Genomic DNA, 57,671 nt, shown 5'->3' with positions numbered 1-57,671 from the left:
GAGTTCCTTGGTTAATAATGGTTATAGCTATGGTAGGCTTAACTTTTATAGCACACTTTTTGTTTCAAGAATACCTTTATATGGAGCCTTGTGAGCAGTGTGTTTATATAAGATTTGCTATGTTAACTATGGCTTTTGGTGGTATTTTAGCCTTGATAGATCCTAAAAATGATTATCTAAAAATTTTTGCTTATACTTTTGTATTTTGGGGTATATGGCTTGGTATAGAGTATTGTGTTACTCTTAATCATATCCACGAGGTAGTACATTCAGAAAATCCTTTTGCTGGTGTTGATGGGTGTAGAGAAATTCCTATATATCCTTTTAATTTACCATTGCATGAATGGGCACCAGGATGGTTTTTACCAACAGGTGAGTGTGGTATGGATACACCTATAGTACCTGAAGATGTTTATGGTAGTTTAAATGCTTTTCAGAAATTTTTTGTTGGAAATCCTCCAAATTTTGAAGATGGGTTGTATAGTAATGGTTGGTATTTGATTCCTAGTATGGAATTTATGAATATGGCGATTTGTTGTTTGTTGGCTTTTGTTGTTTGTTTGGTGATTTTAGGAAGCATGTTTGTTTCTTATACATTTTCACATTCTAAGGCTAAATTTTATGCTTTGATTGTTTTAATATTAGTAGTTTTGCTAAAAATTTTAGGTGAGCCAAGTGTGCAAATAGCTTAATAATATAAAAAAGGAGAAAAAATGAAGATTAGTAAAATTGTAAGTAGTATTTTGCTTGCTGGTAGTGTTGTTATGGTAGCGCCTAGTGTTTCTTTGGCTATGGGTGGACCTAGTGGTGCTAAAATTGATTGGGAAATTCAAGGCAAAATTGGCGCAGTAAAGATGAATCCTTATGGTTTATCTCCGCTTAGTGCTGTAATTATGGATGGTGGATATAAACTAAGTGATGTAAGTGTAACTATAGTTCCAAAACCAAATGGGCAAACTATATCTTATAAGGTTAGCCTTAGTAAAATTAAAACTTATGGAGGAATTCCTATTTTTGGACTTTATCCATCATATTTTAATACGGTAAAAGTAAGTTACACCAAAACTGCTTTTGGAAAGAGTGAAAAAGTAGTAGATGAGGTATATAAAATAGCAACTGGTGGAGTAAATATAGAGCCAAGTGGAAGTATTATGCAAAGAGGTGTGCCTTTTGAAAAAGTAGAAGTGATTAAAGTAGATAAAGGTTTTGAAGATAGGTTGTATTTGATTAATAATGCTCCAGGGAAACAAAGTGGAAAAGGCTCTCAATCTGTTTGGAATAACCCAGCAGGTGGTGCAATGGAATGGGATGAGAATTCAAATGCATTTATCATTGATACAAAAGGTGAAATTCGTTGGTATTTTGATAATGATAAATTAATGGATTGGAATAATATTTACAACCGTGGTATTATGATGGGATTTAGGCAAAATACTGATGGAGCTTTAACTTGGGGTTTTGGACAAAGATATGTTAAATATGATTTAATGGGTAGAGAAATTTTTAATCGTCTTTTACCTTCTTCTTATATAGATTTTTCTCATTCTATGGATAATATGCAAAATGGAAATTATCTTTTAAGGGTGGCTTCTGCCAATGTTAAGCGTCCTGATGGTAAAAATGTGCGTTCAGTGCGTGATGTGATAGTAGAAGTTGATAAAAATGGTAATGTAGTAGATGAGTGGAGATTGTTTGAAATTTTAGATCCATATAGAGCAAATGTAATCAAAGCATTAGATCAAGGTGCGGTTTGTTTAAATATTGATGCGAGTAAAGCAGGGGTTACTTTAAGTGATGAGGATTTAGCTAAAATGGATGCAAGTGATTCTTTTGGTGATATAGCAGGTACTGGAGTAGGGCGTAACTGGGCTCATGTAAATAGCGTAGATTATGATCCAAGTGATGATAGTATTATTATTTCAAGTCGTCATCAAAGTGCTATTATAAAAATAGGACGCGATAAAAAAGTAAAATGGATACTAGGAGCACACAAAGGATGGGGAGAAAAATATAAAAAAACACTTTTGCAACCTGTTGATAAAAATGGCAAAAAGATAGTTTGTGAAGATGAGTATAGCAAATGTCCAGGATATGAAAACGAAGAAGGTGGTTTTGATTTTACATGGACACAGCATACTGCTTTTAGAATAGATGAAAAATCTGACAAAAGATATATTTATATCACAGCTTTTGATAATGGCGATGCAAGAGGTATAGAGCAACCTGCTTTTGCTTCAATGAAATACTCAAGAGCAGTTGTGTATAAAATAGATCAAAAAAATAAAACCGTAGAACAAATTTGGGAATATGGAAAGCAAAGAGGCAATGAATGGTTTTCACCTGTCACCTCTTTAGCAGAATACCATAAAGATAAAAATTCCATCATGGTTTATAGTGCTACTGCTGGAATGTCATTTGACTTAAGTAAGGGTGCTGCTGTAGGTGAGCCAAAACCTGAAATAGATGAATTTAAATGGGGAGCTAAAGAGCCTTCAGTACAAATTCGCTTTAGCGGAGCAAGTACTGGTTATCAAGCTATGCCTATTGATTTAGAAAAAGCATTTAAATAAGAAAAAAGGGCTTTTTTAAAGCCCTTTTAATTTTTATAAATATCCTGCACCTAAAGCTAAAAAATAACCTACTATACAAGAAACAATCACACCAATTAATCCTGGTAAGATAAAGCTATGATTGATAACAAATTTACCTATTTTTGTAGTACCTGATCTATCAAATTGTATAGTTGCAAGATCGCTTGGATAAGTTGGTAAAATGTAGTATCCATAGCAAGCTGCTGCAAAAGCAATGATAATACCTGGTTCAACACCAATTCCTAGTGCAAGTGGCACAAAAGCTGCAATTGCTGCTGCTTGAGAATTAACAAATTTAGAAATAAGTAAAAGCATAATAGCATAAGTCCAAGGATGTTCTATAACGATATTACCTAAAGATTCTTTCATCATAGGAGTATGCACTGCAAACATTGTATCTGCCATCCAAGAAATTCCAAAAACAGCTACTAAGGCTATCATACCGGATTTAAAAATTTCATTTTTTGCAATTTTGCTTGCATCAAGTTTGGTAAAAATGATTAGCGCTGCACCTGCTAAAAGCATAAACATTTGAATAGTTGCTACCATATTCATAGGTTTGGTAACGCCTTTTGAGGTAAATTGCGGTCTAAGCTCTGGAAAAGCTCCAAGTATAGCTACTATAGCAATAGCACCTAGGAAAATCCACATAGCTACCCATTGGATAGTTGGAAGTTTTTGTCCAAGAAGAGTTTTACTATCGCCATAGATATATTCTCTTTGTTCTGGATTTTTAATCTTAGCTTGAAAATCCTCATCTTTATCAAGATCTTTTCCCCTAAACCAAGAAAAAATTCCTATAGCCAAAACACCTACTAAGGTAGAAGGTATAGTAATAGCAAGTAAATCTACATAGCCATCAAATCCTGCTAAAGGATGTTTATTAATTTCTGGATTTAAAAGTAGGGCTGTTAAGCTTACAACTGCAACTGAAACAGGACTTGCGATAATACCAAGTTGTGAAGAAATACTAGAAGCAGCCATTGGTCTTTCTGGGCGAATACCATTTTTAATAGCAATATCATAAATAATAGGCATCATAGTATAGACAACATGCCCAGTTCCACAAAGCATGGTAAGAATGCAAGTTACAAATGGCGCCAAAATAGTTAAGAATTTAGGATTTTTTCTTAGAACTTTTTCTGCAATTTGCAACATTACATCCAAACCACCACTAGCTTGTAAAGTTGCACTAGCAACAACAACAGCTAAAATGGTAAGCATAACATCAATAGAAGGTTTTCCAGGTGCTACAGCAAAACCAAAACTTAAAACTAATAAACCTATACCGCCTAATAAGCCTAGAGCGATACCGCCTTTTTTTGCCCCATAAAAAAGACAAATAAGAACAACAATTAGTTGAATACTAAATTGAACACCTTCGCTAAGGCTAGTTAGTATTTCCATACTCTCTCCTTATTTTTTGAAATATGTGAGAGTATAATCCAAGTTTTATTAATAGTAAATAAAATTTTTTATTATTTAAATAAATATTTACCAATATTTTGAATTTATTTATCAAAATATTGGTTATTTTATATTTATTGATAATATTTTAAGATTGCATAAAGAATTTTACTGATTTTTTCAATAGAAGCTATTTCACATTTTTCATCTGTTGAGTGAGGGTTATGGATATTTGGTCCTATTGAGCAACATTCTAAAGGTTGTTTTTCACTTATAATGCCACATTCTAAACCAGCATGTATAGTGTAAAGCTTGGCGTTTGGGTTTTCTTTTTTTAAATAACTTAGAATTTCTTCTCCAAATTTAGTATCTTTATTAGCCCACGGTGGATAAAAATTTGCACTTGAAACTTCGCAGTTTTGCATCTTAAAATAAGTTAAGGTTTCAAATTCTATGTTTTTAAGTTCTTGTAAATCATTAGATCTTGCAAAAAGCTCAAAATGAAATTTGCTATCTTTTTCATAAGCTAGTGAAAGATTGATACTTGTTTGAACTAAATTTAATTGATGATTGAAAGTTCTAACTCCTTGTGCAAAAGCATTAATGAGATTTAAAATAACTTGAGAATTTTTATAATATGTTCTTTTGATTTTACCTATATAATTTACTTTAAAATGATCATTTTCTTTTGGAGGATTTTTAAAAAATGCTATAACTTTAGCATGTTTTGGTATAGAATTTATTCTTTCACCTGCTTTAAATTCGCAAAGTTCTCCTTGATTTTGAGTGATAAAATAGCTCACTTCTTTAATAGAAGATTTAATATTTTTAATAATATCAATTCCCGAGTGCCCACCTTTAAAATCAATTGTTTCTATCTCATAACAATTTTCTTCTTTTTCATCTATTTCTAAGTTTAAACTAGCAAAAATATCTACCCCACCAGCACAACCTATAACAACTTCATCATCGCTTTCGTGGTCTAAATTTAAAAGCTTGCTTGAGATCAAAGTATGGGTGAGATTGTTTGCTCCACAAAGTCCAACTTCTTCATCATTAGTAAAAAGACATTCTATATTTTCAAAATCTTTTAAAGCTTGCATCATTAGTGATACTCCTATGCCATTATCTGCACCTAAGCTTGAATTTTTAGCCTTTAAATATCCGTTTTCTTCATATATTTGTATATTTGGAGCTTCTCCCATGCAAACCATATCATAATGACTTTGTAAACAAATTTTAGGATTTCCTTTGTGTGCGTGGATATTACCTGCTTCATCAACGCTTACTTGGCAATTTTGACTTTTAGCAAAATCAATGAGAAAATTTTTCAATTCTTCGGTTTTGAAACTACAATGAGGTATTTGAGCAATTTGTTTAAAATTTTGTATAATTTCTTGCATAAATTCTCCTTTTTATTGTAATTATGGCATATTTTTATATAGATGAGGTTTAAATGAAATTTTCTAGGAAACAAATTAAATTATTTATAAACTTATTAAAAGATCCGAAGAAATTTTTAATCGCACTTTTTTTAGTTGCTTTTGCTTATGTTTTAAACTATGATAGTGGTTCATATATCAATGCTAAAGTAAGTCGTGTAGTAGATGGAGATACTATTGAGGCTAAATTCGAAAATGAAAAGCTTAAAATCAGACTTTTTGGTATAGATGCGCCTGAGAGTGATCAAGCTTATGGAAAGATGGCTACGCAATTTCTAAAAGCTATTGTATTAAATAAAGAAGTAGTTTTAAATGTAAAAGATGAGGATAAATATGGTAGAATTTTAGCCATTGTATATTTAAATGATAAAGATATTAATCAAGTTATGGTTAAAAATGGTTTTGCTTGGGCATATGAGCATTATAGTGATTTATATATAAATGAGCAAAATTATGCCAAGATAAATAAAAAAGGATTATGGGAAAGTGAAAATCCTATAGAGCCTTATAAATGGCGTAAGCAAATAAGATTAAAATAGGATGAGAAATGTTTAAAAGTGTATTTTTTCTAGGGTTTTTAGCATTATTTTTTAGTGGTTGTTTTGTCAATGAAAGAGGGGTTTCAAATCGATTTTACGATGATTGTAAGGAATATTATGATGCAAGTGGGACTTATCGTAAAGAATGTCCAAAGAATTGGGTGGATTTACCTTTAACCCCCGATTCCTTTTAAGACCGCATTAAGTTCTTCTTGCATTGATTCTTGTTTAGTTGTTTCTTGCTGATTTTGATTATTATTTGTAGCGGCTTGATTTTGTTTAAGTTTAAATATATGATCATCTGTAGTAATAACTTGAAAAGATGCGTCAAAAATTTTAATCTCATTTACAAAACCAGCTACTTTAACCTCTCTTTTTCTTGAGTCATCGCTAAATAAAGCACTCGCTTCAAGATTTAAAATATCTCCCACTTTTAAAGGAGCATAAAAAAAGCTTCTTGAGCCTATTAAGACGCTAAATTCTTTATTAATTGCAGCTTGTGCTATGTAATTTGCTGCATTAAATACAAAGCCACTATGCACTAATCCTAGTTCATCTACTGCCATATCATGGGTTGTGATTAAAATACCTTTGGCGAAATTTTTTTCTATATGAGAAATACTTCCTGCTAAAGTATTGTTTATCCCTGGACAAGTGATAAGTTCTGATTTGATACGATTTAACTCTTCTGGATCTATTAATTCTTCTATAGTAACAGCACTTACTGTTCTTGCCATTTTTACACCTTTAATTTAACATAAACTCTTTTTGGCGCTTCATAGCCTTCGCAAGTTAAATTTGAATCATTTTTATCTAAAAATTGATCTAAAGAATAAGAATCAATCCATTGTGTTTTTCTTTGTTCTAAAAGATCGGTTTGTTTAGTTGTTATAATTTCAAATTCACTAAATCCAGCCCTATAACACCAATTTCTTAAACCTAATATCGACGGAATGAAAAAAATATTTGGTATTTTTGAGTAAGTTTTTTGAGGAATAAGTGCTATTTCTCTTTCATCTTCTATATACATAGTGTCTAAAAAGACTATGCCGTCTTTATTTAAAGATTGTTTGAGTTGTTTTAGCATGGCTATGGGATCACTACGATGATAAATCACTCCAAGACAAAAAATCACATCAAATTTTATGCCATAATTTGGTACATCAGCTACGCCTAAAAGCTCATATTGTATAGGAGTTTTTGCAATGGAGTTTAAAAGTAAAAATTGCAAATAATACTTAATAGAAGGATCAAAACCTATGAGCTTTAAAGGATTAAATTCAAGCATTTTAAACATATAATAACCATTATTGCAGCCAATATCTGCTACTATTTTGCCATTTATTTCTTGCATATAAGGCTTTAAAATATTAAATTTGATAAAACTTTGCCATTCTGTATCTATAAATAAATCATTAATTTTAAAAGGTCCTTTACGCCAAGGTTTTAATTCTAAAGTGATATTCTTGATCTCATCATCTAAACTTTTATCACAAAAAATATCAAAACTTTCATTTATAAGGTAATTTGAATTTTGAATTTTTTCACTAAGTTTTTGGATTTTTTCATATAAAGGATGTTTTAAAACTTGCTTAAATAAAGCATTATTTTGCATATTTTTCCTTGAAAAACTCCCTTATTTGGGAGTTTTTATTATTGAAGTAGGCTTGCTAGTTTAGTTTGTAACATTACATTTGAATGAGCATTTGCAAATAAAAATGCATTTTCTTTTAGGTAATTTGCATTAAAATCATTGATATTTTGAGCTAAGTCATTATTTTGTAATTTGCTTTCAGCTTCTTTAGTGTTAATACTAGTTTGCAAAGATGAGTTGATATTAGAATGGATAGCGTTAATTCCAGCACCAATATCTGCGCGTAAAGAACCTACTTGATCTTGAAAATCACGAATTCCGTCTTGATTTTCAAGGCTTAAATTTGCTGTGCTTGGTTGATTTAAATTAATACTTTCAACCCCAGTACCAACAACAAAATCCATACTTTGAAATACATTTTTTCCATTAAAAGTCGCATTAGAAAAAGCATCATTGATTGAAGTTACAAGTTTGCTTGCTTCAGAATTTAGCATACTTTTTTGTCTGTCATTTAAAGCAGCATTGTTTGAGCGCACTGAAAGTTCATTAAGTTTATCTGCAGTAGCTGAAATGTTATTTAAAGTTGAATCAGCAATTTGTAAAACTCCTATGGAATCATAGGCATTTAAAATACCTTGATCTATAGTGCTATATTGACTTCTTAAAGAATCAGCTATGGCTAAATTTGCTCCATCGCTCCCATCTATAGCACGGATTGCAGCTATGTTTTCTAAAGCTTTTTCTTGGCTTTTTTGAGCTTGATTTAAGTAGTGATTTTGTTGAGTTGTTCCTATATCGCCTATTTTCATCTTTGACTCCTTTTAAAGACTTATTTTATTATATCATTTTTTTGTTTTAAAATTTAAGAAAAACAAAATTACTTGTGATAACATGATAATTTTCATCACAACTTCACTTGCACCATGAATTTTTATAAATTCTTGAGTTTTAGTTGCTTCTTCTCCTAAACTTTGTGCTTCTAAAACATAAACAGTGAAGTAAAATACAAAAAGCAAACTTAGTGCCAAAATGATCAAAGAAAGCATAAATTTTGAAAAATTTATTTTAAAAGTTAAATTTTTGTCTTTAAATGAAAAAATTTCTATTAAAATAGACAAAACACTCACACCTAACAAAACATAGCCAAATTGCACAAAAATGTGTGTCATTAAAAGCCCACTTTGAAAATGAGTTAAAACCCCTTCACCTATGAATTTAGCAGGATAAAATATAGTCGGAGCTAAAAACACACCTATGCTAATTTCAATCCCAATTAAGCTTGCTAGTAAAAATAAATATATTGATTTCATATTTTCTCCTATAATAAAGATAATTATAGTCTAATTTTTTAAATTCCATGCAACAAAAGCTCTATCAAATCCATTATAATCTTGATAAAAAGTAGCCTTAAAATCATTTTCTTTTAAAATTTTATTTAAAATTGTTTTTTGATCATAGCCAAACTCACATGCTAAGACTTTTGTGTTGTGATTTTTGGCAAAAAGAATAATTTCATGTAAAATTTCCCAACCTTTATCTCCGCCAAATAAAGCATTGTGTGGTTCGTTTTGAACCCATTTATCTAAAGGATAGTCATTTTTTATGTAAGGAGGATTAGAAAAAATAAAGTCAAAATTTCCTTGCATATTTTTAAAATCACAAAGTTGAAAATTGATTAAATTTGAAACATTATGAAAATCTGCATTTTTTTTAGCAAGCTCTAATGCTTTTGGATTGATATCACAAGCTTGTATAAAAATTTGTTTTAACTTTGCTAAGCAAATACTTAAAATTCCACTTCCAAAGCCAATTTCAAGTATATTTTTAAAAGAGTTATGATCTAAAATTTCTAAACATCTTTCAAGTAATATTTCACTATCAAAACGCGGTATCAAAACCCCTTTTTTAGTAAAAAAATCAAAACCATAAAATTGTGTTTTTTGAAATAAATACTCAAAAGGCTCACCATTTAAAAATCTATCTACATATTCTAAAAAAACTTTCTCATTGATTTGAAATTCAGGATTTAAAAAAATCCAAGCTTTATCTTTTTGCAAAAGCTCACAAAGAATAAAAAGTATATATTCTTTGTGAGTAGGATCTTTTGCGTAAGCTTGCTTTAAAGCTTGTTTGATTGAAATCATTGCAAAGCTTTGATTCTATCATAAATACAAGGATGACTTAGATGAAAGAAAGTATAAATTTTACTTGTTTTAATAAAGGCTTTGTTTTCTTTTGCTAAAGCTATGAGAGCATTTTTCATATCTTCTTTAGAGCTTAGTTTTGCTCCGTGTAAGTCAGCATTAAATTCATTTTTTTGACTCATTTTATTAAGCAGTGGAGAAACAATAAAAGTAAAAATATTTCCAAAAATCAATAAAAGTGCAAAAACTCCAGCATTCACTCCATCTAAATGACTTTCAATATAAAAAAAGCTTGGTAAATGTGCAAAGATGAAAAATAAAGCAAAAAGCATCAAAGCACTAGCAAATAACATTTTTAGCAAATCTTTATGCGCAAAATGTCCTAGCTCATGACCCAAAACAGCAATGAGTTCTTTTTCTTTTAAAGCATTTAAAAGTGTATCAAAAAGCACTACTCTTTTGCTTTTAAATAAGCCACCAAAATAAGCATTTAATCTTTTATCTCTTTTGCTTGCATCAATAACATAAACACCATTTGCACTAAAGCCACATTTTTGCATTAAATTAGTGATTTTTTCTAATAAATTTTCATCTTCAAGTTTTTTCATTTTGTTAAACATAGGTGCAATAAGTGTAGGGTAGATGAGATTTATAATAAGTATAATTATAAAGCTTAGAGCAAAAGCCACTACCCACCAGTATGTGTTAAAAAATTCAAAGCAAAATACTAAGGCATAGATGATTAAAAAGCCAAAAACAAGCATTAGAGCTAAAGATTTAATGCTGTCTTTAACAAAAAGCGCTAAAGTCATATTTGAAAAGCCGTGTTTTTTATCTTTTATAAAGCTTTCATAATAACTAAGTGGTAAATTTAAAATACTAATAATCAATAAAAATGCAAGCAAAAATAAAGTATTTTCTAAGGTAGAATTTTCTTTTATAAAAATTTCTTTTAAATACAAAAAGCCAAAGCTAATCCAAGAAATGTTAACCATCAGATTATAAAGATTAGAAAAGATTTTGTATTTTTCATTTTCTATGGCGATATTTGCAGCATTTTTATAATCTTGTTCATTTAAAATAATTGCTTGTTTTTCTCTTTCTTTTTTTAAAAAAGAAATTTGCACATAAGATATAAAAACCAAAAAAGCTGTATAAATACATAAAATAGTTATCAAAGTCATAGTTTTTCCATGTAATTTTTTTTGTGAAAGTATGCAATAAGAAAGTAAATAAGCATAGGTAAATTACCTATGCTATATAAGAAGAATTCTTGTTTATGTCAATTAGAATGAGTATTTAACGCCAATATTACCAGTTAGGTAAGTTTCATCAGTGTTATCATCTTTATTGCCTAAGATTTGTTTAGCGCCTACACTTAGATCAATAGAAAATCTATCTGTAACGCTAATATTGCTTCCGATAAGGATTTTACCGAAAGTTTTATCTTTTTCAGCACCAGCTACATTATAGCTAAAATCACTTCCTGTGAAACGACCTTTAAAATCATCCCCACTCATAGCAAAAAATTGTTCGATTTTTGGAGTTACATAGAAATAGCTACCACCGTCAAAGAATTTTCTAAATTCTGCTCCAATTTCAGCACTCGCTGCGAAACTATCCATTGAGTAAACTTTTTGAGCCCAAAGACCATTTTCTGTATAATCTGGAGTGTGGCTATAATAAAGATTTAGTCCAATTAAAGGTTTGATTGAAAAGCTATCACTAAAATCAAATACATAACCATAGTTACCACTTGCACCTAAGTAGGTTTGTGTAAAATCAGACTTTTGCACTGAGCCATTTACAAATCTTTCTTGATCTGCAAAGCTAAATTGTGCATAAGATTTAATATCAAATTCATGTTGACCATTTGTAATTCTTGAGTAAAGACCTAGTTGTAAATTATTAGAGTCTTGATTTAAAGAATTATGATTTAATTGTGAATCAGCATAAGTTAAATATGCGCCAAAGAAAATAGCATCGCTAAATTGTCTATCAATACCTATAGTAGTTCCATATACACCTTCGCTTTCGCTACCAATTATATTTGCACCACCAAATGCATTAGCCCATACGCTATTTTCACCAGTGCTTCTTGATTGCGCCATTCTAGTAGCAATAGCCATCTCGTTAGCCAAGTTAATAACTTGAATAGCACCTTGGCGGTTAGAATTGTTTGCGCTTTCTCTAGCTGAATCAACTATTGCTTGAGCTTGTCTTACATCGCCTTTGATAGCGTTAACTAAAGCCGAGTTAGCTGCTAAATGTCTATCAGAATTTTTTAAAGATGCTAAAACTGAATCAATTTTGTGCCCATAAGTAATAACTTTTTTGTTATTGCTTATATTATCCATTTCTTTTTTAATATCGGATAGAATTTTATCATAATTAACTTCTTTAGGATCAATACCAGGATTGTTTTGGTTTTGTTCAAAAGCTTTTTGAGCGTAATAATCATGTAGTTGAGTTAGAACTTCTATTCTCATTTCTTTTAGAAGCTTACTAATGCTAATATTTTTAATATTATTTGTTAAGCCACCTTGAGCATAAGCATCATTTCCAATTACATTAAGTCTATAATTGAAGTATTTTTTATCTTGATCTACGATTACTTTTACAACTTCACCTTCATATTCTGCTAGTGCATGACCTTTAAGACCTAAAAGTTTTCCTTCTGGAATTAATAATACATTTCTAACGGTATTTACTTCTGCAAATTCTTTGTTGAAGTTTGTAGCACTCATTAAGTAAACGCCTTTTTCTGTTACAGGGTTACTAAAGTTTGCAAGCTCAAACACAGAATTTCTAATTACTGCATTACCATTTACTGTAAATTGATGTGGTCCATGTAGAGTAAATAATGAATCATGAGCAAAAAGGTCTCCATTGATAGTTAAAGCACCATTATAGTTAATACCATTAAAATCACCTGCTATGATTTTAAAGTTCGCATGATCCATATTAACATTACCATCAATTAAGCCATCATGGAAAACATTTAGAGAAACATTTTCTCTTGAGTCTTGAATCCAAGTTGGTCCCCATGGTCTTAAACTAGGATTATTCATATTGATACCAGTATCTGGATCAAATTCTGCACCAAAACCAGGATCTATAAAATTTTCTTCATCATCTGGTGTTGATATTCCAGGAGAACCAGGAAAGCCAAAACCAGGATCTGGGTTTGCTATCACTATATTATCTGGATTTTTTTTGCCTATGAAGTTTACTTCTTTAGCTTTGATAGCAAAAGAATAATGAGGTTTTATACCGCCTATAGATCCTTCATATTTTCCATCTTTTCCACCAATATTAATAATACTGTTAGCCGCATTTATTGTTAAATGTTTAATAGGTGTTTCTAATATAGCACCTTGTCCATAGTCATTATCGCCTAAATCATTATCAATATGAAAAATTTGTCCTTGAGGTTTTGAGATTACATATTGATATTCCCCATTTCCTAGATGCACCAATTGATTGTCACTGATTACTATAGAATCAGATGGTGTTAATGCACTAGCTGAACTAGCTACAAAAGTAGCAACGCAAGCGGAAAGAAAAATTTTTCTATTCAACTTTTTCATTGTTCTGAAACTCCTTAATAAAATTATAATTTTATTGAAAAAACATTATAACAACAATAACAAAAAAAGTCAATTAAAAACAAATAAAATTTACGACTGTTAAATAGAGTAAATAAAATAATAAAAAATTATTATAAATTATCCTCAATTTTTTCTAAAACATCAAAATAAACTTCTTCTAAAATACTAAGTTCATTTTCTAAGGAATTTAGCTTTTCATAAAGGGTGTTTATACCTAGCTCTTGATAAATTGTAGGATTACTTAGAGCATTTTTTATTTCTTTTATTTCTTCTTCTAATTTATGAATTTTATCAGGATATGAGTTTAAAATTTCATTTTCTTTATAGCTTAGTTTTTTACTCGATTTTTCTTTTGTTTTTACACTTGCGGTGGTGTTTGTTTCTAAGCTTTTAGAAAATTCTTCAAAGTCTTTGTATTCTTTTTCATTTTCTAAATATTCACTATAAGAAAGAACTTCTATATTAATATTTGCATTATCTTCAAAAGCATAAAGTTTAGTTGCTATTTTATCAACAAAATATCTATCATGTGAGACAAGCAAAATCGCACCTTCAAAAGAAAGTAAGTATTCTTCTAAGATATTAATCGTAGCTATGTCTAAATCATTTGTTGGTTCATCTAAGATTAATACATCATATTCTTTAGTAAAAAGCAAGGCTAGAGCAACTCTGTTTTTCTCGCCCCCACTTAGCACACTCACGCTTTGCTCTAAAAATTCTTTTGGAAATAAAAATTGTTTTAAATACCCATAAACATGCATATTTTTACCACGCACTTGAATGTGATCACCGCCATTTGGGCAAAAAATTTCTAAAAGTTTTTTATCAGTATTTAATAAACTCCTGCTTTGATCAAAATAGCCTATTTTAACTTCACCTCTTTTAATCTCTCCGCTATCAAGCGGAATTTGATCAAGTAAAATCTTTAAGAAAGTAGATTTCCCACAGCCATTTTTACCTACTATGGCTATGCGTTCACCTTGTAAAATTCGTGCATTAAAGTCTTTAAAAAGTGTCTTGTTGGCAATAGACTTTGAGATATTTTTAAGTTCAAAAAGCATTTTTTTGCGGTTCTGGCTTTGAGTTTGGTTAAAATTTTTACTTGCTCTTTTGATTTCAAGTTGTAAGCGTTTGATAGCTCCTGGGTTTTTCTTAGCTTCTTCACGCATTTTAAAAATGCGTTCTTTGCGTCCTTCGTTGCGTTTAAGCCTAGCTTTGACTCCTCTTCTTAGCCATTCTTCCTCACTTTTTAATTGCTTAAGCAAGGTTTCATGGCTTTTAGCTAAGGAAGCTAAAATAGCTGCTTTTTTTTCTAGATATTGCGTATATCCACCCTCAAAAATGCTTAATTTTCCTGCTTCTATTTCTACGCATTTTTGCGCTATAGCATCGATAAAATACCTATCATGAGAGATGAAAATAACACACATTTTAGAGGTTTTTAACCTTTCTTCTAAAAAGTTACTCATATATACATCTAGATGATTAGTTGGTTCATCAAGCAATAATATATCAGGATTTTTTAGCAAAAGTGTGCAAAGCCCTACGCGTCTTATTTCGCCCCCACTTAAAGAGCAAAGTGTTCTGTCTTTGTATTCTAATAGTTTAAATTCTTCTAATATTCTTTGTATTTTTTGGTCTAAATTCCATGCGTCTTTTGAATCTATAAATAAACTTAATTCATCTACTTTTTTTAAATATTCTTTATTTTCAGGATCAAAAGCTAGTTTTTCATTATAGCTTTCAAATTCTTTCAAGGCTTGGTAAATTTCTTCAAGTTCTTTTTTGATGGCTTCGCTTACGCTTAAGGTGCTTTCAAAGCTTACTTGTTGGCTTAGCATACCTATACTAGTGTTATTTTGTTTAATTACTCTACCACTGTCTAATTTTAAAGTCCCCATAAGGGCTTTTAAAAAGCTTGATTTTCCTTCACCATTTTTGCCTATAATGGCGATTTTTTCTCCTAAATTTGCACTAAAATTTGCATTTTCTAAAACTATTTTTGTATTAAATTTCTTATTTGCGTCGATTAAATCTATTAAAGCCAAATTTCTTTCCCAAATGTTTTTTACGATTTTACTTTAAAAAGTATTAATTTTGCTTAAATAAAATTACGCCATGAGAGCATTTGTTTTTTTTACTTTATTAGTTTTATTTTTTGCTTTGGCAAATTGGTATATTTATAAAAGATTTTTAAGTAGGGTTGATTTTTTAAAACCTTATAAGAAGTTTGTATTAGCTTTTGTTTTAATAGTTTTTGCATGTGAATTAATCTTTTTTGTAAACATGCGCGGGGATTTTTTGTATGAAAAGCTTTATTATATTTTAGCTATTTTTCCTACTGTTACTTGTTTTTTCTTGCTTTTTGGAGTGATTTTTGAAATTGGCTCTTGGGTTTTTTTTAATGAAAATAAAAAAGAGCAAATTTTCAATGTCCAAAGAAGAAAGTTTTTAAAATTAATTTTTGATTCTTGGCTTATTATACTTAGCGTTAGTATGGTATTTAAAGGTTTTGTAAATGCTATTAGCACACCTAAGGTTAATGAGGTAGATATTAAAATTAAAAATTTAAAAGAAGATTTAAATATAGTTTTACTTTCTGATGTGCATTTGGGAAAAAATTTAGGAGAAGATTTTTTAAAAACCTTAATCGATGAAGTTAATGCTTTAAATGCTGATATGGTCATTATAGCTGGGGATTTAATCGATGCAGATATAGCTAGTATGACTTATATTAATTTATTAGAAAATTTTAAATCAAAATATGGTACTTATTTTGTTTATGGAAATCATGAGTATTATAATGATATAAATGCGATAAGCAAAAAGCTTAAAACGCTTAAGAATTTCAAAGTTTTGGAAGATGAAAGTATTGATTTTGGGGATTTTACTTTAAGTGGGACTTTGGATTTGGCTGCCAAGCGTTTGGGTTTTAAAGAAAGCAATATAGAAAAAATCAAAACTCAAATCAATCAAGAAAAGGTTAATATTTTAATCACTCATCAACCAAAGTATGTAAAAACTTATGATGTAAGTAGATTTGATTTGATTTTATCAGGACATACTCATGCAGGACAAATTTTCCCTTTTTCTTTGCTAGTATATTTAGAACAAGGTTTTGTGTATGGGCTTTATAAATTAAGCAAAGATAGTTTGCTTTATGTAAGTAGTGGAGCTGGATTTTGGGGGCCTGCTGTGAGATTTTTAGCCCCTAGTGAGATAGCTTTGATTAGATTAAAAGGAGAATGAGTGGGATTTAGCAATAGTGCTTCAAAAATGTTTGGAATCATAGCAAAATATAAATTTCCAAAAATTATACAAAAAAATATTAATAAAGCTTATGTAAATGCTTTTAATATCAATATGAGTGAATTCAAACCTTTAGAAGAATATGAGAGTTTAAATGCTTTATTTACAAGAACTTTATTAAATGAGCGAGAATTAGAAGATGGCTTTATAAGTCCAAGTGATGGTAAAATTTTAGAACTTGGAAGTAGCTTTCAAAATGATTTAAAAGAAAATTTAGCCTTTAGCATTAAAGGTTCAAGTTATAGTATAGAAGAGCTTTTAAAAAACTCAGCTAGTAAAGAAGAATTAGAAAATGGCATAGATTATGCAAATATTTATCTATCTCCAAAAGATTATCATCATTATCATGCACCTTGTAATATGCAAATTTTAAGTGCTACTTATATGAGCGGGGCCTTATTTAGTGTGAGTGAGGCAAAGTTAGCTAAAATTATAAACCTTTATACTAAAAACGAAAGAGTAGTTTTAAAGTGCTTAGTGGAAGGAAAATTTATACTTTGGATGGTATTTGTGGGTGCGCTAAATGTCGGTAAAATGCACTTTAGCTTTGATACTAGCATACAAACTAATGCAGCAAATTTTGATTTTACTCATACCTATGAAGATCTTTTTGTAAAAAAAGGCCAAAGACTTGGAAATTTTGAACTAGGTTCAACTATAGTTTTAATCGCTCAAAAAGGGTTTTTAAAATTTAGTAAAAATGCTTATGAGCAAGTTGAATTTTCTAAGAAGATTGCGGACTTTGCTTAGTCTCATCTTCATTAGCAACTTTATATAAAAAGGCAAAAATTTCAGCCACTGCTTTATACATATTAGGTGGGATTTCATCGCCTAGATCAAGTTTGCTAAGCACTTCTACTAAGTCTTTGTCTTCTTTTATGGGTATGCCATTTTCTTTGGCTAAAGAGATGATTTTAGCAGCGTTTTCACCTTTGGCATTAGCTAGGATTTTTGGTGCATTTTGTTCTTCTTTGTTATAGCCTAGTGCAACGGCTTTTTTTGTTTTTTTAGCCATTTTTAAGCCCTTGTGTCAAAACCCATATTAAAGTCATTATATTCTTCTTGATTGTGAAATTTACTTTTAATTATATCACTGATGAAAAAATTAGAGCTTAGAAGTCCTACTTTAACTAAGGCTTTTTTTAGTTCATGTGCTCTTTCATAAAGTTTTTTTCTAAAATTAGCATTTTCTATCATCATATTTATATCGATGTATTTATCATTACTTAGAGATAAAAATACATTGATTTTTCCTAATTTTTCAAATTCAAGATTAATTTGTGCATAAAATTTATCTTTTTTACCGCGCTTAAAAACTACATTAGATTTTTCTAAATCATCCCAAAAAAAAGGTAAAAAAGTATGAATGCTATTATTGGCTAAAGATAAAAGTTGGTTAAATTCAAGCTGAGCTATAAGACGATTTGCTTGATTTAGTATGCTTTCATTGTCTAAATTTTTGGCTAGATTAGAAACTTGCAAAAGAGTGGATTTAATATCTTTTTGTAATTCTGAAGAAATTTCTGCACTATCTTTTTGGGTGATTTTTCCAAGATCTTTTATAGAAAGTTCTAATTTTTTTTCTATATTTTTTATATCATCTAAAGAATTTTTTGCCTCATAATTTTTAGGATCTAAAGCTTTTAAAACTTCATTGAGTTTTCTTCCTATTAAGCCTAGTTCTTTGTTTAGATTGTTTAAAAGCTCTTCTTGTAAATTTTGGCTAAAATTAAGATTTTTACTTACATTTTGTTTGAAAATATCTTCTAGTAAAATTTTACCTGAAGTGCTTTTAAATATATCCTCTAGCTTAGTATTATTTGTTTGTAAATTTTGACTTTTACTATCATTTTTACTTAAATCTTCAGTATTTTTTTGTGGTGTTTTTGGCTCTTCTTTGGGATTTTCTTTGATATCTTTACTTTGTGGTATTTTTTCTTCTTTTGTGTTTTGAATTTCTTTATCTTTTGCTATGCTTTCTTGTTTTTGTTGAGTTTCTTTTTTATCCTCTGTGCTTTTTTGTGGAGTTTTTATTTCTTCTTTTAACTCTTCTTTGATGTCTTTAGTGTGTGGAGTTTTGTTTAAATTTTCTTGTGTTGTTTCGGTTTTGTTTTTGTGATTTTTTATATCTTTTAAAAGTATTATAAAATCTTTTATATTTTGGCTAAGCTCTTTTAGTATATGAGTGTTTTGAATTTTTATGTTTTCGGGTTTAGCTAGTTCTTTGTTGATAAGTGTTAAATTTTTATTAAGATTTTTGATAAAATTATCCGCAATATTTTGGAGTTTTTCTTGACTAATAGAACTTGGGTTTTTATTGATATAATTTTTAAAATTTTCTATTTTATCAAATAGCTTAAAAAGTGTTTTGTAGTTTGTATTTTCCAAAGAAATTTTATTATCTTTTTTGTGATTTTGTAAGATGTGAATAAGCTCTTTTAAGGTGCTTGTAGTATCAAGATTTTTAAGATCTAAATTACTTATATCGTGTTTTAAATTTTCACTTGTAGCGCCTTTTATAGTACTTAAAAGATTAAAAAAACTCTGTGGTAAATTTTGTTCTTTTAAAGAATGATTGAGCTTTGCTTCTAAAAATATGCCTGAATTTTTCACTAAAGATGAAAGATTTTTATTATTAATATCTTTAGCAGGCTTGACTAAATCTTCTAAAATTTTAAGCAGTTTTTCAAATTCAGGATTTTTTGAAAGCTCTGCTTGGAGTTTTTTTACTTCATTGGCAAAATTAGGTGCAAAATTTAAAACTTTATGATTTTTTAATACTGCCAAATCAGGATCTTTATTGGTTTTGATTTGATCTAAAAGTTTATTAAGTAATTCTTGTAGTTTTTGATCAATTTTGCTAACATAATCTTTGGGTAATTTAACTTCAGAATCGCTTTTGGAAAATAAAGGATTTTTTAACGTTTCATTGAGTGAGGTTTTTTTATCTGATTTTTCACTTTTATTTTCTTTATTTGTTTCATTTTTTGCAAACTGATTTTGATTATTAGAGATATTAGTTATCATCTAGCATTACCATATTACCAGGTTTTCTTTTAAATTTGGTAAGTTTTTTAAATTTTGGTTTATCGATGGCAAATAGTATCAAAATACTTAATAAAACTATATAAAAATACATAAAGCCATAAGCTTGAAAATAATACATCAAAGTTCCCAAAACTGCAGGTGCAAATAAAGCACCAAAAGAATAGGTAAAAAGAACTGCTCTGCCAAGTTCAACTCTTTTGCTAGGATTATCAAGCATATCATTTGCTCTTGCTAAAGAAAGAGCGTATAAACAACACATACCCATGCCTAGCAAAAACCCAAAAAAGTATTTTAGATAAATATTATATTCTAAAAGTAGTATGCAAAGCATAGCGCTTAAAGCAATAAAAGCACACAATATAATGGCAAATTTTCTGCTAATTTTATCAGAAAGAGTTCCGATATAAAGTTGCGAAATAAAGCCACCTACCATAGTAGAGAAAATAAAAATAGAAGCTTCTTTTGCGCCAAATCCTTGTATAAGTACAAATAAAGAAGCCATTGAAAAAAAGCCATTTAAAAGCATGCCCGCTATAAAACTTGTTACTAAGGCTAAAGGCACTATATCAAAAACCTTAGGAATGGAAATTTTTGTTTTTTGTGGCAAAATAGGCTCTTTAATGCGGATTAAAAATAAAGGAATGGAAGCAAACATAATAAAACTAGCGCTTAAAATAAATACTGTATTACTTGGAAAGTCAAAAGACATAAGTAAAATTCCAAAACCTGATGATGAGTAAAATACAACCTCATAAAAGGCTATCACTCTTGAGCGAATAGTGTTTTTTGCTTTTTCATTAAGCCATGATTCTATTACCATTAAAAGCGCATAATAGCAAAAACCTAGCAAAAATCTTAAAAACATCCAAAAATAAAGATTAGAATTTAAGCTATGAAGCATGGTGGCTATACCAAAAATAATAGCAAAAATTCCAAATGATCTTATATGTCCTACTTTAGAAACTATTCTATGGGCACTAATTGTACTTACCATAGCACCAAGAAAATAACAACTTCCTATTACGCCTATATAAAAATTACTAACATTATTATGCTTTAAAATAATAGCTATGGAATTTACTGTTAAAGCACTTCCTATGAAAACAAAAATCATACCAAGAAATAATGCTGTTAGTGATCTAATCGTTCTTTTTGAGCTTAACATTTTCTTATTAAAAAATTATATATTAATACCGCTATGGGTGTGACAAACATTGCACAAAACAAGGCAAAAATACTCATTAAACCTTGAAACTCTAAAAATAAAAATCCTACTATTAAAAACACATAAGCAAAAATTTTAAATAAAGAAAAAAAAGCTAACGCGTTTTTAAAAATACTTTTAAATTTTGGTTTTAAATCGTCATCTATATGGATAAATTTTATAATTTTTGGCAAAGAATGCTGTTTTTTAGCAAAAATTTGTAAAGGTCTTTGCGTAAAATCATAATTTTTAGCTGCTTTAAAAATAAAATTTTTATAATTTAAAAAAGATATTAAAATGATTAAATTTTGAGCTAAAAAGCCAAATTCAAAGCTTATAAAGGTTTTAAAGCTTAATTCTTTGTAAAAAAAAACTCCTACTAAGAAAAGTAAATTTAATCCTAGCAAGAGTTTTAATAAAATTTTAGGCTTTAGGATCATTTTTTAAATCTTTATAGCGATTTTCTTCTTTAAATTCTTCGTAACTTTTTACTTGTGCTTTATAGGCTTTGTAAACATTTAAAATCGCCGCAGCTACTCCTATAAACACTCCTACCCAAAAAAGCCAAACAATACCGGTTAGGTTTTTTAAAAAATAGCCTATACCAACTCCGATTAAAACAGCCACAACCATGGATATACCAAGGCTTAATCCATCTGCAGCTTCTATACCTTTGCGAATGATTTTTTGTCTTTTATTCATAATGCTTTAAAACTTTCTTGTGCTGCTTGTATAGTTTTATCAATGATTTTTTTATCCATACATTCACATATAAAACCTGTTTCAAATTGAGATGGTGCTAAATATACACCTTTGCTTAGCATCTGTGCATGAAATTTGGCAAATAATTTAGTATCTGATTTTAAAGCATCTTGATAATTATTAACAGGGTTTTCGCAAAAGAAAAATCCAAACATAGAACCAACGCAATTAACTTGCAAAGGAATTTTGCAATCATTTGCAGCTTCTTTAAAGCCTTGAGTAAGTCTTTTGCCTAGTTTTTCTAATTTTTCATACAAGCCTTCATAGTTTCTTGCTTTTTTTAAGCTCGCATAACCTGCAGCCATAGCAAGAGGATTACCACTTAGTGTTCCTGCTTGATATACCCCACCTAAAGGACTTAATAAATCCATGATTTCAGCTCTTGCAGCAAAAGCAGCCGCAGGCATACCTCCGCCTATAACCTTACCAAAAGTTACTATGTCAGCTTTTATATTATTAATCCCAAAAGAGCCAAGATATGAAGCTCTAAAGCCACTCATAACTTCATCAAAAATTAAAAGAATTTGATGCTCATCACATAGTTTTCTTAACTCTTGTAAAAATTCTATTTTAGCAGGCACTAAACCCATATTTCCTGCAATTGGTTCTATGATGATACAAGCTATATTATCATCATTATTGATTAAGTTTTTAACACTATCAATATCATTATAAACAGCTACTAGAGTATTTTTAGCTACATCAGTTAAAACTCCTAGCGAGCTTGGGGTGTTAAAAGTAGCTGCACCGCTTCCAGCGCTTACCAATAAAGAATCAGAATGCCCATGATAACATCCTTCAAATTTGATGATTTTATCTTTTTTACTAAATCCTCTTGCAAGACGAATAGCACTCATAGTAGCTTCAGTGCCACTACTTACAAAACGGATTTTATCCAAATGTGGCCAATCTTTTAAGATAAATTTGGCCAATTTAGTTTCAGCTAAAGTTGGCGCACCAAAGCTCGAGCCATGCTCTAATGCTTTTTTACAAGCTTTTTCAATATCCTCATCACAATGTCCAAAAAGTAAAGGTCCCCAACTTTGCACATAATCTATATAAGTATTTTCTTCTATATCGCTAATATAAGCACCTTTGCCTTGTTTGATAAATAAAGGATTGCTACCTACACTTGCAAAAGCACGCACTGGGGAATCTACCCCACCTGCTATATACTCACAAGCTTCCTCAAAGGCTTTTTTATTGTTTTTCATTTTTTACTCCTTTTATTGCTAGTAATATAATCATAAAGTGATTTTATTTCATCTTCTGTTAGCGAGTAAGTTGGCATAATGCTTTTTGCCTCTTGAGGTTGATTTAGAATTTTTCTAAAACGCGTATAAGGAGTGTTTTTAATACTTGGCACAATAAAAGGAATTTTTTCTCCATTTTTAGCGTAATAACCTAGTATTTGTTGACCTCCATCGCCATGACATTTAGCACAACTTATGCCTCTTGGATTTTTGTAAAGGGACTCTTGGTATTCTTTAGGAGAGATAAAATCTTCAGCCCAAGCACCATAAATTATAAAAAATAAAAATAATACAATTTTCATTCATTGCCTTTAACAAAAAAAGAAGTTTTGTTATGATACAATTTTTTAAGTTAAAGAAAGCTATAAAATTTAAGGAAAGAAATGACACTTTTAGATGGTAAAAAGCTAAGTGATAAGTTAAAAGAAAATTTAAAACAAGAAGTATTAGAACTTAAAGCTCAAAGTATAGAACCTTGTTTGGCTGTAATTTTAGTAGGCGAGGATCCTGCTAGTGCTACTTATGTGGGTTCTAAAGCAAAAGCTTGCGAGCAATGTGAAATTAAGTCTTTAGTTTATAAACTTGATGTAAATACAACTCAAAATGAGCTTTTGGCTTTGATTAATACTTTAAATCATGATGATAGTATAGATGGAATTTTAGTTCAACTTCCATTGCCATCGCATATTAATAAAGATATAATCTTAGAAAGTATTAACTTTAATAAAGATGTAGACGGCTTTCACCCCTTTAATGTCGGAAATTTAAATCTTAATTTAAAAGGTGGTTTTTTACCATGTACACCTTTAGGAGTTATGAAAATTTTAGAACATTATGATATAAAATTACAAGGAGCTAGTGTAGTTGTAATAGGAGCTTCAAATATAGTAGGCCGTCCTATGGCTACTCTTTTGTTAAATGCTAATGCTAGTGTGAGTATTTGTCATATTTATACAAAAGATTTAAAAGCTTATACAAAAAATGCTGATATTGTTATCGTAGCAGCAGGTTGTCCAAATCTTTTAAAAGAAGATATGGTTAAAGAAGGTGTGGTGGTAATTGATGTTGGGATTAATAGAGTTGATGGAAAAATAGTAGGCGATGTCGATTTTGAAAATGTTAGTAAAAAAGCTAGTTATATCACTCCTGTACCAGGTGGAGTAGGGCCTATGACTATTGCTATGCTTTTAGAAAATACTATAAAATCAGCTAAAAATAGGATAAAAAAATGAAATTTTTGAAGAAAATTTATAAATTTACACAATCTTGGACGGGAACTTTAGTAGTTGTTTTATTGATTATATTTTTCTTTATACAAGCTTTTACTATACCAAGCGGTTCTATGAAAAATACTTTATTAGTAGGGGATTTTTTATTTGTAAAAAAATTTTCTTATGGTATTCCAACCCCGCATATTCCTTGGGTGGAAATTCCTGTTTTACCTGATTTTAATAAAAATGGACATTTAGTAAGTGGTGAAGGTCCTAAAAGAGGGGATATTGTGGTATTTAGATATCCGCATGAGCCAAAAATCCACTATGTAAAAAGATGTGTGGCCAAAGGCGGAGATGAAGTAGTTTTTGCAAATAAAACCTTATATGTGCGTATGGTTGAGGGTGATGAATATATGAAAGATTATTATCCTAATAAAACAAAAATCATAGGCGGAAGACTTTTTGTAAAAGAGCCTTTTGTGGAAAAAGGAATACATTATGATTCTAGAGTGGATATAGACAGTGTATTTTTTCGCTATTTAAATTTGAGGCAATTTGCTATGAAGCCTGCTTCTTTTGATGAATTAGGTGCTAATAATATTTATGGTTTTAATGCTTATTATTATAAAGTACCTGAAAATGAATATTTTATGATGGGCGATAACCGTGATCATTCTAGCGATAGTCGATTTTGGGGAAGTGTAGATTATAAATATATAGTTGGGCAACCTTGGTTTATTTATTTTTCATGGGATGAAAATAAAAAAGTTAGATGGGAAAGAGTAGGGCGTTTAGTTGAAACTATAGAAAAAGATGAACGCTTTATTCATCATAATGAAAGCGACATAGAAGCTTTAGAATAATTACCCAAAGAAACAAATAAAAATAGTTTGTGTAGAAAATGTATAGTTTCTACACAAAATTTTTTAAAAATATATAATCTTGATTTTACTCGTAGAATTTTTTAAGCTCCAAGTTGTAACAATTACAAAAATTAAAATTAGTATAAGATAAAAGGATAGAAAATGCTAAGCCAAAGATCTCAAAATTTAGGAGAATCCTTAACTTTAGTAATGACTGATATAGCCAAAACTTTAAAAGCAAATGGTGAGAAAGTTATTAGTTTTTCGGCAGGTGAGCCTGATTTTGATACTCCAGAAATCATTAAAAAAGCAGCAATTGAAGCTATTGAAAAAGGTTGTGGAGCTTATACGCCAGTTGTGGGTATAAAAGAAGTTATAGAGGCTGTACAATATAAATTTAAAAATGATAATAATTTAGATTATAAAACAAGTGAAATCATTACCAATGTTGGTGCTAAACATTCTTTGTTTATGGCGATTGAGTGTTTAGTCGAAGAAGGTGATGAGGTTATCATTCCAAGTCCTTATTGGGTGAGTTATCCTGAAATGGTAAAATTTGCAGGCGCAACTCCTGTGTTTATAGAAGGTGAAGCAAAAAATGGATTTAAAATCACCCCAGAACAATTAAAACAAGCTATTACTTCAAAAACTAAGGTTTTGATGTTTAATTCTCCATCAAATCCTACAGGAGCTATATATTCTAAAGAAGAAATAAGTGCTTTAGCTAAGGTTTTAGAAGGAACTAAAATAGTAGTTTTAAGTGATGAAATTTACGAAAAATTAGTTTATGATGGAGAATTTTGTGCCTTTGCACAAGTTAGTGAAGATGCTTTAAATAGAACTGTAAGTATTAATGGTCTTAGCAAATGTGGTGCTATGCCAGGGTGGCGTTTTGGATACATGGCAAGTAAAATGAGCGAGTTTAATAATGCTGTTAAAAAACTACAAGGGCAAAGTACATCAAATATTTGTTCAATCATCCAACACGCAGCTTTACCAGCCTTACTTGGAAAAGCAGATAATGATATTGAAATGATGAGACAAGCCTTTTTAAAGCGTAGAGAATTAGCTTGTGAAATTTTAGCCAAAAGCGATAAGTTAAAATTAGAACAAATTCCACAAGGAGCTTTTTATTTATTTATATCTTGCAAAGAAGTTGATAATGATTCTATGAGATTTTGTAAAAGACTGCTAGAAGAGCAAAAAGTAGCTTTGGTGCCAGGCATAGGTTTTGGCATGGAAGGGTATTTTAGGCTCTCTTATGCAACTAATGAAAAAGATATTATTGAAGGTTGTGAAAAAATCGTTGAATTTATAAAAAACTACTAATTTCTTAAGCCTGTTGAAAACAGGCTTTCTTTCAAAAAAACTTATAAGCAAGTCTTTGGTATGATTATGCAAAAAATACAGGAAAAATAATGGAATTTGAAGTTCAATATAAAAGTGCAAATGCTAGAGCTTGTCGTATAAAAACTACACATAGTGAAATTTTAACTCCTATTTTTATGCCCGTTGGAACTTTGGCTGCGATTAAAAGTTTAGATGCTGTTGATATGAGTGAGATTTTAAATGCAAAAATTATTTTAGCAAATACTTATCATTTGTATTTAAGGCCTGGTTCTAAAGTGATTAAGCAAATGGGTGGCCTGCACGGTTTTAGTAAATTTGAAGGCTCTTTTTTAACAGATAGTGGAGGTTTTCAAGCTTTTTCTTTAAGTAAAAATTCAAAACCTGATGAAAAAGGTATTCAATTTAAAAGTCATATCGATGGAAGTTTGCACTATTTTACCCCGCAAAGTGTTTTAGATGCACAATATGATTTTAATTCAGATATTATGATGATTTTAGATGATTTAGTGGCCTTACCTGCAAGTAAAGAAAGGATAGAACTTTCTCTAAAACGCACTATAAAATGGGCAAAAGAAGCTATTGATTATCATAAGTTAAAACAAAGTCAAGGTGTGGGAATAGGGCAAAATATCTTTGGTATTATCCAAGGTGGGACTGATTTTGAAGCTAGAAAAATTTGCTCTCAAGCACTTTGCGAGATGGATTTTGATGGACTTGCTATAGGTGGATTAAGCGTGGGAGAAGAAAATGAGGCTATGTATGATACGGTTGAAGCTATGATGCCTTATGTGGATAACAATCGCCCTAGATATTTAATGGGAGTTGGCACGCCTGAAGATTTAGTAGAAAATGTAGCAAGAGGTGTGGATATGTTTGATTGCGTGATGCCAACAAGAAATGCAAGAAATGGTACTTTATTTACTAGCTTTGGAAAATTTAATATCAAAAAAGCAGAATTTATCACTGATCATGCTCCTATAGACGGCAAATGTTCTTGCTATACATGTAAGAATTTTTCAAGGGCCTATTTAAATCATTTATTTAAAGCCAAAGAATTAACCTTTTTTAGACTTGCAAGTATTCATAATTTACACTATTATTTAAATTTGGTCAAGCAAATGCGTGAAGCTATTATTAAAGATGAATTTGAAAATTTTAGAAAAGAATTTTATAGGCAAAGAATGTGTTAAATAATACTTTAAAACAAATTATTAGTAATATTAATATATCAAATGCTTATTATGAATTTGATGATTTTGATATTTTCACTCTAGATATAACTAAAAATTCTAAAAGTGTATTTGTTTTTAAAGAAAATCAAATTTTTGAGTATAAAGATGAAAATTTGATTTTATTTTCTAATACGGAATTTATAGCTATATTAAAAGAAATTTTGCAAAATGAAAAAGAAAAAAATAATACCATTAACCTTTCTATAGAAAAAAGAGAGGAGTTGATTTTAGAAAATAAAAAAGTAAAGAATTTCTTGACAAAATATTTTATATTAAAAGTTAAGCTTAGTAAAAGTTATAACATGGTTTCTTCTGTTTTAAAGGCTTGTAAAATTTGTCATAGTAAGCATCATTTTATAAAGAAAAGTTTAAAAACAATTATTTTAAATTTAGCTGTTTTGGAAAAAAATATTAAAGAAAATATATCAAGATTAGAAGGGATTTACACTTATATTAATACCGCAAGAAATGAAAAAATAAATAAAAATATTTACTTTTTAAGTATTATGTCTGCAATTTTTTTACCTTTAAATTTAATCGTTGGATTTTTTTGGTATGAATACCAAAAATTTATTTTTATCTGAAAATGAATACGGAACTTACTATATTTTAGCTGTGATTTTAACGATATTTTTTATTTTATTTTTATGGTATCAATTTAAAGATAAAAAAGAATTGGATTTGGATGAATTTTCTGTAAAAAAGAAATAAGTGGTACGCCCAAGAGGATTCGAACCTCTGACCTTTTGAACCGCAATCAAATGCTCTATCCAGCTGAGCTATGGGCGCAAAAATAAAGAGTAATTCTATCAAAAAATTCTTAAAATTAGCAAAAATAAATATTTTTATAGAATTTTTATATTTTTATGCTAATCTTCTTTTTAATATTTTAGCTTAAGGCAAAGTCATGATACATAAGATTTTAATAGCCAATAGAGGTGAGATTGCAGTAAGGGTGATCCGTGCTTGTAGAGATTTGCATATACAAAGTGTTGCTGTTTATACTGAACCTGATTATGAGTGTTTGCATGTAAAAGTTGCTGATGAAGCATATAGAATAGGAACTGATGCCATAAGAGGGTATTTAGATGGTAAAAGAATAGTTGAGATTGCTAAAGCTTGTGGAGCTGATGCTATACATCCTGGATATGGTTTTTTAAGTGAAAATTATGAATTTGCAAAAGAATGCGAAGAAGCAGGGATTATCTTTATAGGTCCAAAATCAGATGTTATCCGTAAAATGGGTAATAAAAACATAGCAAGATATTTAATGAAAAAAAATGGAATCCCTGTAGTTCCAGGTACTGAAAAATTAAATCATTGCACATTAGAAGAAATCAAACTTCAAGCTTTAAAAATAGGCTATCCTGTAATTTTAAAAGCTAGTGGTGGTGGTGGCGGTAGAGGCATACGCGTAGTACATAAAGAAGAGGATTTGGAAAAATCTTTTGAAGCATGCAAAAGAGAAGCACTAAGTTTTTTTAAAAATGATGAAGTTTTTATGGAAAAATATGTTATTAATCCAAGGCATATTGAATTTCAAATTTTAGCAGATAATTATGGTAATATCATTCATCTTTGTGAAAGAGATTGCTCAATACAAAGAAGACATCAAAAAATCATTGAAATAGCACCTTGCCCAAGTATTTCAGAAAAACTAAGAAAAACCATAGGAGTTACTGCAGTAGCTGCTGCAAAAGCTGTGGGCTATACGAATGTTGGGACGGTTGAGTTTTTACTTGATGATTATAATAGATTTTATTTTATGGAAATGAATACAAGAATTCAAGTAGAACACCCAATTACTGAAGAAATCACGGGGATTGACCTTATCACAAGACAAATTCGTATAGCAAATGGGGAAATTTTAGATCTTGAGCAAAGCGATATAAAACCAAGAGGTTTTGCGATAGAAGCTAGGATTACAGCAGAAAATGTATGGAAAAATTTCATTCCAAGTCCAGGCAAAATTACAGAGTATTTTCCAGCTTTAGGGCCATCTGTGAGAGTGGATAGTCATTTATATAAAGACTATACTGTGCCACCTTATTATGATTCTTTACTTGCAAAATTAATTGTTAAGGGCTCAAGTTATGATAGTGCAGTTAATAGACTTGAGAGAGCTTTGAAAGAATTTGTGATTGATGATATTAGAACAACTGTTCCATTTTTGATTGCAATTACCAAAATAAGAGAATTTAGAAGAGGGTATTTTGATACTTCTTTCATAGAAACACATATGGAAGAGCTTTTGGAAAAGACAGAAGATAGACACCAAGAAAATAAAGAAGAAGTAATTGCTGCTATAGCTGCAGCCTTACAAAAGATAAAAGAAAGTAGGCAATCATGAGTTTTTTAGATGAATTAAAAGATATAAAAAAAGCACTCCAAAAAGAACAAGGTCAAATAAAAAAAGAAAAGGTTAAAGCGAGTAAAAGCGGAGTTAGTATGAAAAATACTGACTTAGATGCTATACAAAAAGACTTAGCTAAGCAAAATGAAGATAAAAAGCAAGAACAAGAATTTGAAGATATGTTTTTAAAAGAAGAGCGCTTAGCTAATGAATTTATGGAATTTGTAAAAAATAGTGATATTAAAAAGATCTAATGAATAATATTATTGGTTTTTGTACTTTAGAAGAAGAATGTCCTTATCTTGAAAATAGATATTGTAGAAATGAGTATAATTATATATCTTTTATTAACAAAGCACAAAATCAAGAATTAGTTTCAAGAGGTTGGCGTCGCTTTGGATCATATTTTTCAAGACCAATATGTAATGATTGTAATGAATGTCAAAATTTGCGTATTTTGGTAGAAAATTTCCATTTTAGTAAAAGCTATCGTAGGGTTTTAAAAAAAAATATAGCTACTAAGATAATCTTACAAAAACCTTCTTTAAGTGATGAGCATTTACTGCTTTATGAAAAATACCACCATTATCAAAAAGATAAAAGAAATTGGAAAATTTATGATTTAAATTTTAGAAAATATTACAATCTTTATGTAGATAATGCAGGTACTTTTGGATATGAACTTGATTTTTATATAGATAATAAGTTAGTTTGTGTTGATTTGATTGATATTTTAGAAGATGGAATTTCTAGTATATATTGTTTTTATGATCCTGATTTTTCACATCTAAGTCTTGGAAAATACTCGCTTTTAACAGAAATCAAGCTTGCACAATTAAAAAAATTAAAATATATTTATTTAGGATATTTTGTAAAAGGGTGTCAATCTTTATCGTATAAAGCCGATTATAGTCCAAATGAAATTTTAAAACACACTAGTGCTTTAGATGAACAGGCATTTTTGTGGAGTTAGGTTTATAGAGAGGATTTTATGCAAGTAGTGCAAACTTTAGAATCTGTTAGTGTTAATACTGATGATTTTTTAATGTTTAAATATTTTCAAGATCTTATCCGTAAAAATTTTTCTAAAGTCATAGGAAATAAAAACAAAACCCTATCTTTTTTTGTGGAAAATGAAATTCCTCAAAGAAGATATTTTTTAAAACTTGTTAATCACAAGTATAAAAAAAATACTGGAAACCAAATCGATAATCTTGCTTTTGCGCATTATAAGACCTTTAAATTAAATCTTGCTCAAGCAAATACTTTAAAGCCTGTAATCTTTGCTAAAATAGGTTTTGCACAAAAAAATATCTTAATAACTTTAAGTTCTAATGAAAAAATGTTTGCTGTATATTTAGAGCAATATTTTAAAGATCATAAAAGCATGTATGATGAGAAAAATTGTATTTTTTCAGTAGAATACAAAGATGATAATACTTTAAATCTTTTAGAAATTTTAGCAAGCGTAAATGAGCATTTAAAATATTGTGTGGATTTTACAATCAATGAAACTCAACTTTTAGAATTTAGAAATAAAATGAAAAATAAAGCCAATACTAATTGGAAATTTAATGCTTTGGCTAAACTTTTTGAGAATTATTTCCAAACTTTAGGATGTAATTCTAATGATGATTTTGCTACTATTAGACAAAATTATCTTAATTTGGTTAAAATTTATCATCCTGATCGCCATCAAGGTAAAAGCAAAATCGAACAAGCTTATTGTCGTGAGGAATTTGAAAAAATTCAGCTTGCTTATGAGAGTTTAAAATCTTTATATAAAAACAATACATAATCTCCAAATAACATCATTTTAAGTTGCAATTTATTAAAATTAATTTTTATAAAATTCTAGGAAGAAATTTTGGTTGCTGATAGAAAATTATTTTTTTTAAGTTGCATTCTAATAACTATAGGGATACTTTTTTCATATTCTTTAAGTGCTTTTACTGTGCTTTATTTAGAATATAATGAATTTCATTTTTTTATCAGACAGCTTTTTTTCGGACTTAGTGGTATAGCTATTATTTATTTTGTTTCAAGATTAAATCCTGATAGTAAAATGGCACATTATTTAATGATAAGTGTTTTATTAATCTCTTTTTTATTTATACTTATTTTGCCTTTTTTACCGACCTTTCTTGCTACTGCAGCAGGTGGTGCTAAAAGGTGGATCAGGCTTGGTCCTTTATCTATTTCTCCTGTTGAATTTTTTAAGATAGGTTTGATTTATTTCCTTGCTTGGTCTTATACAAGAAGAATTGATGATAGCAAAAAAGCAATCAAACACGAAGTTTTAATTTTAATTCCTTATTTTATTTTAGCTGCTTTTGTTATTGGTTATATTTATATGACACAAAATGATTTAGGCCAAAGTGTTATCTCTTTTTTCTTGGTTTTTGCTTTAGCATTTTTTGCAGGAGCTAGTAAAAGACTTTTTGCTTTTGGCGTGGTTATTGTTGGAATGATTGGGGTTTTGGTGATTTTAAGTAATCAAAGAAGAATTCAGCGTATTTCTGCTTGGTGGGGAAATATCCAAGATGCGTTTTTACCTTTTTTTCCTGATTGGCTAGCAAGTGCTTTAAGAGTAAGCCATAACTCAGAACCTTATCAAATTTCACATAGTTTAAATGCTATAGCTCATGGTGGATTTTTTGGAGAAGGGTTGGGCCTTGGAACTTTTAAATTGGGATTTTTAAGTGAGGTGCATACGGATTTTGTTTTATCAGGGATTACTGAGGAAATAGGATTGTTAGGATTGAGCATTATATGTTTGATTTATTTGATGGTCATACTTAGAATTTTTAGAATTGCTGGGCGTTGTGAAAATAAGGTCCATTTTTTATTTTGTTCAGGTGTAGCTTTACTTTTATTATTTTCATTTTTTATGAATGCTTTTGGAATTATTTCTTTAACTCCATTAAAAGGAGTTGCTGTGCCACTTTTAAGTTATGGTGGCAGTTCTATGTGGTCTATTTGTCTTGGAATAGGTTATGTTTTAATGATTAGTAAGAAGGTAAAAATTTAAACTCATTAATTAAAATATATAAAAATTAACTTAAATAAAAAATATTCTATAACAACTCTTTACAAAAAACTTTTTTCTGCTATAATTATGCTCACATTTATTATAAAGGAGGCGGATATGAAGAAATACAGGCGTTTAAACACATTATAATCATTTATCAATTTTATTTTAATTTTAACAAAGGAAAAAAATGAAAAAAATATTATATGTTGTTTTAGCGTTATTTGGTATATTAGCTTTAGGTGCTTGTTCAAGCGATAAAAATCAAGCTAGTGCTTCTGGTGAAAAAGTTTATAAAGTAGGTATAGCTGCAAATTATCCTCCTTTTGATTTTATTAAAGATGCAAAAATTACCGGCTTTGATGTTGATTTATTGGAAGAAATTGCTAAAAGAGAAAATTTAAAACTTGAATGGGTAAATATGAGTTTTGATGGTTTAATTCCTGCCTTAAAAGCTGGAAAGATTGATATGATAGCTTCTGCTATGAGTTCAACTCCTCAAAGATTAGCAAGCATGGATTTTAGTGATACTTATTTCAATACTAAAAATTTATATTTAAAATTAAAAACAGATTCTAGTATTAGTGATAAACAAAGTTTGGAAGGTAAAAAAATAGGTGTTCAACTTGGAACTATTCAAGAAAGTGCTGCTAAGACTATTCCAAATGCTCAAGTAGTTGCAAGTGAAGAAATGTTAGCAGCAATTTTAGCTTTAAAAGCTGGCAAAGTAGATGCAGTTTTAACGGATAAAGATATTGGTAAAGGTTATTTAAAAACTAATGAAGAGCTAGAAGCATTTTTAGAAGAAAATGATGGAAGTTCAGGGTTTTGTATAGCTTTTGATAAAGGAAAACAAAGCGAGCTTGTTCAAAAAATTAATGCAGGCTTAGAAAAAGTTAAAGCTGATGGTACTTACCAAAAAATCGTAGAAAAATACGATTTACAATAATTAACTTAAAGCCTTGATACTTATATTCAAGGCTTTAAAAAAATATTCTATATCTTCTTTTGTATGCGTATAATGAAAACCCACTCTTAGCCAACCTGGTTTAGATTTTAATTCTTGATTATCTTTTAGATTGAGTAAATCATGTCCATAAGGTCCTGCACAAGCACAACCTGCTCTTGTTTCTATCTTATAAGTTTTACTTAGTTTATAAGCTAAATCAAAAGGAGAAATTCCTTCTATATTAAAAGCAAAAATAGGTAATCTATTAGTGATATTTTTTGCATATAAGATCATTTTTGGAAAATTTGTACATTGTTTGAAAAAATATTCACAAAGTTCTTTTTCTTTTTTTTCTATATTTTTTAAACCTATTTCATTGCGTATTTTAAAAGCCAAACTTGCTCTAATAAGCTGAATAATTCCAGGCGTGCCACCTTCTTCTAAATTTTCAACTTCGCATAAATATTGTTGAGATGTTCTTGAAACATAGCCCACGGTTCCACCTGCTGCAAAGCTAGGGGTATTGCCACATAGATTTTTTTTGATAACAAGTAAGCCACAAGATCCTACACCTCCAAGTAGTTTATGAGAGCTAATAAACACTGCATCATAAAATTTAGGATCTAAATTAGCATAAGGAGCTAAAGTGGAAATATCAAAAGCAACTATACCGTTGTGTTGTTTGACTAAAGTGTAAATTTTTTTATAATCACTTAAAATTCCTGTAACATTAGAAGCTGCATTAAAGCTTGCTATGATTTGTCTGTTTTTGGATTTTTGTAATAATTTTTCTAAAAAAATAAAATCTAATTCTCCATTTTTATCTAAGGGCACTCGAACGCATTCACACAAAGCTTCTCTAAATGAAAGTTCATTAGAATGGTGTTCATAGGGTCCAACTATAACCAAAGGTAAGGTATTTTTACCTGTATTTTTAAAATATTTTTCTTTAATAAGTGGTGGTATATATAGACCTAAAAGTTCTTGAAATTTTTTTATAGCTGCTGAAGATCCACTCCCACAAGCTATAAGAGCAAAACTATCATCTAATTCAAGGTATTTTTTTAAATTTATTCTCGCGTTTTCATAATGCTGTTGTGTGATAAAAGAATTTAAAGAGCTATCTGAATGTGTATTTGCATAGGTGGTAAGAATTTTTTTAATTTCTTTTTCTATGCTTTTTAGTGCTAAAGCGCTAGCTGTAAAATCAAAATAATGTATTCCTTTTTTTAAAATAATATCTTGTTTTAGTTTTTCAATATCCAAAAAAAATCCTCTAATTTTTTGTTAAAATTATAACATACAAAATATTTATTTTAAGGATGTGATTATAAAATTTGGTGATTTTTCAAAACGCTGTGAAACTTTGGAGCTTGAAAGTATTTTTGACTTTTATAGTATTTTTGATGAGTTTGAATTTGATTTGAAATTAAGTTTATATGAAAATATCTTAAATGTTTTTATTTTGAAAGCCTTTGATATTTTAGTTTCTTTAAATTTAGATGAGAATGCTTTAAAAGCTTTGAGTGTTTTAAGTAAAAATGATAGAAAACGCTATTCTATTAATAAATCTATTCCCCATTTTCAGGCTCTAGGACTTATTAATAAACTTTTAGAGAAAAATATTTTGATTTTAGAAAAAAGTCAAGAAAAGCCAATTACAAAAAACAAAAGACAGAAAGTTAAAAAAGAATTACGCTCTTATAATATACAAGATAAGGTTGTTTTTAAAAATCAAGGATTAAGATTTTTCTTTTATTTTATATATCCTAAACTTAATTTAATCGCGATGAAAAAATACAATGAATTAATAGAACTTATCCAAGAAAATTTGGAAAAATATCAAAGTTTTACTTTTGAACTTTTATGTAAAGAATTTTTAGCAAAAAAACTTAAAGTGAATCAAGTGTATAGTTTTTGGAATTATTATCATGAAATAGACTTGTATTATCATGAAAACAATTTTTGTGTTTTAGGTGAAGTTAAATTTAAAGAAAGAAAAATATGTAAAAATGTTTTAAATATTTTAAAAAGTAAAGCAAAACAGTTGCAAATTCAACCTAATTTATATGTGCTTTTTTCAAAGAGTGGCTTTAGTAAAGAGCTTATTTTAAATAAGGAGCGTAATTTGCTTTTATATACTTTAGAAGATTTTCAATTTTTAATTAAGGATTAAGTGTGGATGAGAATATTTTAAAAAGTTTAGATTCTAGTGAAAAAGAAAACTTACAACAAGGATTAAAAGCCTTAATAGAGCAAACCTATGTTATAGAAAATGAATATAAGCAACTTAATGAAAACTACACTGCATTAAGACAAATGGTAAGTGAGATTATAGAGGTTTTGCCTATGGCTTTGTGGATTTTAGACGCAAATAAAAATATTATTTTGCAAAACAACCTAGCTACACAAAAGCCAAAGCTTTTAGAATGCATTGATCTTGATAAAACACATTATGAACTTGAGTTTGATCATAAATTTTATCTAATCAAAATCACCTCTCATACTGATAAACTTATAGTAAATGCAACAGATATTAGTGATGAAAAAAGAAATGAAAGGTTAGCTAGCATGGGAACAGTTGCAGCACACCTAGCACATGAAATACGCAATCCTATAGGTTCTATTTCTTTATTAAGCTCTACTTTGTTTGAAAGAAGTGAGTTAAAAAATAAGCATATAGTTTTAGAAATCCAAAAAGCAATTTCAAGAGTAGAGCGTATTGTAAATTCTACTTTACTTTTTACAAAAGGAGTACATGTTAATTTAAATGAGTTTAATTTACAGGAGTTACAAGATGAGTGTGAGCAAGCTATTGGAGCTTATAATTATCTAGCTAACATCGATTTTAAATTTGAATTTTTAGATTTAAAAATCAATGCAGATAAATCTTTACTTGCTTTAGTTTTGCAAAATTTACTTTATAATGCCATAGATGCTATTGAAGAAAGCGAAAATGATGATGGTTATATAAAGGTTAAGTGCGAACAAAAAGAAGATAGGGTTTTTATTAAAGTTTATGATAATGGTGTAAGTATCAAAGATAAAAAAATGGTTTTTGAGGCTTTTAAAACAACTAAGTTAAAAGGTAATGGCTTAGGTCTTTCTTTATCAAAACAAATTATTGATGCGCATAATGGAGTTTTAGGTTTTGATGAAAATCCAAAATGTTTTTTTATAGAGCTTAAAATTTAAGCTCTATAAAATAAATTTTTTCTTAAAATAATAAAAATATTTGTCCTCATAGCTCAGCTGGATAGAGCGCAGAATTCCTAATTCTGAGGTCGCAAGTTCAAACCTTGCTGGGGACACCATTTCAAGGAAAAAGATGTTTCATATAGTCTTAGTTGAGCCTCGCATACCACAAAATACAGGAAGTATAGGCAGAATGTGTTTTAATGCAGGTTTTGCTTTACATATTATCAATCCACTTTTTAGTATTGATGAAAAGGCAGTTAAAAGAGCAGGACTTGATTATTGGAAAAAATTAAATCCTTTTTTATGGGATAATTTAGAAGATTTTTTAAAAGAGTATGAAAAATTTCAAGATAGATTTTTCTTTGCGACAACTAAAACTACTCAAGCTTATTTTGATGTAAATTATCAAAAAGGTGATTTTTTATTTTTTGGAAGTGAAAGTTTTGGTTTGCCTATGGATTTAATGCAAAAAAAATGGGAAAATACTATTACTATACCGATGAAAGATTGTGGTAGAAGTTTAAATTTAGCTACGAGTGTGGGTATAGTGAGCTATGAAGCTTTGAGGCAAAATTTTGCCTCTTTTGAAAAATTTTAATGATTTAAAACTTGATTTAAAAATTCTTTCAATCTTTCATTCTTTGGGTTTTCAAAAGCTATTTTAGGACATTCATCTACTGCTATAATGCCTTTATCCATGAAAAAAATTCTATTAGCTACATTTCTTGCAAATCCCATTTCATGTGTAACTACAAGCATAGTTAAACCTTCTTTAGCCACTTCTTTCATGATATTTAAAACTTCACCTATCATTTCAGGATCTAAAGCTGAAGTTGGCTCATCAAATAAAATCACATCAGGATTCATCATTAATGATCTTGCTATGGCAATACGCTGTTTTTGTCCACCTGAAAGCTTATGAGGAAAATAATTTTCTTTATCACTTAGGCCAACTTTTTTGAGTAATTCTCGTGCTTTTTTTACTGCTTCATCTTTACCCATGATTTTTGTTTGTACTGGCGCTAGGCATAAATTTTCCAAAACATTTTTATTATTAAAAAGATTAAAATGTTGAAATACCATGCTAACTTTTTGACGAATTTTATTGATATCTGTTTTTTTATCAAGTATATTAATGTTATTGATATAAATATTACCACTATCTGGTGTTTCAAGTTTATTTAAACAGCGTAAAAAAGTACTTTTCCCACCCCCGCTAGGCCCTATAATAGCAATAATATCGCCTTTATGCACTTCAACACTAATATCTTTTAAAACTTCTAAATCTCCATATTTTTTAATCAAATTTTCTATTTTAATCATGTTTATTTAATCTCATTTCTATAAATCTTGCAATCAGTGTTAAAATTTTAACGCTTACATAATATACAAGTCCTGTAAAAATAATAGGTTTAGGGTTGTAATAAATTGCTTGTAAGCTTTTACTTTGCATGGTAATATCCATAACACTAATATAGCCCACTATTGAAGTTTCTTTAAATAAAGAAATAAATTCATTCATTAAAGAAGGTAAGATATTTTTAATTGCTTGCGGAAAGATGATTAGTCTCATAGAAGCAGAATAATTAAGCCCCATTGCTCTAGATGCTTCCATTTGTCCTTTGTCTACACTTTGAATTCCACTTCTTACGATTTCAGCTACATAAGCAGAACTATTAAGTCCAAGTGCAATAATAGCTACATAAAAATTATCACTCCAAGTGGCAAAAATCACTACTGAGAAAATCAAAAGCTGTAAAAGCAGAGGAGTTCCGCGTATAATGTCTATGTATTCATCTATGATGAAATTTAAACTTTGAATTTCTAAAAATCTTAAAAATGCTAGGAAAAAACCAAGTGCTATTCCTATTAAAATTCCACCCACTGTTAAACCAAGTGTTGTGAAATAACTATGAACATAAGCTTTGGCTTCTATAGTATAAGCATATTCTCCTGTAGCTAAGCCATTTTGATCTTTAACTTGTAAAATTTCAATAGGAAATGAAAAATAAGCCCAAAAAACAATAATGGCAAAAAATACAAAAATTTTTATCGTATTTTGTTTCAATTTAAACACCTTATAAAATTTTAAAAAAACTAAGTGTATAAAAATTAAGTTTTCTTTTTACTTAAAAGCATTTTTATGTGTTTTTTTGGTAAATATCGTGAGTTAAATTTTCACATAGCTGTAAAAAATAAAATAAAATTAATATAAAATTATATTTTTTTGTAGCAAATTCATTTTTTTATGATAAATTTACACTCGATTAAATTATAAAAAGGAGATAAATATGGATTTAATATCCCAATTTGTTGGCTTTGTAAATAATCAGTATTATTCCATTTTGGTTATTTTGCTTATTATTGTAGGGTTTTATTATAGCTATTTGACAGGTTTTGTGCAATTTCGAATGCTTCCTTATGTGTTTGACATTTTGACAGAAAAGCAAGAAAAACATGAAAAACACCATATTACTCCTTTTCAGGCTTTGATGATTTCAACAGCTTCAAGAGTTGGTATAGGAAATATTGCAGGTATTGCAGTAGCAGTTGTTTTAGGCGGACCTGGCGCTTTGTTTTGGATGTGGGCTATGGCATTTTTTGGTGGCGCTTCAGCTTTTGCAGAAAGCACTTTAGCACAAGTTTATAAAAGTCGTGATGGAAAAAGTTTTAAAGGTGGCCCTGCTTATTATATTAGTAAAGCTTTAAATTTAAAATGGCTTGGAGCTGTTTTTGCGGTGATTTTAATCATTACTTATGCTTATGGATTTAATGGACTTCAAAGTCAAACTATGACTTCAGCATTTGAGTTTTATTATAAAGGTATGGTTGATGCTAGTGAAGTAAGTTTTTCGCAAAGTTGGTGGCCTATTGTAATAGGGGCTATTTTGGCTATTTTTGCTGCTTATATGTTTTTTGGTGATCATACTAAAATAGGTAAAGTAAGTTCGGTTATCGTTCCTATTATGGCGATGATTTATGTTGGTTTATCTATTATAGCGATGTTTATGAATTTTGATAAAATTCCTGAAGTGTTTTCTATGATTTTTAAAAGTGCTTTTGATTTTGAAGCTATTTTTGGTGGATTTGCAGGTTCTGCTTTGGTTATAGGTATAAAAAGAGGATTATTTTCTAATGAAGCAGGTATGGGTTCAGCACCAAATGCAGCAGCTTCTGCTCTTACAACTCACCCTGCAAAACAAGGGGTTATTCAAGCATTTTCTGTATTAATTGATGTGATTATTTGTACAAGTTCAGGATTTTTGGTATTATTTTCACTTGCTTATGCTAATAATATTGGTGTAGACGGTAAGCCTATTTTAACAGCACTACCTTTAGTACAAGAATCCATGAAAGAATATTATGGAAATCTAGGTGTACATTTTACTACTGTTAGTATAGTTTTATTTGCTATTACTTCTTTGATAGGAAATTACTATTATGCTCAAGCAAATATTAAATACCTTACTCAAAATCCTATTATTATTAATCTTTTTAAAGCAAGTGCTGTGCTTATGATTTTTATTGGTGCAAATATGGATTTAAAATTTGCGTGGGATTTAGCTGATACCACTATGGCGTTTATGGCTACGATTAATATTATTTCTATTTTATTGCTTGGTGGTATAGTGAAAAAGGTATTAAAAGATTTTAGCGAGCAAAAAAGACAAGGTAGAGATCCAGTGTTTAGCGCTTCAAAGCTTGGTATTAAAAACGCAGAGTGTTGGGACTAATGATAGATTATATTATTATTGCTTTGTTTATAGCTTTTATGGTTTTTCTTGTGTTTGGCTTTAACCGCCAAATGCAAGAAAAAGCCAAACAAAGAGAAGAAAAATTAAAAACAAAGAAAGATTTTAAAAAAAATAGGTAAAATACACTAAAAAATTTTTAAAAAAGAGTGTAAAATGAAATTGTTAATAGAAATAGGTACAGAAGAACTTCCTGCTATTCCTTTATTAAAAGAACTTCCAAATATTAGTAAAAAATGGGAAAAGATTTTACAAGAGTATCATTTAGAATCTGAATTTAAATTTTTCTATACTCCTAGAAGATTGGTTTTTATCCATGAAAATTTTAAAGAAAAACAAGATGATTCTTTTGTGGAATTTATAGGCGCACCTAAGGCGATAGCTTATAAAGATGGAAAGCTTACTCAAGCAGGATTTAGCTTTTTAGAAAAAAGTGGTTTAAAAGAAGAAGAGCTTGAATTTAAAGAAATTAAGGGTAAAGAAGTATTGTATTGTCAAAAACAAGTACAAGGCTTGCAAAGCAAGGTGGTTTTAGCTCAAATGATCGAGGCTTTTTTAAAAAGCTTGAGTTTTGGTAAAACTATGAGATGGGGTGATGGTAGCTTTGAATTTATCAGAGCTATTCGCTCGCTTTGTTGTATTTTAAATGATGAATTGATTGAGTTTGAAAGCTATGGCGTTAAAAGTGCAAAAAGTACTTTTGTGCATAGAAGTGTTAGTTATGATTTGATAGCTTTTGCGAATATTGATGAGTATTTTAAAACTTTAGAGCAAAATTATATTATTTTAGATCAAGAACAAAGAAAAAAGCTTATTATTGAGCAGTTAAAGACACTTGAAAAAGAAAATGATATTACTATTGCAGAAGATGATGAGCTTTTAGCTGAAGTTGTAGCTATCACAGAGTATCCAAAGGCATTATTAGGGCATTTTGAAAAAGAGTATTTAGAAATCCCAAGCGAAGTGATAATTACTTCTATGAGAGAAAATCAACGCTATTTTGCAGTATTTAAAAACAATACTCTAAGCAATCATTTTATTGTAGTTTCTAATGCGGTTTGTGAAGATTATTCTAAAATCATTAATGGAAATGAAAGAGTTTTAAGAGCAAGATTAAGTGATGCGATGTTTTTTTGGAAAAATGACTTAGCGCAGGGTTTAAATAATGATAAAATAAGCCAAATGGTTTATCTTGAAGGACTTGGAACCTTAAAAGATAAAATTATTAGAGAACAAAAAATTGCTACTAAGCTTTGTGAAGTTTTTGCTAATACTCAAAAAGATGAAATTTTAAAAGCTATAGAATACTCAAAAGCTGATCTAAGTACTCAAATGGTGTATGAATTTACTGATCTTCAAGGCATTATGGGATCTTATTATGCTAAGGCTATGGGTATGAGCGATGAGCTTGCTTTGGCGATTAAAGAACAATACCTTCCAAATGGCGATAATTCAGCTATGCCAAGTAATGAATTTAGTTCTATTGTAGCTTTGGCTTATAAATTTGATACACTCGTGGGGCTTTTTTCAATGGGGAAAATCCCAAGTGGTACAAAAGATCCTTATGCTTTAAGAAGAGCAGCAAATGGTGTTTTAAAAATTATTCTAGCTTTAAATAAAAATTTTGATCTTAAGATATTTTTAGAAACAATAGCTAGTGAGTATAAAAGCTTTGATTTGAAAATTTTATTAGACTTTATCTTAGAGCGTTTATATACTTTTTATGAGGTTAATGCTTCTTTTGTTAAAGCTGTGCTTAGCTCTAAAACTTATGATGTTATTTATATTGATTCTTGTATTAAAGCTTTAATACAAAGTGCAAATAAGGCAGATTTTAGTCAAAATTTTGCTACTTTTAAGCGCTTGGCAAATATTGCAATATTAAGTGAAGTTCAAATTAATGAAAATTTGTTTAACATTCAAGAGGAAAAAGATTTATACCAAGCTTTTATGCAGTGTAAAACAAAAGAAAATAATACCCAAGAGCTTTTAGAAAGCCTTTTTGCACTAAAACCACAAATTGATGCTTTTTTTGATAAAGTAATGATTAATGACAAAGATGAAAATATTAAAAACAATCGTCAAGCTTTAGTATGTGCAATTTATCGTGAGTTTTTAAAAATAGCTGATATTAAAGAGCTTAGTGTATGAGAAAAATTCTTTTTTTACTTTGTTTTTTGGTATTTGCATTAGAAGCTAGAGAGATTGAGCTTGTAAAAGGGCAAGTAATTTTTTTAGAATTTGATAAAAATAATTTTTTACAAATTAGCTCAAATTCTAAAAAACTTCCTTTTTTTGAGTATAAAAATAAAGTCATTGTTAGTATAGCTATACCTTATAAAAATCCTAAAGATAGAAAATTAATAGCTGAATTTAAAGATAATTCTAAAGAAGAAATTAACATAAAATTTAGCGAAGGAAACTATAAAAAAGAATTTTTAAAAGTTAGTGCTTCTAAGGTTAATCCACCTAAAGAAACACTTGATCGCATTAGCAAAGAATATCAAGAAGCTATTAAGGTTTATAATACTTATACCAATATGGCTTTATTTGAAGGCAATTTTACATACCCTTTAGAAAGTAAAATTACAAGTGCTTTTGGAAAAGCAAGATTGTTTAATGATACTCTTAAAAGTTATCATAGCGGAACTGATTTTAGAGCAGCAAGTGGGACAAAAATTTATGCGAGTAATGATGGTATTGTAAGGATTGCTTCAAATCGTTATTATGCAGGAAATTCAGTGGTAATTGATCATGGATATGGGATTTATTCTCAGTATTATCATCTATCAAAACTTAATGTAAAAGTAGGACAAAAGGTAAAAAAGGGTGAGCTTATAGGTTTGAGTGGAGCTAGCGGTAGGGTTACAGGGCCACATTTGCATTTTGGAATTTTAGTTAATGGTGTGCAAGTTGATCCACTTGATTTTATCGCTAAATTTAATGCTTTATAATGATAGCTTTTAGTGAGTTTTTTCAAAATTGGATTGATAAATATTACTCCCAAGCTGTGAGTGTTGGCAAAAATGGAGATTTTTATACCGCAGTTAGTGTGGGAAATCTTTTTGGAGTGCTCTTAGCTAATCATTTTTTAAAACTTATAGATGATAAAAAATTAACTTTACCGGTTGAAGTTGTAGAAATAGGGGCAAATGAAGGGCATTTAATGCTTGATTTCATACAAGCTTTATACACTCTTAGAGCTGATGTTTTAGAGCAGATTGAGTGTTTTATCATAGAGCCACATGAAAAATTAAAACATATTCAAAAAAAACTTTTTGATGAATATGATTTAGATGTGAAAATTTATAATTCTTTAGAAGAATGTCATTTTAAAAATGCCTTTTTTTATGCTAATGAATTATTTGATTGTTTTGCATGTGAACTTATAAAAGATAGAACAATGGCATATGTTGATGATGATTTAAACATTGTTTTTAAGCCTATGAATGAAGATCTTTTAAAAGAATGTGAAAAATATTCTATCACTAATAGCGAGCTTTGTATTTCTTATAAACCCTTTTTATCCAAATTAAAACAAACCTGTGAAAAACTAACTTTTGCATGTTTTGATTATGCAAAAAAAGAAGAAAAAATTAGTATTAGAATGTATAAAAATCACCAAGTGTATAATCTTTTTGAAGAAAACTTAAAAGATTTTTTTGCTAAAAGCGATATTACATATAATGTAAATTTTGATCATTTTTTACAAGTTTTAAAAGAAGAGGGCTTTGAGGTGTTAGAATATAAAAATCAAAATCAAGCCTTAATTGATTTTGGCTTAGAAGAAATTATCGAGCAAGTTAAAAATATTAACCTCCAAATTTATAAAAACTTTATCAACCAAAGTAAAAATTTGATGTTTAACTTTGGCGATAAGTTTAAGTTTTTAGAATTTAAGCTTTAAAATCACTGCTTGTAATATCAAGCCCAAAGCCTTTTAAGCCTATAAATTCTTTATCGGTATTTTGACTTAGAAGTTTGATTTTTGAAATTTTTAAATACCTTAAAATTTGCGCTCCTATGCCATAATTTTTAAATTGTATATTTTCTTGTTTTTCATTTTTCATGAAAATGATTACACCACCTTTTTGACTTAAAAATTCAATCTGCTTTAATAATTCATTAAATTTATTAGAAGTTAGAAGCTCAAAGTCGCTTCCACTAAGATAAAATTTAACATTCTCGCATTCTTTCAAAGTGCCAAAGCTAAAAGCTATGTGTTCATTTTCATTGTGATCTTTAAAAGTCATTTTTTTAGCTTTAAAACCTGCTAAAATACTTTCTTCTTCTTTAATTAAAGAAATCAAACTTTCATTTTTTAAACGATACTCGATTAAATCTGAAATAGTAATCATATTAATATCGTGTTTTTTGCAAAACTCAAGCAAATCGCTTCTTCTAGCCATATCTCCATTATCTTTAACAATTTCACATATTACGCATGCTTCTTTTAATCCTGCCAAACGACATAAATCCACTGTTCCTTCTGTATGGCCCGTTCTTTCTAAAACTCCACCTTTTTTTGCTATCAAAGGATTAATATGTCCAGGACGCACAAAATCACTCGCCTTTGCATTATCATCAGCAAAAATTTGTATAGTCATATCTCTTTCGTAAGCACTTACTCCTGTTGTTGCATTTTTTGCATCGACAGTGATGGTAAAAGCTGTTTCGTGATTTGATGTGTTTTTAGGTACCATTAAAGGTAGTTCAAATTTTTTAGCTAAGTTCTCACTTAATGCTACACATACCACACCTCTTGCGTGAGTGATGGTAAAATTTACTTTTTCTTGTGAGCTAAATTGTGCAGGGAAAATCAAATCCCCTTCATTTTCCCTATCTTCTGCATCCACCATTACCAACATCTTACCATCTTGAAGTTCTTTTATAGCTTGTTCTATACTTATATATCCCATAAAATCATTCCTTGAAAATATTTTAAAAATATTATAGCATTTTTCTTGACATTGTATAAAAAATAATATATAATATCACTTTTAATTTAAATAAAAAATTTCTATTGGGGTATCGCCAAGCGGTAAGGCAACAGGTTTTGGTCCTGTCATTCAGGGGTTCGAATCCCTTTACCCCATCCACTTCATATGATGCCGCGAAGTAGAGCAGTGGTTAGCTCGTCGGGCTCATAACCCGAAGGTCGGGAGTTCAAATCTCCCCTTCGCAACCATTATATAAAAATAACTTATAATCTATTTCAACAGATGTTTTTTAGCAATATTAAAATCAAATTAATTTAAAATTTCTAAAATTATTGAAATTTTAAAAATACAATACAAAGAATAAAATAGATAAAATATATTTAACAAGAATAAATGGCGAGTTTAATAGGCGTATGATTTATAATTAATGTTGCACATGCTTTGTATTTTATTGTAAAAATGTAAAAAAATGATATTTTTTGCTAAATAGGTAATGTATTAAAATTTTTAGACTGCAAGAAAAAAACAATATTGATTTAAAGTCTAACAAAGAAAAATATTTCTTAATTGATGAAGTGCAAATGAGGAGACTTTATATTTTAAAGCCGGATGCAACAAGATAGTATTATAAGCTGCTAACTACTTAATCATTTCTTGATTAAATTCTTTAAGATCTATAAATAATAAATCTTTATAATAATTAACAAATGCTTCTTTTAAGGTTTTATTAAATATTTCATTATGAATATTCATTCTAAGATTCTTTAGATAAGTACAATAATGAGTAGTGTTAAGTTCTTTAATAAAACATTCATAGTTTTTTAAATTCACAGCCATTATCTGTGAGTATACTAAATTCTTTTATGAGGATTATTAGTTTTTAAGATAATAACAAAACTTTTAAGATATGCTAGTATATCTTGTCTTTTTAGGAGATAAAGCTACAGTATAATCAATTCTTGTAACTAAATCTATCATAGTAAGTATATATTTTATTTTATTATCAACATATTTTATAGTATCTATTGCCCAAGTATTCATAGGAGTTGTTTTAAGATTTTTTTAGTTATCTATTTTTAACTCTCTCTTGTAGCTTTTATTTTGGCCTAGATAATTAATTCTTGTAAGTGTTGTTCTCATTTTATCTTTAGAGATGATTCTTCCTATGGTGGAAACACTAGGAGGTAGGCTTTAAAAAATAATACAATCTTTCTTTATCTAAATTTATATAAATATGCCTAAGTCTTTTGATATTTAAAGTAATTTCCAAATCAAAAGAACTTCTTATATTTTTTACTTTAGTGTATTTTGTATTTAGGGTATTTAAATTATCATTATTTTTGTGATAAATTTCTTGTTTTCTAAAAAGTGTCTTTTTATCTATATTAAAAGCTTCTAAAGTAGCTTTTAAACCATGATGCTTATGAAAGATATAATTTTTATTCTTTGTTCTATTATTTTATGTTTTATTTCAAAAATATAACTATATTCTCTTAATTTAGCAAATCCTTTTATACATCTAAATAAATAATCTGTTTGGATAAATATTCCTTAGTTAGTTTTATTAATCAAATATTTCTTGATTGGTAAATAAAAGATAGTAGTTTTATTAACTAAGAAAGTGCCAAATGTGTTCGAACTTGTGTGATAATATTTTATCTTGATGTTTTTAATCTTCACATTGAAGCAATATAAAATAAGTATAAGAAATTAATTTTAAAATATTTTGTATAATTATTCTAAGGTATATTGTAGCAATTATTATGTTATTGTAATAATAATCAAGATTTATTTAATGATTACTCTCTCTTTTTTTTATGAGTCATTAAATGATATAAGAATAAATTATACTCTTGTTTTCTAAGTTGATAACATGAAATAAAATTTATTTTATACTCTTCTTGAATATTAAAGATAATAAATGTCTAACTACTGCAATAATCTTTAAAAAATATTGATTAAGTTTGATGTTGAAATAATGTATGCCGTACTGCCTTCTATATAATATGAACTACAAGTAAAATTCTTTCTTTTTTTAAAAATATGATCTTCTTCATTACTTGATTGATATAACTAAGCCATATTTATATGTAAATCACTGATTTGATCTTGTTAAAACCAACTACAATGAAGCTTAAAATAAATATAGCAGTTTTGATTTTTAAACATTTGAAGAAATGGAATAAAAATCCTGAAAAAATTATCAATTATTTTAAAATAATTATAGATAAACATGACAATGAGATAAATATATAGTATTAATTTTAAAATCCAATTTTATACAAATCCAACATAATAAAGATTTTCATCACTTAGTTATTTTAAACAAACAATTGCGTTAAAAAATGAAATCATAAATAATGCTATGAAAAATATATCAAACTTATAGGATAAAATTTTTAAGTAAAAAACTATAAATGGAGTGCGGTTGTAAATATCAAAGAAACCATACCAATGAATGATTTAGAAAATCTTTTTAAACACTTTTAAAAATACGGCTTTTAATGCCATTAAATAGCAATCACCGTGATGAAGAAGAGAAGAAGCAAGATAAGGTTTTCAAAAGAAGCACCTTTTCTTTTCTTCTCTAAATAAAATACACCTTATAGGTGCTATATGTTTTGTACTAAAATGGGTGCTAGGGTTGTCTAAGTGTGTAGCACGGAAAGCGGACAAAGTCTGCCGCTTAATATTAAGATTAAACAGATATATCTAAAAGCTGATCTTTTTTATTGTCTGCTTTATCTGTATTTGTAGAATTACTTTGTTCTTCTTTTTTAGCTTCAGCTTCTACTTTTTTTGTATTATCATTCTCAGCTTTTTTTTCTTGTTCAAATTTAGCTTCTTCAAGTTTTAATAGTGGTTTTGCTGTATAACACAAGCTTGTATCAATAACTTGATTACAACATTGAGAATATACTAATCCCATCATTATCCTTTAGTGATTTATACAAATACCTAATTTAGCACAAGCTTGATGCTGATAAATAGGCTGATGTATTGTCTGGCAATTATGAAAATTTTCACAAGTTATACTTCTATCTTGTTGTTGTGAATTATTAAAATTTTTCTTGCTATGATAACTATGATTTAAAGCTAAAGCAACGCTAGATAATGAAGCAATAACTGCTAAACCTAAGATAATTTTTTTCATTATTTTTGAGCCTTTTTATGATTATTTTTGATATATGAATAATTATAAAAGTCAAAAAATTAATTTAATATTAAATAAGAGAAAAAACAAAATTTGCTTAAATATTGAAAAAAATTACTCAACTTTTTTTGTTTTTTCTCGCGCGTATGCGTTTTTATATATTAAAAAAAGCAGGGGATGGATTTTCACAAAAGTCTATGTGATAGGAGATAGTGAAATATTAAGTGGATAAAGTCAAAGATGATAGAGATACTTTAAGAACTTTGTTTGAAACACACAAGACAAATAATGAAAGATTAGAAACTCGACTAAAAGAAATAGGCAGATGGTGCGAAAAAAAATTTAAGCGTGGAGCAGTTAAAAGAAATATTTCCATTAAAAGCCGAAAGAATAGAAAAAGAGCTTAAATATCAAAGAGCTTTTGAAAATTCTTTTGAACAAGCAAAAACTAAAAGAAACGATAGAGGGTTTGGGTTTAATAGATAGTTTTCCTTTTTGGTGCTTTAGCAAATCGCACCTGTTAAGGTACTATGATTTGCGATAATTGGGGTGCGGGGGCTGTCTGAGTGCGTAGCACGGAAGATGGACAAAACCCACTGCCCTAATATTAAGATTAAGCAAATATATCTAAAAGCTGATCTTTTTTGCTAGTATTTGCTTGATTATCAGCATTTGTAGAATTACTTTGTTCTTCTTTTTTAGCTTCAGCTTCTACTTTTTTTGTATCTTCTTGTTCCATAAGCTTTAAGGTGTCATATATTTGATGAACTTCCTTAGGCATACACTTGTGGAAGCGAATATTTGAATTAGGATTTAACATATTTAACATTAGAAACAATATCCAAATTTACAAAGTACTTTATGCCCAGCATCTTGATAAATAGGTTGATGTATTGTTTGGCAATTATGAAAAGTTGCACAAGTTATACTTCTACCTTCTATATATTCTTGTTGTGAATTATTAAAATTTTTCTTGCTATGATAACTATGATTTGAAGCTGAAACAAGGCTAGATAATGAAGCAATAACTGCTAAACCTAAGATAATTTTTTTCATTTTTGAGTCTTTCTATGATTATTTTTGATATATGAATAATTATAAAAGTCAAAAAATTAATTTAATATTAAATAACAGAAAAAACAAAAATTTGTTTAAACATTGAAAAAAAATTACTCAACTTTTTTTTGTTTTTTCTCTCGCGTATGCGTATGTATTTTTTTATATATTTTTTAAAAAAAGAAAGGCTGTCTGAGTGCGTAGCACGGAAGATGGACAAAACCCACTGCCCTAATATTAAGATTAAGCAAATATATCTAAAAGCTGATCTTTTTTGCTAGTATTTGCTTGATTATCAGCATTTGTAGAATTACTTTGTTCTTCTTTTTTAGCTTCAGCTTCTACTTTTTTTGTATCTTCTTGTTCCATAAGCTTTAAGGTGTCATATATTTGATGAACTTCCTTAGGCATACACTTGTGGAAGCGAATATTTGAATTAGGATTTAACATATTTAACATTAGAAACAATATCCAAATTTACAAAGTACTTTATGCCCAGCATCTTGATAAATAGGTTGATGTATTGTCTGGCAATTATGAAAAGTTGCACAAGTTATACTTCTACCTTCTATATATTCTTGTTGTGAATTATTAAAATTTTTCTTGCTATGATAACTATGATTTGAAGCTGAAACAAGGCTAGATAATGAAGCAATAACTGCTAAACCTAAGATAATTTTTTTCATTTTTGAGTCTTTCTATGATTATTTTTGATATATGAATAATTATAAAAGTCAAAAAATTAATTTAATATTAAATAACAGAAAAAACAAAAATTTGTTTAAACATTGAAAAAAAATTACTCAACTTTTTTTGTTTTTTCTCTCGCGTATGCGTATGTATTTTTTTATATATTTTTTAAAAAAAGAAAGGCTGTCTGAGTGCGTAGCTGTAAGGGGTATTTTAAAAAGAATATGTAACTATCTATAGCTTTAAGGTTTGGAGGATAGTTACATAGAAAACTTAAATAATTTTATATAATTACATAAATATTTTATAGGAGTGTATAATGAATAAGATTGATAATATTGCAAATTTTTTAGATAACAACTCTAAAAAATGTTTAGCTATAAATGGGTCTTGGGGTATAGGTAAAACTTATTTATGGAAACAAGTTGAAAATAAACTTTCTGAAATAAATGCAGATAAAAAGATTGTTTATATAGATCTTTTTGGTAAAGAAAGTTATAAGCAAATATTAGAAGAAATAGTTGTAAGCCTACATGGAGATTATAATAAAATTACCAAAACAACTTTTAAAGGTTTAGAAGGTTTGGTTAAAAGTATAAGTGGTGGCTTAATAGATATAGATAGTGATGCTATTTTTTCCTTTTTAAAAAAGGAAGACTTTTATAATATTATTGTGTGTTTTGATAACATAGAAAGAAAATCTGATAATCTTTCTTTGAAAGAAATTTTAGGACTTGTAAATTTACTTAAAGAAGAAAAAGAATGCAATGTTGTTGTTATTTTTCACGAGGAAGAACTAAAAGAACAAGATGATAATTTGACTGAAAATAATAAAGAAGAAGAGAATGAACAAGATTTTAATAGTTAGTATCAAAAAGCTAAAGAAGAACAAACCAAACAATATAATAGTAAAAACTGGTATCGAATATACAAAGAAAAGGTTATTGATTGTGAAATAACCATAAAAAACAATGATGAAGTAGCAAAAGCAATTATAAAAGATAAAGTAAATAAATATACTAAAATTACAGACGAGATAAAAAATATTATTGGAAATATTATTTTTGAAAGATATAAAGAACAATGCAATGGAAATCTAAGATTGCTATATCATGTGTTAGAACATATAGATTATTTTAACAAGCAATGTTTTTTATTGTTTTGCAAGTATGACAATAAAAAAACATTTTCAGATGCTCTAAAATTAAGTTATATCTCATTAATATTTCAAATTAAAAAATACCTTTCTATTAAAATAGAAGAAAATGACATTTCCTCAAACTACCATCTTTATGAAAAATACCTAAAAAATATGTTTTATTTAAATAAAGAAGAAAAATACCAACTAAGACGCGATTTTTATCAAACTTTAAAAATTGAACTTTATTATAAACTTCAAAACTACAAGATAGAATATTTGGTAGGTAATTTAAGTGATGAACAATTTGTAAAAGATATTGAAAATTCACTCCTAAAAATAGACTTTTATTCAGAAAATGGAATAACACGCTTTCCTTATGGTTTTTATCAAAATTTACTTTCAACCTACACACAAATTACAAATAAAAAATTAAACAACATAGAAGAAAAAATCAATAAACACTATATAGAAGCTCTTGTTATGGAAGAATTAGAATTTGATTTTCATGATGATTATAAATCAGATAAGAACCTATTAAAATTATTAGAAAATGAAAAATGGAAAGATTATTATGAAGAAACTAAAGAAAAACTCAAAATAAACAAGTATGAAAATATTAATGCACTTATTAATAGCTATGAAAATATAGAAAGTAGTTTTTATCCCGAAGCGATCAAGCAATATAATTTTTTTAAAAGAGAAGAATTAGTACAGCTATTTAAAAATAATAACGATTTTTGTAAGAAATTTTTTAATCATTTTTCTAAGAATATGGTTATAAATCATAAATTTGACGATGATTTAAATAATCATTTATTTCAAGCTTATTTAGATTTTTTAGATTTAGATGAAAATAAAATAAAAAAAAGTGTTGTTGTAGAATATATAAATTCACAAAATAGTGTATTAAGAAAGTTACTAATAGAATAATTGCGTTAAAGATATTCAATAAAATACTATTAAATTTACAAAAATTAAAAAGTTCTTATGTGTTTATAATTTGCAAACATTATAAAATTAAACTACTTATCTCTTTTTAATTTATCGATAAAATCACTCCACCATTGCATTAACTCTCTTCCATCATCAAGTCTTAAGCTTCTATTATATACTGCTTTTACTTTATTTCTTTCTCTATGATCTAAACATAGTTCTATAACTTCACTATCTTGTTTATGAATATTTTTATACTCATAAAGAAAAGTTGAAGCAGTAGCTCTAAAACCATGATATAGTATTTTATCACCAAAACCTAATCTTTTAATGGCTTGATTTAATGTGTTTTTACTCATTGTTTTAGATTTACTTATATTACTTGGAAAAAAATATTTTGAATTTGAGTAAGAAAAATTTTTAACATATAAAAGCAAGTCTAAAACACTCTGACTTAGCGGAATAATAAAATCCTCTCTTGCTTTAACTTTATTAGCACGAATAATAATTTTTTTATCAAAATCTATTTCTTTCCATTCTAAATTTCTAATATTAGCACTTCTTAAAAAATAAATATGGACTAATTTGCAAAGCAACTTTTGTAAAAATACTTATTAATCGTAAGTAATAATTCTTTAAATCTTGCTTCATCTGTGAAGTTTTATAACTTTGAACTTTATTAGTACCATAAAGTGCTTTTTTATATTTTGATTTTTAGTATTTTCTTTTTGAATATGTTCTTTTGGATTAATGCCTTATGATAGCATGTCGTTATAATCATTTGCAATCTCTCTCGCTCGTGTTAATATGGTTATAGGATATTTTCCTATTTTAAAAGAATACCCTTTTTATTAAGTTTATATCTAAAATAAAAATTCTTATCAATATTTCCATGAAAAACCCTAGCTTCAATATATATTTTTAGTACAAGCACTTTGATATAAGTTTTTTATCAACAGTTAAATTTTTAAGTTGCCTATCATTTACAATAATCACTGATTTTCCTTTAAAGTGTGTACAAAAAAATATTTTTTTTAATTTGTCAAAAGATTTTAATTGTAGTAATAATTCGTGATAGAGAAGTAATGGTGGATTTGGAAAGCGTGTGGTTTATTAATCAAACACCTAAGTATCCATACTTTAGAAATTAAATATCTAAATAACATATACTTTTGAAAATTCAATAATTTGTATAGTTAAATCTCATTTTAAAAATTTAACTCCTGATATAACTTTAGCTATTTCTTCAATGGAAAATAATACATAGCAAGATATTTCCATAGATTGTATTTTATCTTTTCTTCTTAGATTATCAATAGTTCCTGAAGAAACGCCTAATACTTCAGCAAATTCTTTTTTACTTAAAGTCATTTTTTATATTTCTCAAAAAATTTTTGTTTCTAAATAATTCTTGGTTGTGCCAATCTTGCTTAATTGTGAAATATGTTTGTTTTAATTTATAAAAATAATATATAAAACTATAAATATCTTTATATATCTAACTTTATTTAATCACCTTTCATTTTTCATTAAACATTATATATATTCTTTTACCTATTATCTAATTTATAAAAACATACAAACTATAATTAAATATATTTTTTTAATAAGTAATTTTAAGATTATAACAACTATTATCAAATTTATACAAAAACTCTATATTGTAGTTATCTAAAGAGTATAATAAGGTATTTATACTCTTTATTTATTACTATATATAAGCTTAGTATTTATACTTTATATACCAAATATGATAAATACACCTTACACTGTTATCTAAAAATACTAAATACTAATACTTTTAAAAATGTTAAATAGTATAATAAAATATAAATATAAAAATTCAAAAAGCTTATTTTTCATTATTTTTAAAAAGTAAATGATAAGTTTTTTTCATATATATTTAAATAATAATAAATCTATTTGCATTTTTTTAATAAAAAATAAAAGTAATTTTGATTATAATTTATAAATAATTATTATATTTATTAATTTTTTGGCTATTTTTCAATATTTTTATAACTTTTTTATCACTTTTGTATTTTTTGTGTTATCATATTCTCATCACAAATAAAAAATTTTATGCAAAGGATTCGGGGGGGGGGGATATGAAAAAAACACTTTTACTTGTTTTAATCATTCACACTTTTCTTTTTTCTCAAATAATGATTTTAAAAAATCAAGATAAAATCATTATAGATAACAATCAAACTCTTGCACTTAATCATGTAAACCATGATCAAAAGCAAATACTTAAAGAACATAATAACATTGACTCAAGAGTCAAAAAGCTATTAGAAGAAAAACCAAAGAAGGATTCTAATCTTAGTAAAGAAGATGAAGAATTATCTAGTAAGGTTGTTAATGTTATTCAAACTATAGGCAATGTATATAATGCCAAAGATAGTAAAGAAAGAGATGAACTTATAAGAGATTTAGCAAGCAATTATTTAAGCTTACAAGCTAATACTTTAATCCAAGAATATTTACATGCTCTTAATCACTCCATTAATAGTGAGTTTAATTTAAACTATAATGATAGGGGTGGTTTAAGTGGTAATGCTAAAGTTCTTTTACCTATTATGAGTGAAGATAATCCAAAAATATCTTATTTTTTACAAAGCGGTATAGGTGGATATGATAATAATAGAATCATAGGTCATTTTGGTGGTGGTATAAGATATTATCCTAATGCATTAGCATTAGATAATTCAGGAAATATCATGCTAGGATTAAATTTAGTTTATGATCATGATTTTAGCAGAGAGCATAAAAGAATATCTTTGGGCTTTGAAAGTATGTTAGATACACTAGCTTTCCATGCTAATATTTATCAAAGATTAAGTGATTGGGTTAGTAGTTATGATTTTAAAAATGCAAATAATGATCTAACTTTCTTAGAACGCCCTGCTAATGGCTGGGATATGGGTATTAAATATGCTTTTCCTTCTATGAGTAATGTAGCTATTTTTGCTAATATGAGTAAATGGTATGGAGAAAAAGTAGCTCCATTTGGCAATGTAAACTGCTATGAAGATTTAGAAAAAAATCCTTTAGTGTATGAAGGAGGTATTACTTACTCACCCTGTCCTGCATTAACTTTTTCGCTAAGCCATAAAAGAAGTAATGAAAGTGATAAACAAGGCACAAATATAGCTATGAATTTTAACATACCTTTAGATAAAGATGCCTTCAAACACGCTTTTGATACAAAATTAGCAGGTATAAATAATACCATTGAAGGCTCTAGAACTCATTTTATAGATAGAGATTATTCTATGGTGCTTGAATATAAAGCTATTAACAATACTTATCATATTTCTTATTGCGGAAATTTGGGAGGTAATACTCATTGTATTATGCTTAAAGATGGCTTTAATCAAGCAGTTAAAAATGTTGCTATGAGTGTAACTCCTGAACAAAAAAGTGTAATCTTAAAAGATGGAAATCATTATATTACTGATAGTAATGGAAAAGTTTTTGTAAAAATAATCCATTCTTATGGAGTCCATCAAACCAATTTAATTGCTAAAGCAGGGAATGCTCAAGAAAGTTTCCCTATTACTATCATAGCTCCAAAAGAAGACTTTAGGATATTTGCTAAACCTTCTAATATACAAAGATATGAAAAATCTCTAATCACATTTACAGGAAATGATTTAGCAGGCGATTTGGCAATTCATTGGAAATTAAATGGTAAAGGAAGTTTAGAAAAAACGCCAAATTCAGATAAAACTGATAAAGATGGAAATTCAAATATCATCTATAAACCTGATGTAAACATGAAAGATAAAGAAAAAGCTGAAATCATTGCTAATGTATTGGGAGTTACTTTAAAAACATTTGTTCAAATAGCAATTTATGGAGATAATGATATTATCTTAGATAAAGCTATTATAGGTAATAAAGAAAAAGCTCATGCAAGTTATAAAAACTTACATGCTAAAACTACTAAGGTTAAATGGAGTATACAAGGAGATAATGCTTTATTTATAGATAAAGATAAAACTACTAAAGAGCTTAATTTAATAGCTGATGATAAAGGTGAGAGTAATGTAGAAATCATAGGACTTAGTGGAAATGAAAAAGTAAAAATCATTGCTAAGAATATGAGTGATGAATTAGTAAAAGAAAGAAGTAAAGATTTAGAGATTAAAAATTATACAGCCACTATGGAGCTTCCTACTGGAAAAGATCCTGTGACTCATCAAGACTTTGAAAAAGGAATGATTGATTATAAAAGCGACTTTGAAGTAAAACTTAAAGGTTTAATGCCAAAAACAAAAGTTTTATGGAAGGCTAAAGATATACAAAGCAATAAAACTTTAAGAATTAGTAACGATAAAGAAAGTACAGCTGATGATAAAGGTGAGAGTAAGGTAGTATTTGAAGGAGTAAAAGATTTCAATATTAAAAGATTACAAATCATTGCTACTTATAATCAAAGCGCAGCTAGCACTCAAGAAGTAAGTGGAGAAATCAAACTCCACCAATATACCCCAAGCATTAGTTTTAGTAAAGATAAAATCCATGCTTATGAAAGTGATAATAACAAAGCTTTAAAAGATCCAAAGCCTGATCATGTTGAAGTAACTTTAAAAGGTGGTAAACCTAATGAAAAAATAGAATGGAGTTTAAGTGGAGACGCTACTTTAAGTAATCAAGAAGCAACATTTAATGCTAGTGGTGAAGCTAAGGCAGTTATCACTTCTAAAGCTCCATTTAAAGTTAATCCAAATTTAGAAGTTAAAACTATGACTAAAGATCTTAAAAAAGAATTGCTTTATGAGATTAAAGAATATACTCCTAAAGTAACTTATCCAAGCTTTAAAAGTCACGAAAAAACCATAGACTATGAAAGTGATTATGTATTAAAAGTAAGTGGTTTATTACCAAATTCCACTATTGATA

58 protein-coding genes and 4 tRNA genes (1 of these 62 running past the window's edge) are annotated in these 57,671 nt (G+C 28.3%); 31 read left to right on the top strand and 31 right to left on the bottom strand.

Annotation, left to right across the window (positions count from 1 at the left end):
* Together dsbI and L8T82_RS04935 are read left to right on the top strand one after the other, a co-directional pair.
* Positions 1-692 carry the 3' portion of a protein-disulfide oxidoreductase DsbI gene (gene dsbI, locus L8T82_RS04940; protein WP_263676160.1) on the top strand. The gene continues 46 nt to the left of window position 1, outside the view, so 692 of the gene's 738 nt are visible here — the last part of the coding sequence; its start codon lies off the left edge, out of view; it ends in the stop codon at positions 690-692.
* A gap of 21 nt (positions 693-713) precedes the next feature.
* Positions 714-2,570 carry an aryl-sulfate sulfotransferase gene (locus L8T82_RS04935; protein ID WP_263726005.1) on the top strand — a complete coding sequence of 619 codons (1,857 nt, stop codon included), beginning with the start codon at positions 714-716 and terminating at the stop codon, positions 2,568-2,570.
* Positions 2,571-2,603: 33 nt separating this feature from the next.
* On the opposite strand, the gene L8T82_RS04930 is transcribed toward L8T82_RS04935, so the two are convergent.
* Positions 2,604-3,998, bottom strand: a complete 1,395-nt coding sequence (locus L8T82_RS04930) for an anaerobic C4-dicarboxylate transporter (RefSeq protein WP_133319306.1) — start codon at positions 3,996-3,998, stop codon at positions 2,604-2,606.
* 134 nt (positions 3,999-4,132) lie between these two features.
* Positions 4,133-5,401 carry a M20/M25/M40 family metallo-hydrolase gene (locus L8T82_RS04925; protein ID WP_263726004.1) on the bottom strand — a complete coding sequence of 423 codons (1,269 nt, stop codon included), beginning with the start codon at positions 5,399-5,401 and terminating at the stop codon, positions 4,133-4,135.
* 53 nt (positions 5,402-5,454) lie between these two features.
* On the opposite strand from L8T82_RS04925, the gene L8T82_RS04920 reads away from it, so the two are divergent.
* Both L8T82_RS04920 and L8T82_RS04915 read left to right on the top strand, forming a co-directional pair.
* Positions 5,455-5,979, top strand: coding sequence for a thermonuclease family protein (locus tag L8T82_RS04920; RefSeq protein WP_133319304.1), 525 nt, complete (start codon positions 5,455-5,457; stop codon positions 5,977-5,979).
* Between the two features lie 8 nt (positions 5,980-5,987).
* The gene (locus L8T82_RS04915) at positions 5,988-6,173 is read left to right on the top strand and encodes a hypothetical protein (RefSeq protein ID WP_263726003.1); all 186 of its coding nucleotides are present in this window, start codon (positions 5,988-5,990) and stop codon (positions 6,171-6,173) included.
* On the opposite strand, the gene L8T82_RS04910 is transcribed toward L8T82_RS04915, so the two are convergent.
* From L8T82_RS04910 to abc-f, 8 genes are all read right to left on the bottom strand, one after another.
* Positions 6,153-6,716, bottom strand: a complete 564-nt coding sequence (locus L8T82_RS04910) for a hypothetical protein (RefSeq protein ID WP_133319302.1) — start codon at positions 6,714-6,716, stop codon at positions 6,153-6,155. The genes L8T82_RS04915 and L8T82_RS04910 overlap by 21 nt on opposite strands.
* 2 nt (positions 6,717-6,718) lie before the next feature.
* Complete coding sequence (gene cmoB / locus L8T82_RS04905) at positions 6,719-7,594, bottom strand: tRNA 5-methoxyuridine(34)/uridine 5-oxyacetic acid(34) synthase CmoB (RefSeq protein ID WP_263726002.1); 876 nt, start codon at positions 7,592-7,594, stop codon at positions 6,719-6,721.
* 38 nt (positions 7,595-7,632) lie between these two features.
* The gene (locus L8T82_RS04900; RefSeq protein ID WP_263660586.1) at positions 7,633-8,382 is read right to left on the bottom strand and encodes a flagellin; all 750 of its coding nucleotides are present in this window, start codon (positions 8,380-8,382) and stop codon (positions 7,633-7,635) included.
* Positions 8,383-8,415: 33 nt separating this feature from the next.
* Positions 8,416-8,883 carry a DUF4149 domain-containing protein gene (locus tag L8T82_RS04895; protein ID WP_263726001.1) on the bottom strand — a complete coding sequence of 156 codons (468 nt, stop codon included), beginning with the start codon at positions 8,881-8,883 and terminating at the stop codon, positions 8,416-8,418.
* Between the two features lie 30 nt (positions 8,884-8,913).
* Positions 8,914-9,714 carry a HemK/PrmC family methyltransferase gene (locus tag L8T82_RS04890; protein WP_263726023.1) on the bottom strand — a complete coding sequence of 267 codons (801 nt, stop codon included), beginning with the start codon at positions 9,712-9,714 and terminating at the stop codon, positions 8,914-8,916.
* Positions 9,714-10,901, bottom strand: coding sequence for a M48 family metallopeptidase (locus L8T82_RS04885; protein ID WP_263726000.1), 1,188 nt, complete (start codon positions 10,899-10,901; stop codon positions 9,714-9,716). The genes L8T82_RS04890 and L8T82_RS04885 overlap by 1 nt, the downstream gene beginning before the upstream one ends.
* A gap of 102 nt (positions 10,902-11,003) precedes the next feature.
* Positions 11,004-13,307 (bottom strand): autotransporter outer membrane beta-barrel domain-containing protein, encoded by a 2,304-nt coding sequence (locus tag L8T82_RS04880; RefSeq protein WP_263725999.1) that lies wholly within the window; start codon positions 13,305-13,307, stop codon positions 11,004-11,006.
* A 131-nt stretch (positions 13,308-13,438) separates the two neighbouring features.
* Complete coding sequence (gene abc-f, locus L8T82_RS04875; protein WP_263725998.1) at positions 13,439-15,376, bottom strand: ribosomal protection-like ABC-F family protein; 1,938 nt, start codon at positions 15,374-15,376, stop codon at positions 13,439-13,441.
* Positions 15,377-15,446: 70 nt separating this feature from the next.
* On the opposite strand from abc-f, the gene L8T82_RS04870 reads away from it, so the two are divergent.
* Positions 15,447-16,577: a metallophosphoesterase gene (locus L8T82_RS04870; RefSeq protein WP_263725997.1), complete on the top strand. Its 1,131-nt coding sequence runs from the start codon at positions 15,447-15,449 to the stop codon at positions 16,575-16,577.
* Positions 16,578-17,387, top strand: coding sequence for a phosphatidylserine decarboxylase (locus L8T82_RS04865; protein WP_263660591.1), 810 nt, complete (start codon positions 16,578-16,580; stop codon positions 17,385-17,387).
* Here the strand turns inward: L8T82_RS04865 and L8T82_RS04860 are convergent.
* The 7 genes from L8T82_RS04860 to L8T82_RS04830 are packed head-to-tail and all read right to left on the bottom strand — an operon-like array spanning position 17,362 to position 23,206.
* Complete coding sequence (locus L8T82_RS04860) at positions 17,362-17,652, bottom strand: FlhB-like flagellar biosynthesis protein (RefSeq protein WP_133319292.1); 291 nt, start codon at positions 17,650-17,652, stop codon at positions 17,362-17,364. The two genes, L8T82_RS04865 and L8T82_RS04860, sit on opposite strands and share 26 nt — an antisense overlap.
* 2 nt (positions 17,653-17,654) lie before the next feature.
* Positions 17,655-19,664: a flagellar hook-length control protein FliK gene (locus L8T82_RS04855; RefSeq protein WP_263725996.1), complete on the bottom strand. Its 2,010-nt coding sequence runs from the start codon at positions 19,662-19,664 to the stop codon at positions 17,655-17,657.
* Positions 19,654-20,850 carry an MFS transporter gene (locus L8T82_RS04850; RefSeq protein WP_133319290.1) on the bottom strand — a complete coding sequence of 399 codons (1,197 nt, stop codon included), beginning with the start codon at positions 20,848-20,850 and terminating at the stop codon, positions 19,654-19,656. The genes L8T82_RS04855 and L8T82_RS04850 overlap by 11 nt, the downstream gene beginning before the upstream one ends.
* Complete coding sequence (locus L8T82_RS04845) at positions 20,844-21,329, bottom strand: hypothetical protein (protein WP_263725995.1); 486 nt, start codon at positions 21,327-21,329, stop codon at positions 20,844-20,846. Before L8T82_RS04845 ends, L8T82_RS04850 begins: the two co-directional genes overlap by 7 nt.
* Entirely contained in the window at positions 21,313-21,591 is a 279-nt protein-coding gene (locus tag L8T82_RS04840) for an AtpZ/AtpI family protein (protein ID WP_039641170.1), read from the bottom strand. The genes L8T82_RS04845 and L8T82_RS04840 overlap by 17 nt, the downstream gene beginning before the upstream one ends.
* The gene (gene hemL / locus L8T82_RS04835; RefSeq protein ID WP_263725994.1) at positions 21,588-22,865 is read right to left on the bottom strand and encodes a glutamate-1-semialdehyde 2,1-aminomutase; all 1,278 of its coding nucleotides are present in this window, start codon (positions 22,863-22,865) and stop codon (positions 21,588-21,590) included. The genes L8T82_RS04840 and hemL overlap by 4 nt, the downstream gene beginning before the upstream one ends.
* Entirely contained in the window at positions 22,862-23,206 is a 345-nt protein-coding gene (locus tag L8T82_RS04830; RefSeq protein ID WP_263666734.1) for a c-type cytochrome, read from the bottom strand. The genes hemL and L8T82_RS04830 overlap by 4 nt, the downstream gene beginning before the upstream one ends.
* Before the next feature lie 81 nt (positions 23,207-23,287).
* Between L8T82_RS04830 and folD the strand changes: the two genes are divergently transcribed.
* The 5 genes from folD to L8T82_RS04805 all read left to right on the top strand — a co-directional run bounded on the left by folD (position 23,288) and on the right by L8T82_RS04805 (position 28,147).
* Positions 23,288-24,136: a bifunctional methylenetetrahydrofolate dehydrogenase/methenyltetrahydrofolate cyclohydrolase FolD gene (gene folD, locus L8T82_RS04825; protein WP_133319286.1), complete on the top strand. Its 849-nt coding sequence runs from the start codon at positions 23,288-23,290 to the stop codon at positions 24,134-24,136.
* Complete coding sequence (gene lepB, locus L8T82_RS04820) at positions 24,133-24,981, top strand: signal peptidase I (RefSeq protein ID WP_263725993.1); 849 nt, start codon at positions 24,133-24,135, stop codon at positions 24,979-24,981. Before folD ends, lepB begins: the two co-directional genes overlap by 4 nt.
* A 162-nt stretch (positions 24,982-25,143) precedes the next feature.
* Complete coding sequence (locus tag L8T82_RS04815; RefSeq protein ID WP_263725992.1) at positions 25,144-26,310, top strand: pyridoxal phosphate-dependent aminotransferase; 1,167 nt, start codon at positions 25,144-25,146, stop codon at positions 26,308-26,310.
* An 89-nt stretch (positions 26,311-26,399) separates the two neighbouring features.
* Positions 26,400-27,521 (top strand): tRNA guanosine(34) transglycosylase Tgt, encoded by a 1,122-nt coding sequence (tgt, locus tag L8T82_RS04810; RefSeq protein WP_220566759.1) that lies wholly within the window; start codon positions 26,400-26,402, stop codon positions 27,519-27,521.
* Complete coding sequence (locus L8T82_RS04805) at positions 27,515-28,147, top strand: CorA family divalent cation transporter (protein ID WP_263725991.1); 633 nt, start codon at positions 27,515-27,517, stop codon at positions 28,145-28,147. The genes tgt and L8T82_RS04805 overlap by 7 nt, the downstream gene beginning before the upstream one ends.
* A 128-nt stretch (positions 28,148-28,275) precedes the next feature.
* Here L8T82_RS04805 and L8T82_RS04800 read toward each other — a convergent pair.
* Positions 28,276-28,352: transfer RNA gene (locus L8T82_RS04800), tRNA-Arg, on the bottom strand.
* 118 nt (positions 28,353-28,470) lie between these two features.
* Here L8T82_RS04800 and L8T82_RS04795 point away from each other — a divergent pair.
* From L8T82_RS04795 to L8T82_RS04770, 6 genes are all read left to right on the top strand, one after another.
* A complete protein-coding gene (locus L8T82_RS04795) occupies positions 28,471-29,913 on the top strand; it encodes an acetyl-CoA carboxylase subunit A (RefSeq protein WP_220566761.1) in 1,443 nt (480 codons plus the stop codon).
* Positions 29,910-30,170, top strand: coding sequence for a hypothetical protein (locus L8T82_RS04790; RefSeq protein WP_263661557.1), 261 nt, complete (start codon positions 29,910-29,912; stop codon positions 30,168-30,170). The genes L8T82_RS04795 and L8T82_RS04790 overlap by 4 nt, the downstream gene beginning before the upstream one ends.
* Positions 30,170-30,889, top strand: coding sequence for an arginyltransferase (locus L8T82_RS04785; RefSeq protein ID WP_133319279.1), 720 nt, complete (start codon positions 30,170-30,172; stop codon positions 30,887-30,889). The genes L8T82_RS04790 and L8T82_RS04785 overlap by 1 nt, the downstream gene beginning before the upstream one ends.
* Before the next feature lie 18 nt (positions 30,890-30,907).
* Positions 30,908-31,714 carry an adenylosuccinate lyase gene (locus L8T82_RS04780; protein WP_263664728.1) on the top strand — a complete coding sequence of 269 codons (807 nt, stop codon included), beginning with the start codon at positions 30,908-30,910 and terminating at the stop codon, positions 31,712-31,714.
* Positions 31,715-31,783: 69 nt separating this feature from the next.
* Positions 31,784-32,947 carry a putative lipid II flippase FtsW gene (ftsW, locus tag L8T82_RS04775; protein WP_220566762.1) on the top strand — a complete coding sequence of 388 codons (1,164 nt, stop codon included), beginning with the start codon at positions 31,784-31,786 and terminating at the stop codon, positions 32,945-32,947.
* A 190-nt stretch (positions 32,948-33,137) separates the two neighbouring features.
* Positions 33,138-33,896, top strand: a complete 759-nt coding sequence (locus L8T82_RS04770; RefSeq protein ID WP_133319276.1) for a basic amino acid ABC transporter substrate-binding protein — start codon at positions 33,138-33,140, stop codon at positions 33,894-33,896.
* On the opposite strand, the gene L8T82_RS04765 is transcribed toward L8T82_RS04770, so the two are convergent.
* Positions 33,897-35,162: an aminotransferase class V-fold PLP-dependent enzyme gene (locus L8T82_RS04765; RefSeq protein ID WP_263725989.1), complete on the bottom strand. Its 1,266-nt coding sequence runs from the start codon at positions 35,160-35,162 to the stop codon at positions 33,897-33,899.
* Between the two features lie 58 nt (positions 35,163-35,220).
* Between L8T82_RS04765 and L8T82_RS04760 the strand changes: the two genes are divergently transcribed.
* The 4 genes from L8T82_RS04760 (at position 35,221) to L8T82_RS04745 (ending at position 37,692) form a co-directional block, all read left to right on the top strand.
* Complete coding sequence (locus tag L8T82_RS04760) at positions 35,221-36,072, top strand: DUF234 domain-containing protein (RefSeq protein ID WP_263725988.1); 852 nt, start codon at positions 35,221-35,223, stop codon at positions 36,070-36,072.
* Positions 36,073-36,074: 2 nt separating this feature from the next.
* Entirely contained in the window at positions 36,075-37,091 is a 1,017-nt protein-coding gene (locus L8T82_RS04755) for a sensor histidine kinase (RefSeq protein WP_263659366.1), read from the top strand.
* Between the two features lie 42 nt (positions 37,092-37,133).
* A tRNA-Arg gene (locus tag L8T82_RS04750) sits at positions 37,134-37,210 on the top strand.
* Positions 37,211-37,224: 14 nt separating this feature from the next.
* Positions 37,225-37,692, top strand: a complete 468-nt coding sequence (locus L8T82_RS04745) for a tRNA (cytidine(34)-2'-O)-methyltransferase (RefSeq protein WP_133319272.1) — start codon at positions 37,225-37,227, stop codon at positions 37,690-37,692.
* Here L8T82_RS04745 and L8T82_RS04740 read toward each other — a convergent pair.
* Both L8T82_RS04740 and L8T82_RS04735 read right to left on the bottom strand, forming a co-directional pair.
* Complete coding sequence (locus L8T82_RS04740; RefSeq protein ID WP_263659972.1) at positions 37,689-38,417, bottom strand: amino acid ABC transporter ATP-binding protein; 729 nt, start codon at positions 38,415-38,417, stop codon at positions 37,689-37,691. The genes L8T82_RS04745 and L8T82_RS04740 overlap by 4 nt on opposite strands.
* Entirely contained in the window at positions 38,410-39,162 is a 753-nt protein-coding gene (locus tag L8T82_RS04735) for an amino acid ABC transporter permease (protein ID WP_263725987.1), read from the bottom strand. The genes L8T82_RS04740 and L8T82_RS04735 overlap by 8 nt, the downstream gene beginning before the upstream one ends.
* A gap of 223 nt (positions 39,163-39,385) precedes the next feature.
* Here L8T82_RS04735 and L8T82_RS04730 point away from each other — a divergent pair, with 223 nt between their 5' ends.
* The 5 genes from L8T82_RS04730 to L8T82_RS04710 are packed head-to-tail and all read left to right on the top strand — an operon-like array spanning position 39,386 to position 44,753.
* Complete coding sequence (locus L8T82_RS04730; protein WP_220566768.1) at positions 39,386-40,828, top strand: alanine/glycine:cation symporter family protein; 1,443 nt, start codon at positions 39,386-39,388, stop codon at positions 40,826-40,828.
* The gene (locus L8T82_RS04725; protein WP_164717489.1) at positions 40,828-40,968 is read left to right on the top strand and encodes a hypothetical protein; all 141 of its coding nucleotides are present in this window, start codon (positions 40,828-40,830) and stop codon (positions 40,966-40,968) included. The genes L8T82_RS04730 and L8T82_RS04725 overlap by 1 nt, the downstream gene beginning before the upstream one ends.
* Before the next feature lie 34 nt (positions 40,969-41,002).
* Positions 41,003-42,997, top strand: a complete 1,995-nt coding sequence (gene glyS, locus L8T82_RS04720) for a glycine--tRNA ligase subunit beta (protein WP_263725986.1) — start codon at positions 41,003-41,005, stop codon at positions 42,995-42,997.
* On the top strand, positions 42,994-43,800 hold the full coding sequence (locus L8T82_RS04715) for a M23 family metallopeptidase (protein WP_133319267.1): 807 nt from the start codon (positions 42,994-42,996) through the stop codon (positions 43,798-43,800). The genes glyS and L8T82_RS04715 overlap by 4 nt, the downstream gene beginning before the upstream one ends.
* A 2-nt stretch (positions 43,801-43,802) precedes the next feature.
* Positions 43,803-44,753 (top strand): SAM-dependent methyltransferase, encoded by a 951-nt coding sequence (locus tag L8T82_RS04710; RefSeq protein ID WP_318530095.1) that lies wholly within the window; start codon positions 43,803-43,805, stop codon positions 44,751-44,753.
* On the opposite strand, the gene L8T82_RS04705 is transcribed toward L8T82_RS04710, so the two are convergent.
* Positions 44,743-45,765 (bottom strand): bifunctional 3,4-dihydroxy-2-butanone 4-phosphate synthase/GTP cyclohydrolase II, encoded by a 1,023-nt coding sequence (locus L8T82_RS04705; protein ID WP_133319265.1) that lies wholly within the window; start codon positions 45,763-45,765, stop codon positions 44,743-44,745. The genes L8T82_RS04710 and L8T82_RS04705 overlap by 11 nt on opposite strands.
* 105 nt (positions 45,766-45,870) lie before the next feature.
* Here L8T82_RS04705 and L8T82_RS04700 point away from each other — a divergent pair.
* Positions 45,871-45,945, top strand: a tRNA-Gln gene (locus L8T82_RS04700).
* Between the two features lie 13 nt (positions 45,946-45,958).
* A tRNA-Met gene (locus L8T82_RS04695) sits at positions 45,959-46,034 on the top strand.
* A gap of 652 nt (positions 46,035-46,686) precedes the next feature.
* On the opposite strand, the gene L8T82_RS04690 is transcribed toward L8T82_RS04695, so the two are convergent.
* The 7 genes from L8T82_RS04690 to L8T82_RS04660 all read right to left on the bottom strand — a co-directional run bounded on the left by L8T82_RS04690 (position 46,687) and on the right by L8T82_RS04660 (position 50,682).
* Positions 46,687-46,827 carry a hypothetical protein gene (locus tag L8T82_RS04690; protein ID WP_165955267.1) on the bottom strand — a complete coding sequence of 47 codons (141 nt, stop codon included), beginning with the start codon at positions 46,825-46,827 and terminating at the stop codon, positions 46,687-46,689.
* Positions 46,828-48,484: 1,657 nt separating this feature from the next.
* Positions 48,485-48,715 carry a hypothetical protein gene (locus L8T82_RS04685; protein ID WP_263725984.1) on the bottom strand — a complete coding sequence of 77 codons (231 nt, stop codon included), beginning with the start codon at positions 48,713-48,715 and terminating at the stop codon, positions 48,485-48,487.
* Between the two features lie 9 nt (positions 48,716-48,724).
* On the bottom strand, positions 48,725-48,940 hold the full coding sequence (locus L8T82_RS04680) for a hypothetical protein (RefSeq protein WP_263661706.1): 216 nt from the start codon (positions 48,938-48,940) through the stop codon (positions 48,725-48,727).
* 613 nt (positions 48,941-49,553) lie between these two features.
* The gene (locus L8T82_RS04675; protein ID WP_263664718.1) at positions 49,554-49,769 is read right to left on the bottom strand and encodes a hypothetical protein; all 216 of its coding nucleotides are present in this window, start codon (positions 49,767-49,769) and stop codon (positions 49,554-49,556) included.
* Entirely contained in the window at positions 49,769-49,996 is a 228-nt protein-coding gene (locus tag L8T82_RS04670; RefSeq protein WP_263725983.1) for a hypothetical protein, read from the bottom strand. Before L8T82_RS04670 ends, L8T82_RS04675 begins: the two co-directional genes overlap by 1 nt.
* 243 nt (positions 49,997-50,239) lie before the next feature.
* On the bottom strand, positions 50,240-50,455 hold the full coding sequence (locus L8T82_RS04665; RefSeq protein WP_263664718.1) for a hypothetical protein: 216 nt from the start codon (positions 50,453-50,455) through the stop codon (positions 50,240-50,242).
* Complete coding sequence (locus L8T82_RS04660) at positions 50,455-50,682, bottom strand: hypothetical protein (protein WP_263725983.1); 228 nt, start codon at positions 50,680-50,682, stop codon at positions 50,455-50,457. Before L8T82_RS04660 ends, L8T82_RS04665 begins: the two co-directional genes overlap by 1 nt.
* A gap of 323 nt (positions 50,683-51,005) precedes the next feature.
* Here L8T82_RS04660 and L8T82_RS04655 point away from each other — a divergent pair, with 323 nt between their 5' ends.
* Positions 51,006-51,554 (top strand): KAP family NTPase, encoded by a 549-nt coding sequence (locus tag L8T82_RS04655; RefSeq protein WP_263725982.1) that lies wholly within the window; start codon positions 51,006-51,008, stop codon positions 51,552-51,554.
* Between the two features lie 234 nt (positions 51,555-51,788).
* The gene (locus tag L8T82_RS04650; protein ID WP_263725981.1) at positions 51,789-52,757 is read left to right on the top strand and encodes a hypothetical protein; all 969 of its coding nucleotides are present in this window, start codon (positions 51,789-51,791) and stop codon (positions 52,755-52,757) included.
* Between the two features lie 92 nt (positions 52,758-52,849).
* Here L8T82_RS04650 and L8T82_RS04645 read toward each other — a convergent pair whose 3' ends face one another.
* On the bottom strand, positions 52,850-53,356 hold the full coding sequence (locus L8T82_RS04645; RefSeq protein ID WP_263725980.1) for a tyrosine-type recombinase/integrase: 507 nt from the start codon (positions 53,354-53,356) through the stop codon (positions 52,850-52,852).
* A 607-nt stretch (positions 53,357-53,963) separates the two neighbouring features.
* Positions 53,964-54,131 (bottom strand): hypothetical protein, encoded by a 168-nt coding sequence (locus L8T82_RS04640; RefSeq protein ID WP_263725979.1) that lies wholly within the window; start codon positions 54,129-54,131, stop codon positions 53,964-53,966.
* A gap of 737 nt (positions 54,132-54,868) precedes the next feature.
* On the opposite strand from L8T82_RS04640, the gene L8T82_RS04635 reads away from it, so the two are divergent.
* The coding region (locus L8T82_RS04635) for an inverse autotransporter beta domain-containing protein (protein ID WP_263725978.1) at positions 54,869-57,671 on the top strand (2,803 nt) is incomplete at its 3' end.

The sequence above is a fragment of the Campylobacter sp. IFREMER_LSEM_CL292 genome (assembly GCF_025771615.1).
Taxonomy (GTDB): Bacteria; Campylobacterota; Campylobacteria; order Campylobacterales; family Campylobacteraceae; genus Campylobacter_D; species Campylobacter_D lari_D.
The sequence above is the reverse complement of the archived record's forward strand: the minus strand, read 5'-3'. Positions and strand labels throughout refer to the sequence as shown.

Excerpts from the sequence above, each read along its gene's own strand:
- L8T82_RS04935 (WP_263726005.1), top strand. The coding sequence starts at position 714 with ATGAAGATTAGTAAAATTGTAAGTAGTATTTTGCTTGCTGGTAGTGTT.
- L8T82_RS04930 (WP_133319306.1), bottom strand. The coding sequence starts at position 3,998 with ATGGAAATACTAACTAGCCTTAGCGAAGGTGTTCAATTTAGTATTCAA.
- L8T82_RS04925 (WP_263726004.1), bottom strand. The coding sequence starts at position 5,401 with ATGCAAGAAATTATACAAAATTTTAAACAAATTGCTCAAATACCTCAT.
- L8T82_RS04920 (WP_133319304.1), top strand. The coding sequence starts at position 5,455 with ATGAAATTTTCTAGGAAACAAATTAAATTATTTATAAACTTATTAAAA.
- L8T82_RS04915 (WP_263726003.1), top strand. The coding sequence starts at position 5,988 with ATGTTTAAAAGTGTATTTTTTCTAGGGTTTTTAGCATTATTTTTTAGT.
- L8T82_RS04910 (WP_133319302.1), bottom strand. The coding sequence starts at position 6,716 with ATGGCAAGAACAGTAAGTGCTGTTACTATAGAAGAATTAATAGATCCA.
- cmoB (WP_263726002.1), bottom strand. The coding sequence starts at position 7,594 with ATGCAAAATAATGCTTTATTTAAGCAAGTTTTAAAACATCCTTTATAT.
- L8T82_RS04900 (WP_263660586.1), bottom strand. The coding sequence starts at position 8,382 with ATGAAAATAGGCGATATAGGAACAACTCAACAAAATCACTACTTAAAT.
- L8T82_RS04895 (WP_263726001.1), bottom strand. The coding sequence starts at position 8,883 with ATGAAATCAATATATTTATTTTTACTAGCAAGCTTAATTGGGATTGAA.
- L8T82_RS04885 (WP_263726000.1), bottom strand. The coding sequence starts at position 10,901 with ATGACTTTGATAACTATTTTATGTATTTATACAGCTTTTTTGGTTTTT.
- L8T82_RS04880 (WP_263725999.1), bottom strand. The coding sequence starts at position 13,307 with ATGAAAAAGTTGAATAGAAAAATTTTTCTTTCCGCTTGCGTTGCTACT.
- L8T82_RS04870 (WP_263725997.1), top strand. The coding sequence starts at position 15,447 with ATGAGAGCATTTGTTTTTTTTACTTTATTAGTTTTATTTTTTGCTTTG.
- L8T82_RS04860 (WP_133319292.1), bottom strand. The coding sequence starts at position 17,652 with ATGGCTAAAAAAACAAAAAAAGCCGTTGCACTAGGCTATAACAAAGAA.
- L8T82_RS04855 (WP_263725996.1), bottom strand. The coding sequence starts at position 19,664 with ATGATAACTAATATCTCTAATAATCAAAATCAGTTTGCAAAAAATGAA.
- L8T82_RS04850 (WP_133319290.1), bottom strand. The coding sequence starts at position 20,850 with ATGTTAAGCTCAAAAAGAACGATTAGATCACTAACAGCATTATTTCTT.
- L8T82_RS04845 (WP_263725995.1), bottom strand. The coding sequence starts at position 21,329 with ATGATCCTAAAGCCTAAAATTTTATTAAAACTCTTGCTAGGATTAAAT.
- L8T82_RS04840 (WP_039641170.1), bottom strand. The coding sequence starts at position 21,591 with ATGAATAAAAGACAAAAAATCATTCGCAAAGGTATAGAAGCTGCAGAT.
- hemL (WP_263725994.1), bottom strand. The coding sequence starts at position 22,865 with ATGAAAAACAATAAAAAAGCCTTTGAGGAAGCTTGTGAGTATATAGCA.
- L8T82_RS04830 (WP_263666734.1), bottom strand. The coding sequence starts at position 23,206 with ATGAAAATTGTATTATTTTTATTTTTTATAATTTATGGTGCTTGGGCT.
- folD (WP_133319286.1), top strand. The coding sequence starts at position 23,288 with ATGACACTTTTAGATGGTAAAAAGCTAAGTGATAAGTTAAAAGAAAAT.
- lepB (WP_263725993.1), top strand. The coding sequence starts at position 24,133 with ATGAAATTTTTGAAGAAAATTTATAAATTTACACAATCTTGGACGGGA.
- L8T82_RS04815 (WP_263725992.1), top strand. The coding sequence starts at position 25,144 with ATGCTAAGCCAAAGATCTCAAAATTTAGGAGAATCCTTAACTTTAGTA.
- tgt (WP_220566759.1), top strand. The coding sequence starts at position 26,400 with ATGGAATTTGAAGTTCAATATAAAAGTGCAAATGCTAGAGCTTGTCGT.
- L8T82_RS04795 (WP_220566761.1), top strand. The coding sequence starts at position 28,471 with ATGATACATAAGATTTTAATAGCCAATAGAGGTGAGATTGCAGTAAGG.
- L8T82_RS04790 (WP_263661557.1), top strand. The coding sequence starts at position 29,910 with ATGAGTTTTTTAGATGAATTAAAAGATATAAAAAAAGCACTCCAAAAA.
- L8T82_RS04785 (WP_133319279.1), top strand. The coding sequence starts at position 30,170 with ATGAATAATATTATTGGTTTTTGTACTTTAGAAGAAGAATGTCCTTAT.
- L8T82_RS04780 (WP_263664728.1), top strand. The coding sequence starts at position 30,908 with ATGCAAGTAGTGCAAACTTTAGAATCTGTTAGTGTTAATACTGATGAT.
- L8T82_RS04770 (WP_133319276.1), top strand. The coding sequence starts at position 33,138 with ATGAAAAAAATATTATATGTTGTTTTAGCGTTATTTGGTATATTAGCT.
- L8T82_RS04745 (WP_133319272.1), top strand. The coding sequence starts at position 37,225 with ATGTTTCATATAGTCTTAGTTGAGCCTCGCATACCACAAAATACAGGA.
- L8T82_RS04740 (WP_263659972.1), bottom strand. The coding sequence starts at position 38,417 with ATGATTAAAATAGAAAATTTGATTAAAAAATATGGAGATTTAGAAGTT.
- L8T82_RS04730 (WP_220566768.1), top strand. The coding sequence starts at position 39,386 with ATGGATTTAATATCCCAATTTGTTGGCTTTGTAAATAATCAGTATTAT.
- L8T82_RS04725 (WP_164717489.1), top strand. The coding sequence starts at position 40,828 with ATGATAGATTATATTATTATTGCTTTGTTTATAGCTTTTATGGTTTTT.
- glyS (WP_263725986.1), top strand. The coding sequence starts at position 41,003 with ATGAAATTGTTAATAGAAATAGGTACAGAAGAACTTCCTGCTATTCCT.
- L8T82_RS04715 (WP_133319267.1), top strand. The coding sequence starts at position 42,994 with ATGAGAAAAATTCTTTTTTTACTTTGTTTTTTGGTATTTGCATTAGAA.
- L8T82_RS04705 (WP_133319265.1), bottom strand. The coding sequence starts at position 45,765 with ATGGGATATATAAGTATAGAACAAGCTATAAAAGAACTTCAAGATGGT.
- L8T82_RS04690 (WP_165955267.1), bottom strand. The coding sequence starts at position 46,827 with ATGAATACTTGGGCAATAGATACTATAAAATATGTTGATAATAAAATA.
- L8T82_RS04685 (WP_263725984.1), bottom strand. The coding sequence starts at position 48,715 with ATGGGATTAGTATATTCTCAATGTTGTAATCAAGTTATTGATACAAGC.
- L8T82_RS04680 (WP_263661706.1), bottom strand. The coding sequence starts at position 48,940 with ATGAAAAAAATTATCTTAGGTTTAGCAGTTATTGCTTCATTATCTAGC.
- L8T82_RS04675 (WP_263664718.1), bottom strand. The coding sequence starts at position 49,769 with ATGTTAAATATGTTAAATCCTAATTCAAATATTCGCTTCCACAAGTGT.
- L8T82_RS04670 (WP_263725983.1), bottom strand. The coding sequence starts at position 49,996 with ATGAAAAAAATTATCTTAGGTTTAGCAGTTATTGCTTCATTATCTAGC.
- L8T82_RS04665 (WP_263664718.1), bottom strand. The coding sequence starts at position 50,455 with ATGTTAAATATGTTAAATCCTAATTCAAATATTCGCTTCCACAAGTGT.
- L8T82_RS04660 (WP_263725983.1), bottom strand. The coding sequence starts at position 50,682 with ATGAAAAAAATTATCTTAGGTTTAGCAGTTATTGCTTCATTATCTAGC.
- L8T82_RS04655 (WP_263725982.1), top strand. The coding sequence starts at position 51,006 with ATGAATAAGATTGATAATATTGCAAATTTTTTAGATAACAACTCTAAA.
- L8T82_RS04640 (WP_263725979.1), bottom strand. The coding sequence starts at position 54,131 with ATGACTTTAAGTAAAAAAGAATTTGCTGAAGTATTAGGCGTTTCTTCA.